General features: G+C 61.0%; 51 protein-coding genes and 1 pseudogene (1 of these 52 running past the window's edge). 29 read left to right on the top strand and 23 right to left on the bottom strand.

The genetic code is table 11. From position 1 onward, the window contains the following. Positions 1-52 precede the first annotated feature (52 nt). On the bottom strand, positions 53-1,534 hold the full coding sequence (locus KGB25_RS20030) for a sensor histidine kinase (protein WP_008041123.1): 1,482 nt from the start codon (positions 1,532-1,534) through the stop codon (positions 53-55). A 336-nt stretch (positions 1,535-1,870) separates the two neighbouring features. On the opposite strand from KGB25_RS20030, the gene KGB25_RS20035 reads away from it, so the two are divergent. From KGB25_RS20035 to feaR, 9 genes are all read left to right on the top strand, one after another. Next, positions 1,871-3,034, top strand: a complete 1,164-nt coding sequence (locus KGB25_RS20035; RefSeq protein WP_223436388.1) for an acyl-CoA dehydrogenase family protein — start codon at positions 1,871-1,873, stop codon at positions 3,032-3,034. A gap of 25 nt (positions 3,035-3,059) precedes the next feature. Further along, entirely contained in the window at positions 3,060-3,431 is a 372-nt protein-coding gene (locus KGB25_RS20040; protein WP_223436390.1) for a hypothetical protein, read from the top strand. A 3-nt stretch (positions 3,432-3,434) separates the two neighbouring features. Beyond that, entirely contained in the window at positions 3,435-3,920 is a 486-nt protein-coding gene (locus KGB25_RS20045; protein WP_207285944.1) for a nuclear transport factor 2 family protein, read from the top strand. Then, positions 3,917-5,065, top strand: a complete 1,149-nt coding sequence (locus KGB25_RS20050; protein WP_223436392.1) for an amidase — start codon at positions 3,917-3,919, stop codon at positions 5,063-5,065. Before KGB25_RS20045 ends, KGB25_RS20050 begins: the two co-directional genes overlap by 4 nt. 20 nt (positions 5,066-5,085) lie before the next feature. After that, on the top strand, positions 5,086-6,369 hold the full coding sequence (locus KGB25_RS20055; protein WP_207285946.1) for an aromatic ring-hydroxylating oxygenase subunit alpha: 1,284 nt from the start codon (positions 5,086-5,088) through the stop codon (positions 6,367-6,369). Beyond that, a complete protein-coding gene (locus tag KGB25_RS20060; RefSeq protein WP_223416536.1) occupies positions 6,366-6,866 on the top strand; it encodes an aromatic-ring-hydroxylating dioxygenase subunit beta in 501 nt (166 codons plus the stop codon). Before KGB25_RS20055 ends, KGB25_RS20060 begins: the two co-directional genes overlap by 4 nt. A gap of 10 nt (positions 6,867-6,876) precedes the next feature. Then, positions 6,877-7,617 (top strand): SDR family NAD(P)-dependent oxidoreductase, encoded by a 741-nt coding sequence (locus KGB25_RS20065; RefSeq protein ID WP_223416537.1) that lies wholly within the window; start codon positions 6,877-6,879, stop codon positions 7,615-7,617. A 222-nt stretch (positions 7,618-7,839) separates the two neighbouring features. Further along, the gene (locus tag KGB25_RS20070) at positions 7,840-8,787 is read left to right on the top strand and encodes a PDR/VanB family oxidoreductase (protein WP_223436394.1); all 948 of its coding nucleotides are present in this window, start codon (positions 7,840-7,842) and stop codon (positions 8,785-8,787) included. A gap of 151 nt (positions 8,788-8,938) precedes the next feature. Then, entirely contained in the window at positions 8,939-9,859 is a 921-nt protein-coding gene (gene feaR / locus KGB25_RS20075) for a transcriptional regulator FeaR (RefSeq protein ID WP_192229061.1), read from the top strand. Between the two features lie 862 nt (positions 9,860-10,721). Here the strand turns inward: feaR and KGB25_RS20080 are convergent. Further along, positions 10,722-11,351 (bottom strand): response regulator transcription factor, encoded by a 630-nt coding sequence (locus KGB25_RS20080; protein ID WP_008033885.1) that lies wholly within the window; start codon positions 11,349-11,351, stop codon positions 10,722-10,724. A 261-nt stretch (positions 11,352-11,612) separates the two neighbouring features. Here KGB25_RS20080 and hpaC point away from each other — a divergent pair, with 261 nt between their 5' ends. Next, the gene (hpaC, locus tag KGB25_RS20085; protein ID WP_223436396.1) at positions 11,613-12,125 is read left to right on the top strand and encodes a 4-hydroxyphenylacetate 3-monooxygenase, reductase component; all 513 of its coding nucleotides are present in this window, start codon (positions 11,613-11,615) and stop codon (positions 12,123-12,125) included. 124 nt (positions 12,126-12,249) lie between these two features. Here the strand turns inward: hpaC and KGB25_RS30635 are convergent, their stop codons facing one another. The 3 genes and pseudogenes from KGB25_RS30635 to KGB25_RS20095 form a co-directional block, all read right to left on the bottom strand. After that, positions 12,250-13,080 carry a methyl-accepting chemotaxis protein gene (locus tag KGB25_RS30635; protein WP_411740552.1) on the bottom strand — a complete coding sequence of 277 codons (831 nt, stop codon included), beginning with the start codon at positions 13,078-13,080 and terminating at the stop codon, positions 12,250-12,252. Between the two features lie 27 nt (positions 13,081-13,107). Next, a pseudogene (locus KGB25_RS30640) lies at positions 13,108-14,505 on the bottom strand (HAMP domain-containing protein); the annotation flags it as partial. A 38-nt stretch (positions 14,506-14,543) separates the two neighbouring features. Then, positions 14,544-15,866 (bottom strand): alginate export family protein, encoded by a 1,323-nt coding sequence (locus KGB25_RS20095; RefSeq protein ID WP_223436398.1) that lies wholly within the window; start codon positions 15,864-15,866, stop codon positions 14,544-14,546. 276 nt (positions 15,867-16,142) lie between these two features. Between KGB25_RS20095 and KGB25_RS20100 the strand changes: the two genes are divergently transcribed. Both KGB25_RS20100 and KGB25_RS20105 read left to right on the top strand, forming a co-directional pair. Further along, positions 16,143-16,532, top strand: coding sequence for a c-type cytochrome (locus KGB25_RS20100; protein WP_223436400.1), 390 nt, complete (start codon positions 16,143-16,145; stop codon positions 16,530-16,532). Positions 16,533-16,579: 47 nt separating this feature from the next. Beyond that, on the top strand, positions 16,580-18,070 hold the full coding sequence (locus KGB25_RS20105; protein ID WP_223436401.1) for an aldehyde dehydrogenase family protein: 1,491 nt from the start codon (positions 16,580-16,582) through the stop codon (positions 18,068-18,070). 1 nt (position 18,071) lies between these two features. Here the strand turns inward: KGB25_RS20105 and KGB25_RS20110 are convergent, their stop codons facing one another. The 4 genes from KGB25_RS20110 to KGB25_RS20125 form a co-directional block, all read right to left on the bottom strand. Further along, the gene (locus tag KGB25_RS20110) at positions 18,072-20,459 is read right to left on the bottom strand and encodes a DUF3772 domain-containing protein (protein WP_008043081.1); all 2,388 of its coding nucleotides are present in this window, start codon (positions 20,457-20,459) and stop codon (positions 18,072-18,074) included. Positions 20,460-20,573: 114 nt separating this feature from the next. Further along, positions 20,574-21,758 (bottom strand): acetyl-CoA C-acyltransferase family protein, encoded by a 1,185-nt coding sequence (locus tag KGB25_RS20115; RefSeq protein WP_008033866.1) that lies wholly within the window; start codon positions 21,756-21,758, stop codon positions 20,574-20,576. 1,177 nt (positions 21,759-22,935) lie between these two features. After that, a complete protein-coding gene (locus tag KGB25_RS20120; RefSeq protein ID WP_223436403.1) occupies positions 22,936-24,411 on the bottom strand; it encodes an inorganic phosphate transporter in 1,476 nt (491 codons plus the stop codon). 377 nt (positions 24,412-24,788) lie between these two features. Further along, on the bottom strand, positions 24,789-24,989 hold the full coding sequence (locus KGB25_RS20125; protein WP_007903846.1) for a hypothetical protein: 201 nt from the start codon (positions 24,987-24,989) through the stop codon (positions 24,789-24,791). A 667-nt stretch (positions 24,990-25,656) separates the two neighbouring features. Here KGB25_RS20125 and pcaR point away from each other — a divergent pair. The 11 genes from pcaR (at position 25,657) to pcaC (ending at position 36,511) form a co-directional block, all read left to right on the top strand. Further along, positions 25,657-26,499, top strand: a complete 843-nt coding sequence (gene pcaR / locus KGB25_RS20130; protein WP_008025635.1) for a pca regulon transcriptional regulator PcaR — start codon at positions 25,657-25,659, stop codon at positions 26,497-26,499. 127 nt (positions 26,500-26,626) lie between these two features. Next, positions 26,627-27,973 (top strand): MFS transporter, encoded by a 1,347-nt coding sequence (locus KGB25_RS20135; protein ID WP_008039434.1) that lies wholly within the window; start codon positions 26,627-26,629, stop codon positions 27,971-27,973. Between the two features lie 268 nt (positions 27,974-28,241). After that, positions 28,242-29,099: a CoA transferase subunit A gene (locus KGB25_RS20140; RefSeq protein ID WP_008025638.1), complete on the top strand. Its 858-nt coding sequence runs from the start codon at positions 28,242-28,244 to the stop codon at positions 29,097-29,099. Next, positions 29,099-29,878 (top strand): CoA-transferase subunit beta, encoded by a 780-nt coding sequence (locus KGB25_RS20145; protein WP_008025640.1) that lies wholly within the window; start codon positions 29,099-29,101, stop codon positions 29,876-29,878. The genes KGB25_RS20140 and KGB25_RS20145 overlap by 1 nt, the downstream gene beginning before the upstream one ends. Continuing rightward, positions 29,875-31,080, top strand: a complete 1,206-nt coding sequence (gene pcaF, locus KGB25_RS20150; RefSeq protein WP_223436405.1) for a 3-oxoadipyl-CoA thiolase — start codon at positions 29,875-29,877, stop codon at positions 31,078-31,080. Before KGB25_RS20145 ends, pcaF begins: the two co-directional genes overlap by 4 nt. Positions 31,081-31,116: 36 nt before the next feature. After that, positions 31,117-31,821: a protocatechuate 3,4-dioxygenase subunit beta gene (gene pcaH / locus KGB25_RS20155; RefSeq protein WP_008039436.1), complete on the top strand. Its 705-nt coding sequence runs from the start codon at positions 31,117-31,119 to the stop codon at positions 31,819-31,821. Between the two features lies 1 nt (position 31,822). Next, entirely contained in the window at positions 31,823-32,389 is a 567-nt protein-coding gene (gene pcaG / locus KGB25_RS20160; protein WP_008025646.1) for a protocatechuate 3,4-dioxygenase subunit alpha, read from the top strand. A gap of 185 nt (positions 32,390-32,574) precedes the next feature. Beyond that, positions 32,575-33,879, top strand: coding sequence for an MFS family transporter (locus KGB25_RS20165; RefSeq protein ID WP_008039437.1), 1,305 nt, complete (start codon positions 32,575-32,577; stop codon positions 33,877-33,879). Between the two features lie 45 nt (positions 33,880-33,924). After that, the gene (locus KGB25_RS20170) at positions 33,925-35,289 is read left to right on the top strand and encodes a 3-carboxy-cis,cis-muconate cycloisomerase (RefSeq protein ID WP_223436407.1); all 1,365 of its coding nucleotides are present in this window, start codon (positions 33,925-33,927) and stop codon (positions 35,287-35,289) included. A gap of 11 nt (positions 35,290-35,300) precedes the next feature. Further along, positions 35,301-36,107: a 3-oxoadipate enol-lactonase gene (gene pcaD / locus KGB25_RS20175; RefSeq protein ID WP_223436409.1), complete on the top strand. Its 807-nt coding sequence runs from the start codon at positions 35,301-35,303 to the stop codon at positions 36,105-36,107. 11 nt (positions 36,108-36,118) lie between these two features. After that, the gene (gene pcaC, locus KGB25_RS20180; protein ID WP_008025653.1) at positions 36,119-36,511 is read left to right on the top strand and encodes a 4-carboxymuconolactone decarboxylase; all 393 of its coding nucleotides are present in this window, start codon (positions 36,119-36,121) and stop codon (positions 36,509-36,511) included. 112 nt (positions 36,512-36,623) lie between these two features. On the opposite strand, the gene KGB25_RS20185 is transcribed toward pcaC, so the two are convergent. The 7 genes from KGB25_RS20185 to emhA all read right to left on the bottom strand — a co-directional run bounded on the left by KGB25_RS20185 (position 36,624) and on the right by emhA (position 46,747). Then, positions 36,624-37,442, bottom strand: coding sequence for a methyltransferase domain-containing protein (locus KGB25_RS20185; RefSeq protein WP_223436411.1), 819 nt, complete (start codon positions 37,440-37,442; stop codon positions 36,624-36,626). Positions 37,443-37,462: 20 nt separating this feature from the next. Continuing rightward, complete coding sequence (locus KGB25_RS20190) at positions 37,463-37,840, bottom strand: DUF1641 domain-containing protein (RefSeq protein WP_223436413.1); 378 nt, start codon at positions 37,838-37,840, stop codon at positions 37,463-37,465. 22 nt (positions 37,841-37,862) lie between these two features. Beyond that, the gene (locus KGB25_RS20195) at positions 37,863-39,053 is read right to left on the bottom strand and encodes an FAD/NAD(P)-binding oxidoreductase (RefSeq protein ID WP_223436415.1); all 1,191 of its coding nucleotides are present in this window, start codon (positions 39,051-39,053) and stop codon (positions 37,863-37,865) included. A 192-nt stretch (positions 39,054-39,245) separates the two neighbouring features. Next, positions 39,246-40,499, bottom strand: coding sequence for an OprD family porin (locus KGB25_RS20200; protein ID WP_008039448.1), 1,254 nt, complete (start codon positions 40,497-40,499; stop codon positions 39,246-39,248). A gap of 465 nt (positions 40,500-40,964) precedes the next feature. Then, positions 40,965-42,425: an efflux RND transporter outer membrane subunit EmhC gene (gene emhC / locus KGB25_RS20205; protein WP_192228652.1), complete on the bottom strand. Its 1,461-nt coding sequence runs from the start codon at positions 42,423-42,425 to the stop codon at positions 40,965-40,967. Continuing rightward, complete coding sequence (emhB, locus tag KGB25_RS20210; RefSeq protein ID WP_008039452.1) at positions 42,425-45,586, bottom strand: efflux RND transporter permease subunit EmhB; 3,162 nt, start codon at positions 45,584-45,586, stop codon at positions 42,425-42,427. Before emhB ends, emhC begins: the two co-directional genes overlap by 1 nt. A gap of 3 nt (positions 45,587-45,589) precedes the next feature. After that, a complete protein-coding gene (gene emhA / locus KGB25_RS20215) occupies positions 45,590-46,747 on the bottom strand; it encodes an efflux RND transporter periplasmic adaptor subunit EmhA (protein ID WP_008025666.1) in 1,158 nt (385 codons plus the stop codon). Between the two features lie 268 nt (positions 46,748-47,015). On the opposite strand from emhA, the gene emhR reads away from it, so the two are divergent. Beyond that, a complete protein-coding gene (emhR, locus tag KGB25_RS20220) occupies positions 47,016-47,648 on the top strand; it encodes an efflux system transcriptional repressor EmhR (RefSeq protein ID WP_223436417.1) in 633 nt (210 codons plus the stop codon). A 191-nt stretch (positions 47,649-47,839) separates the two neighbouring features. Here the strand turns inward: emhR and KGB25_RS20225 are convergent, their stop codons facing one another. The 5 genes from KGB25_RS20225 to KGB25_RS20245 all read right to left on the bottom strand — a co-directional run bounded on the left by KGB25_RS20225 (position 47,840) and on the right by KGB25_RS20245 (position 51,708). Beyond that, positions 47,840-48,487: a hypothetical protein gene (locus KGB25_RS20225; protein ID WP_207286341.1), complete on the bottom strand. Its 648-nt coding sequence runs from the start codon at positions 48,485-48,487 to the stop codon at positions 47,840-47,842. A 51-nt stretch (positions 48,488-48,538) separates the two neighbouring features. Next, on the bottom strand, positions 48,539-48,985 hold the full coding sequence (locus KGB25_RS20230) for a hypothetical protein (protein WP_223436419.1): 447 nt from the start codon (positions 48,983-48,985) through the stop codon (positions 48,539-48,541). Between the two features lie 146 nt (positions 48,986-49,131). Beyond that, a complete protein-coding gene (locus KGB25_RS20235; RefSeq protein WP_008039461.1) occupies positions 49,132-50,181 on the bottom strand; it encodes an alkene reductase in 1,050 nt (349 codons plus the stop codon). Between the two features lie 29 nt (positions 50,182-50,210). Beyond that, the gene (locus KGB25_RS20240; protein WP_008039463.1) at positions 50,211-51,380 is read right to left on the bottom strand and encodes an MFS transporter; all 1,170 of its coding nucleotides are present in this window, start codon (positions 51,378-51,380) and stop codon (positions 50,211-50,213) included. 25 nt (positions 51,381-51,405) lie between these two features. After that, positions 51,406-51,708, bottom strand: coding sequence for an ArsR/SmtB family transcription factor (locus KGB25_RS20245; protein ID WP_008025677.1), 303 nt, complete (start codon positions 51,706-51,708; stop codon positions 51,406-51,408). Between the two features lie 156 nt (positions 51,709-51,864). Here KGB25_RS20245 and KGB25_RS20250 point away from each other — a divergent pair, with 156 nt between their 5' ends. Continuing rightward, positions 51,865-52,434 (top strand): ACP phosphodiesterase, encoded by a 570-nt coding sequence (locus tag KGB25_RS20250; protein ID WP_008039479.1) that lies wholly within the window; start codon positions 51,865-51,867, stop codon positions 52,432-52,434. 110 nt (positions 52,435-52,544) lie between these two features. Here KGB25_RS20250 and KGB25_RS20255 read toward each other — a convergent pair whose 3' ends face one another. Further along, positions 52,545-53,339 carry a lysophospholipid acyltransferase family protein gene (locus KGB25_RS20255; RefSeq protein WP_223436421.1) on the bottom strand — a complete coding sequence of 265 codons (795 nt, stop codon included), beginning with the start codon at positions 53,337-53,339 and terminating at the stop codon, positions 52,545-52,547. After that, the gene (olsB, locus tag KGB25_RS20260; protein ID WP_008025682.1) at positions 53,339-54,094 is read right to left on the bottom strand and encodes an L-ornithine N(alpha)-acyltransferase; all 756 of its coding nucleotides are present in this window, start codon (positions 54,092-54,094) and stop codon (positions 53,339-53,341) included. The genes KGB25_RS20255 and olsB overlap by 1 nt, the downstream gene beginning before the upstream one ends. 154 nt (positions 54,095-54,248) lie before the next feature. On the opposite strand from olsB, the gene KGB25_RS20265 reads away from it, so the two are divergent. From KGB25_RS20265 to KGB25_RS20280, 4 genes are all read left to right on the top strand, one after another. Next, positions 54,249-55,127 carry an acyl-CoA dehydrogenase family protein gene (locus tag KGB25_RS20265; protein ID WP_223436422.1) on the top strand — a complete coding sequence of 293 codons (879 nt, stop codon included), beginning with the start codon at positions 54,249-54,251 and terminating at the stop codon, positions 55,125-55,127. A gap of 155 nt (positions 55,128-55,282) precedes the next feature. Next, positions 55,283-56,380, top strand: a complete 1,098-nt coding sequence (locus KGB25_RS20270; protein WP_223436425.1) for a serine hydrolase domain-containing protein — start codon at positions 55,283-55,285, stop codon at positions 56,378-56,380. Further along, entirely contained in the window at positions 56,377-56,706 is a 330-nt protein-coding gene (locus KGB25_RS20275) for a hypothetical protein (RefSeq protein WP_008039483.1), read from the top strand. The genes KGB25_RS20270 and KGB25_RS20275 overlap by 4 nt, the downstream gene beginning before the upstream one ends. A gap of 268 nt (positions 56,707-56,974) precedes the next feature. Continuing rightward, positions 56,975-57,059, top strand: partial view of a YceI family protein gene (locus tag KGB25_RS20280; RefSeq protein WP_223436427.1) — the 5' portion only. 506 nt of this gene lie beyond the right edge of the window; only the first 85 of its 591 coding nucleotides appear in the window; it begins with the start codon at positions 56,975-56,977; its stop codon lies beyond the right edge, outside the window.

Genomic DNA, 57,059 nt, shown 5'->3' on the forward strand with positions numbered 1-57,059 from the left:
GGCAAGCCGGCTCCTACAGGGTCGTGTTTTTAATTCAGGTTCTTCGGGGGTGTCAGGCGGGAGTTGCGAGGGGAAGGGTGAAGGTGAACACCGCGCCGCAGGGCTCAAGGTTCTGCGCCCAGATGTCGCCGCGATGGCGGCCGATGATGTTTTTGCACAGCGCCAGGCCAATGCCGTTGCCGCTGACCTTGGAGGAGAAGAAACCGTCGAACAGCTTCTCTTGCGCCTGGGCCTGAATGCCGCGACCGCAGTCTTCGATACGCACCAACGCCACGTCGTTTTCGCGGCTGGCGTGAATGCGCAGCACCCGTCGTTCAACAGGCAGATCGCTCATTTCTTCAATCGCATTGAACGCCAGATTAAGAATGACCTGACCGATCAGCACCTTCTCGCAGCTCACCCACAGCGGCGCGGGACTGGCGACAATCTCGACGCGGACCAGGCTCGGATCGGCGCGCAGGCTGATGAAATAGCGGGTTTCGCGCAGCAGTTCGTTGAGGTCGATCAGCTCTTCGGCCTGCTCCAGTTTGACCACGTAATCGCGCACGCTTTTGATGATCAGCGACGCATGTTCGATTTGCCGCACGGCGTTTTGCAAACCCCAGGCGACGCCCTGATCCGTGGCGGACTCCTTGCCCAGGCGAATCACCGCGCCTTCGATGAAGTTGCGGGTGGCGGCCAGCGGTTGGCTTAGCTCATGAGCAATGGCCACGGCCATTTCACCCATGGCGTTGTAGCGCGCCAGGTATTCGAGTTTCTGCTCGCTGACCCGCCGAGCTTCTTCGGCGCGCACTTGTTCGGTGACGTCGCGAAACAGCAGCAGGTGGCCGACCAGGTCATCTTCGATCTCGATAAAACGACACGTCGCCTCATGCCAGCGCCATTCACCGTCGCGGCGTTGCAGGTGGTAGTGCACGCGGAACGGCGCATGTTCCGGGGTCTCGCTGGCCAGCTGTTGCAGCAGCCGGCGGCGCGAATCGTCGTCGCACCATGACAGGAAGTTTTCGCCGATCAGCGTGTGTTCTTCGCTGTTGAGCAGGTGCGCGCCGGAGTCGCTGATAAAGCGGATATCACCTTCAGGGCCGAGCACCGCGACACCTTCGGCGAGGTCCTGCATGAATGCCTTGAGCCGGCTTTCGAAACGCTTGAGGTCGCGCTTGACCTTGTCCTCCCTTGAGATGTCGCGGAACTGCACCATCAGCACATCGCGACCGTCCAGATGCACCAGCGTCGCGACCGCCTCGGAGAGGATTTCCACGCCTTGCTTGGAGCGATAACACCACTCGATGGCGCGCTGGCCCGTGCGCGCTGCGCCTTCCAGCCAGCGCAGGCCGACCGAACGCCGGTACTTGGGCGCGTCGCGGGTCATGTCCGGGGCTTTCAGCGGCGTCAGTTCTTCGAGGGTAAAACCCAGCGCGTCGAGGGCGGCGGTGTTGGCCCAGAGGATCTCCTTGCTCTGCGCATCGTGAAGAATGATGCACAGCGGCATGGCTTCGATGAGGGTGAAAAAGTCGTGCGGTTTTGGCAGGTACATCGCGCAGTCCTGAGGAACCGGTGAAGGGAAAGTATGGCTTTTTATACCCGCTTGCGCGTGGGGATGCGCTCAGAGGTAACCGGGGGCGGGCTAGGGGATTCCTTTAGTGAAGAGGCTGCACGCACCAATAGTGGCGACCCGACGCGGTTTTTACACTGGACCTCAATGCAAGGGCAGCCACGCATCTTCTCTGTAGGAGCGAGGCTTGCCCGCGAAGAACGATAACGCGGTTTGCCATTAAGACCGAGGTGTCTCGTTCGCGGGCAAGCCTCGCTCCTACAGGGATCGATGTCGTTAGGCACGCCCCAACAACAATAAGCAAAACGGAGAAAGCCCATGCTGCGTTCAGCTGTCGCGGAGAAAGACCCTCTGCCAGGCGTCGACGGCAACACCGTCCACCGCCAGGCCTTTGAGCAGGTGCTGGCGGAAGTGCGCCAGCGTCGCGATGAATTCGACGCCGGTTCCCACGTGCCACGGGACATGATCGAGCGCTTCAAGCACGTGGGCATCTACCGCGCCGCGACGCCGAAATGCTTCGGCGGTGACGCCCTGGCGCCGGCGCTGTTCCTGCAAATGATCGAGCGTATTTCCGAAGCCGATGGCTCTGCGGGCTGGGTCGCCAGTTTCGGCAGCGCCGGCGTCTACCTCGCCGCATTGCCGCCGGAAACCCTCTCCGACATCTACGCCCAAAGCCCTGATCTGGTGTTCGCCGGAGGCCTGTTCCCGCTGCAACCGGCTGAAGCTGTCGAGGGCGGCTGGCAGGTCAACGGCACCTGGAAATTCGCCAGCGGCTGCAAGGGCGCCGACTTGCTCGGCGTCGGTATCGGAGCTGCCGGCGGCAAGCCGCGCACTGCGGTGTTCCGTGCGGACCAGGTCGAAATCATCGAAAACTGGGATGTGGTCGGGCTCAAAGGCACCGGCAGTCACGACCTGCGCGTCAGCGACAAACACGTCGACGAACGCTGGACCTTCATCCGTGGCGGTGCCGCGACCATCGACGAGCCGCTGTTCCGCTACCCGTCGATTGCCTACGCCGCGCAAGTGCTGGCCGTGGTCAACCTTGGCCTGGCCCGTGCCGCCCTCGACGAAGTCAGTCGCATGGCCGCCGGCAGCGGCATCACCGGCGCACCGAAAATGGCCGACCGCGCCTACGTGCGCATCGAGATCGCCAAGGCCGAAGCCCGACTGGCCGCCGCCCGTGGCTTCTTCTACAACGCCACCGAGCAAGTGTGGAATTCGATCCTCGCCGGCAACCCGGTCACCGCCGAACAAACCAGCCTGTTGCGCTTGTCCGCGATTCACGTGTCCCAGGCGGGCGCCGCCGTGGTGCAGAGCGCGTACAGCCTCGCCGGCACCACCGCGATTTACCTGCGCCATCCGCTGCAGCGCTACCTGCGCGACTCGATGGTGGTCACCCAGCACGCGTTCCTCAGCGAAGGCCTGTACGACGGCGCCGGCTCGGTGTTCCTCGGCGTGCCGCCGTTCCCTGGCTACATCTGAACCCACTCTTCAAGGATCAAATTTCATGTCCCGGACCACCCAAGAACCGCTGCGCGTCGTCTTCTGCATCGGCATCACCCAGAACTTTTTCGACCTGCCGACCGGCGAAGGCCTGAGCGTGTGGAAAGGCTTCAGCCAGATGATGGGCTCGCTCGGCGCCATGCCCGGCATCACCGTACTCGGCGCGATGGACGATGACCGGCTGATGGTCGGCCCGTCCAACACCTCGCCGTGGACCGTCTACATCATGGCCGACGTCGACTGCCACCAATCGGTGATCGATGCCTGCAACCTGTTCCGCACCACGCCGGTAAACGAGTACAGCCTGTGGCGTTACGCCAAGGTCGAAGCGCGCATCGGTCGTCCACTGACCATCCCCGATGCCGCCAGGGTGTAAGCCATGAACGAGGCCTTGTTGCAGCGTCTGGCGACGCTCGAAGGGGAGAGCCAGGTGCGCCGCTTGATGGCGCGCTACATGGACCTGTGCGACGTGCCGAGGGCGATCACCCACGTCAGCGAGCTGGCGCAATTGTTCTGCATCGACGCCGTGTGGGAAGGCGTCGGCAGCGTCACCGCACAGACCTTCGGCCAGCACTGCGGGCGTGAGGCGATTGCGGCGTTTGTCGGCGGCTACTTGCCGCCCTCGGAGCACTTTCACCTGAACCTGCATTACCTCACCAGCGAGTCGATCCTGGTCGACGGCAGCAGCGCGCAGGGGCAGTGGATCATGCAGCAGGTGTCCACCTACGCCGATGGGCGCAGCGAGCTGTTCGGCACGCGCTTGAACATCGATTTTCGCTGTGTCGAGGGTGTCTGGCTGATCGCGCATTTCCGCACGCAACGCTTGTTCAATTCGGACCTCTTCACCTCGGAGTCGGGCGCATGAGCACGTTTATCAGCGAATTTTTACTCGGTGGCGACGGCAAGCGGGTCGCGATCAAGGACTCGATCGAAATCGCCGGCCATCCGACCCGCTCGGGCAGTCGTGCGTTTGCCGATGCTGAGCCGGCGCTGCGCAACGCCGACGTGGTGGACGCGATCCTCGACGCAGGCTGGCAAATCGTTGGCAAAACCAATATGCACGAGTTGGCATTTGGCGTGACCGGGATCAACGACTGGACCGGCACGCCGATCAACCCGCAAGCACCGGACCGCGTGCCGGGCGGCTCTTCCAGCGGTTCGGCCGCAGCGGTTGCCGCCGGTCTGGCGGACATCGCCATCGGCACTGACACCGGAGGATCGGTTCGCGTACCGGCGGCGTGCTGCGGTATCGCTGGCTTGAAACCGACTTATGGGCGGGTCAGTCGGGTCGGCGCGCATCCAGCGGTGTCCAGCCTCGATTGTGTCGGGCCGTTTGCCGCCGACATGGCAGACCTGATCACGGCGATGCAAGTGATTTGCCCAGGCTTCCAGGTGCAGGGTTTGCCCTCTGGCAACGCGTCGGTGGGTTTTCTTGAAGTCGACTGCGACCCGCATCTTCAAGCATGCCTCGGCGCCGCCGCCGACCGTGCTGGCTGGCGTCGTAGCCAGCTGCACCTGAGCGATTTCGAAGCCGCGTTCGCCGCCGGACTCACCGTCATCAATTTCGAAAACTGGGCCGCGTTCGGCCACATCACCGGCAAAGGCCTGATCGGCGCGGATGTCGAGCAACGCCTGCTGGCCGCGAGTCGCACGAGTGCGGCGGACCTGGCGCAAGCGGAGAAAGTCCGCGCGCGCTTCAGCCAGCAAGTGGACGCCGCGCTGGAAGAATTCGCGGTGCTGCTGTTGCCGACGATGCCCAGCCTGCCACCGACGCTGATCGAAGCCCGCAGCGCCAGCAAAGCGGTGGCCGGCATGACCCCACTGGTGCGGCCGTTCAACCTCAGCGGCCATCCGGCGCTGACGGTGCCGGTGGAACTGGAGGGCAGCGGATTGAAAGTCGGCCTGCAGATTGTCGGTCGTAAAGGTCAGGACGAACTGGTCTGCGCCTTCGGTGCGCAGTTGCAACAGAGCATGGCCGGCGAACGGTCGACCCCTAACAAGAAATCATAAAAAGCCATGAGGAGAACCGCATGAGCACTCATGAATACCGGCTGATCGCATCATCGAAAAGCCCGGACGAACTGGTCAGCCACGACCGCGTAGACGTCTCGCTGTATAACGACCCGGCGCTGTTCGAAGCCGAGCTGGAAAAGATTTTCTACCGCACCTGGGTGTGGGTTGCCCACGAAAGCGAAGTGCGCAACAGCGGCGACTTCAAGACCGCGACCATCGGCCGTCGTCCGGTGATTGTGGTGCGCGACAAGAAGGGCAACATCAACGTCCTGGAAAACCGCTGCCGGCACCGTGGCGCCACGGTGTGTGAAAAGCACAAGGGCAACGCCACCGGCTTCACCTGCCCTTATCACAGCTGGTCGTACGGTCTGGACGGCAAGCTCCGTGCGCTGCCGTATCCGGACGGCTACGAAGGCATTCTGGAAAAGTCCGAATTGCCGCTGACCAGCCTGCGCGTGGAAAGCTACGCCGGCATGGTGTTCGCCAGCTACAACGACGAGATCGAACCGCTGGAAGATTTCCTCGGCGGCGCCAAACACTGGATGGACCTGTTCATGAAGCAGGGCGCCGGTTTCCCGATCAAGACCCAGGGCGAACACAAGTTCAGCTTCAAGGGCAACTGGAAGATCCAGCTGGAAAACACCACCGACGGTTATCACTTCCCGATCGTGCACAAGTCGTTCATGTCCTCGGTGGATGAAGAAACCTCGGAAATGCTCTCGTTCATGACTGACGAACAAGCGGTCACCCATTCGCTGGGCAACGGCCACAGCGTGATGGTGATGGTGCCGGAGCATGTCGATCTGGATCACGACGACGGCACCGAACAGTTGCAGGAGCGCTTCGCTCACGTCACTGAAGAGCTGTCGAAAACCATGGAGCCTGCGCAAGTCCGTCGCATCGTGCGCTCGCTGCACGGCGCCGGTTTCAACCTGAACCTGTTCCCTAACGTCGCGATGTCGATGTCGTTCTTCCGCGTGCTGCGCCCGGTGTCTGTGACCGAAACCGAGATCCGCCACGTTGCCCTCGGCATGGACGGCGGCCCGGAAATCGCCAACCGCGAACGCATGCGTATTCACGAACACTTCCAGGGCCCGTTCGGTTTCGGCAGCCCGGACGATGCCGAGGCCTGGGACCGTGTGCAGCGCGGTTCGTACGCCGGTGTCGATGCACCGATCCTGGTCAACCGTGGCCTCAATCGCGAAATCACCGCCGAAAACGGCGACAAAGTCAGCCACGCCACCGACGAAGGCGGCATGCGCGGTGCCTACGACATGTGGAAAAGGATGATGAGCCAATGAGCAATCACGACACCCTGAACGGTTTTTCCGGCCCGTTGGCCCAGGCCATCGAATTCATCTGGCGCGAAGCCGAATTGCTCGACCACAAGAACTACGCCGAGTGGGCGACCTTGTGGAGCGACAGCGGCAAGTACATCGTGCCGATCGACCCGGACACCGAGGACTTCGAAGCGAACCTCAACTACGCCTACGACGATGCGCGCATGCGTGACTTGCGCATCGAACGCCTGACTGCCGGCTATTCACCGTCGGCGGTGGACGCGGCGAAAACCATCCGCACGATCTCGCGTTTCCGCCTGGTCGAAGCCGCTGGCGACATCGTCGAAGTCAACTCGGCGCAGTTGCTGTACGCCTACAAGCGCGGCGTGCACACGCCGTTCGTGGCCGACCTGAACCACCGCATCCGTTTCACCGACGGTGTGCCGTCGCTGGAGCGCAAAGTGGTGCGCCTGATCAACTCCACCGACAGCCTGAGCGCGCTCGGCTTCCTTCTGTGAGGGCAACATCATGAGTCGAGTAGCCCTTGTAACAGGTGCCTCGCGCGGACTGGGCGAGTGCATCGCCCGCCGTCTGCACGGGGCGGGTTATCGCGTCGCCCTGGCGGACGTGCGTCTCGAGGGCGTGCGGCGATTGGCTGCCGAGCTGGATGCCAGCGGTGCCAGTGCTGTCGCCATTGAGCTGGATGTGCGCAGCAAGGCCGACTTCCAGCATGCCCGCGACGTGCTGGTCGAGCATTGGGGCGGCTGCGACATCCTGGTGAACAACGCCGGCGTGTCGAAAGTCGCCGCGTTGATGGACATCACCCCGGAGGAGTTCGACGAGTCGATGGCGATCAACCTGCGCGGCACTTTTGTCGCGTGCCAGGTGTTCGGCGCGCACTTTGCCGAGCGTGGTTTTGGCCGCATCGTCAACATCGCCTCGCTCGCCGGGCAAAACGGCGGCACCGCCACCGGCGCGCATTACGCTGCGGCCAAGGGCGGCGTGGCGACGCTGACCAAAGTCTTCGCCCGTGAACTGGCCCCGCAAGGCGTGACGGTCAACAGCATTTCGCCGGGGCCGCTGGACTTGCCGGTGGTGCGCGAAACCGTGGCCCCGGAGCGACTGGAACAGATCCTGAAAATGATCCCGGCCGGCACCCTCGGCGACCCCGGCTACATCGCCGACACCGTGTTGCTGCTGATCGCCGACCACGCCGCCTCCGTAACCGGCGCGTGCTGGGACATCAACGGCGGCCTGTTCATGCGCTAAACAAGGCCTCACACACAACCCTGTAGGAGCCGGCTTGCCGGCGATGGCGCCCTCATCGGCGATACAAATTTCAAGACCGGAACAATCCCTTGTAGGAGCCGGCTTGCCGGCGATGGCGTCCACGTTGGCGATGCAAATCTCAAGACCGCCATCGCTGGCAAGCCAGCTCCTACAGGGGGCCTAACAAACGTCCCAAAAATCAACCGTATTTCAGGTGATGCAATGATGAAGGTGAAGATCGAAAGGATCGTCGACGAAGCGCTGGATATCCGTTCCTTTCGCCTCGTGCGCAGTGACGGCCAGCCGCTCGACGCCTATGAACCGGGTGCCCACGTCGACCTGACCGGGCCGACCGGAGTGACCCGCCAGTATTCGCTGTGCAGCCCGCCGCAGGACCGCCGCGCGTACCTGGTGGCGGTGAAGAAAGAGGCGCAGTCCCGTGGCGGTTCAGCGGCGCTGCACGAGGTGGAAGAGGGCATGGAGCTGGAAATGGGTGCGCCGCGCAACCTGTTCCGCCTCGACCCGACGGCCACCGAGCATGTGCTGTGCGCGGCCGGTATCGGCGTCACGCCGCTGCTGAGCATGGCTTATCGGCTGAGCGAAAGCGGCCAGCCGTGGCGCCTGCATTATTTCGCCCGTTCGCCGCAATACGCAGCGTTCGCCGAGCTGTTGGCGAGCACGTTTGCCGGGCATGTGCAGTTCCACTACGGCATCGAGCCGGGTGACATGGATGCCACGTTGAGTGAATGCCTTGACCACGCTGGCAGTACCGCACACGTGTACACCTGCGGCCCGGCGCCGTTCATGAACAAAGTGGTGGAAGTGGCGGCGCGCAGCCGCTGCGACGATGCGATCCACCTTGAGCACTTCCAGGCCGATCCCGCAGCGAATACCGGTCCGAGTGGCGGGTTCGAAGTGGAGCTGGCCAGTTCCGGCGTGGTGCTTCAGGTGCCGGCCAACGCGAGTCTGGTCGATGTGTTGCAGGCCCACGGTTGTGACATCGACACCGAATGCCGCGAAGGCATCTGCGGCACCTGCATCGTCGAGGTGCTGGACGGTGTGCCGGAGCACCGCGACAACTGTTTGTCGAACAAGGAAAAGGCGTCCAACAAACAGATTTGCGCCTGCGTTTCCCGCGCCGTTTCCGCCCGTCTGGTATTGGACATCTAACGCAAGGGAAGGCTGGCAAGCCAGCGCCGGAGCCTGTTGAATAGGGCCCGGCGGCCGTCGAAGGAGGAGACAGCCAAGGTAAGTAACATTTGCCGAACCGCTCGACGAAGCGGTCGAAAAATAACAATAAAATGCGTGAGGCTTTGCAGTGATGATGACTTCTTCGGCGGTTCGCAACGAGGCGTTCGAAAGCTGGCTGAGCCAGGTCAACCAGGCCTGCGGGCGTTTCGATGCCCGGGCCCTGGATACGGATTTCTACGGTGAGCTGGCGGAATATCGCAGCGGCGCGATCAACCTCAGTGTCGTCGACATGGCGCACGTGCACCTGTATCGCACCAGCAAGGACGTCAGTGTCAGCAGCGACGGCCACTATTACGCAGTGTTCCAGATGCGTGGCAGTTCCCGGCTGGAGCAGGGCGACAACCGCGCTCAACTGGGCACGGGCGACATCGCCCTGATCGACGCCTGCCGCCCGAGTGACATGACCTACAACGAGGATTCCCGACAGTTGTCGCTGATCCTGCCGCGTCAGGTGGTCGAGCGCGGTTCGCATTTCAATGCAGTCAACTGCGCTACACGCATCGCGGCCAGTACACCACTGGCGGCGATGGCCAACCGCTTGGTGCTGGATACCCGGCAGCAGGAAGGCCTGGACATGCAGGAAAGCGAAGCGGTACTGGATGCGTTGGTCAGCCTGTTGTTGCCCGGGATCAGTGCCCGCGACAGCGGCGCAGATGCCCACGAGCGGCAGTTTCGCAAGATCATCGCCTACATCGACGAACACATCAGCGCCGAAGACCTGTGCCCCGAACTGATTGCCCGTGAGGTAGGGATTTCGGTGCGCGGGTTGTACCGGATGTTCTCCAAGCGCGGCCTGGTGGTGGCGCAATACATCAAGCACCGACGCCTGGATTTCTGCGCGGAAAACCTGCGCCGCTCACCTGACGAGCAGAAGCTCTCGGCGCTGTGTTACGCATGGGGATTCTCTGATTCCAGCTACTTCTCCTCGGCGTTCAAATCCCGCTTCGGCGTCTCGCCGGGTGCTTATCGCAAGCGCTACAGCCACAACTGATATCTCCTGCAGGAGCCGGCTTGCCGGCGATCGCGGGGCATCAGACGCCATCAATGTTGAATGTGCCGGCCCCATCGCCGGCAAGCCGGCTCCTACAGTAGATCTTCGTCGTGCACATACCTTGAGTTCGCTGCAGCCCCCTGTAGGAGCCGGCTTGCCGGCGATGGCGGAGTGTCAGGCGCCATTGATGTTGAATGTGCCGACCTCATCGCCAGCAAGCCGGCTCCTACAGTAGATCCTCGCCGTTCACATACCTTGAGTTCGCTGCAGACCCCTGTAGGCGCCGGCTTGCTGGCGATCGCGGAGTGTCAGGCGCTATTGATGTTGCATGTGCCGGCCCCTTCGCCGGCAAGCCGGCTCCTACAGTAGATCTTCGCCGTGCACATACCTTGTGTTCGCTGCGGATCCCTGTAGGAGCCGACTTGCCGGCGATCGCGGGGCATCAGACGCCATCAATGTTGAATGTGCTGGCCTCATCGCCGGCAAGCCGGCTCCTACATTGGATCTTCGCCGTGCACATACCTTGAGTTCGCTGCAGATCCCTGTAGGAGCCGGCTTGCCGGCGATGGCGGAGTATCAGGCACCATTGATGTTGAATGTGCCGGCCCCTTCGCCGGCAAGCCGGCTCCTACAGTAGGTCTTCGGCGTGCACATACCTTGTGTTCGCTGCGGATCCCTGTAGGAGCCGGCTTGCTGGCGATGGCGGAGTATCAGGCACCATTGATGTTGAATGTGCCGACCTCATCGCCAGCAAGCCGGCTCCTACAGTAGATCTTCGCCGTGCACATACCTTGAGTTCGCTGCAGACCCCTGTAGGAGCCGGCTTGCCGGCGATGGCGGCCTCATGACCGCTGCAGATCCCTCAATGCCGAGACGGCTCATCCACCGGTAAATGCAGCACTTCGCGCACCAGCATGGCAATGCTAGTCACGCCCATCTTTTCCTTGATCTTGGTCCGGTGCACATCAACGGTTTTCACGCTGATGTTCAGCTCCCGGGCGATGACCTTGCTGGCCTTGCCATCGATCACCAGCATCAACACTTCCCGTTCACGGCTGGTCAGCAGGGCGAGTTTGCCTTGCAGGTGCTGGCGTTGCTGCTGATCGGCCTGGGCATGCACGGCGGTCTTCAGCGCCGCTTGTATGCGGTCGATCATCTGCTGCGGGTTGTAGGGTTTCTCGACGAAATCCAGCGCACCGTTCTTCATCGCGGTCACCGACATCGGAATGTCGCCATGGGCGGACACGAAGATCGTCGGCAGGGTGCTGCCACGCTGGTTGAGGATTTCCTGCAGCTGAAAGCCGCTGGTTTCCGGCATGCGCACGTCCAGCACCAGGCACGCCGGTTGCTTGGGGTCGTACTGGCTCAGGAACTCTTCAGCGCCGGCAAAGCATTGCGCCTGGACGCTGACCGACTCCAACAACCAGGCCAGCGAAGTGCGCAGGTCTTTGTCGTCATCAACGATATAAACAATCGGTTTGCGGGTTTCCATCAGGGGTTGCCACGAGATTTTCTAATTATTGTTTTCGCACGCGTGCACGCTGCGGCGGACGTCGACACCTATGTTGGCGCCTTTTAGCAGAATACCCACTGCGACGGGCCCTGACGATAAAGAAACCACCTAGTCGACTAGCGGAAAGCCTACCTCGGCATGGGGATCGTCAGAATGGTTGCGCGCCACGTCGGGCTTTAGTCTTGTTCCATCACCCACGGGCCGCGAACGCGCGGTCATCCTGAAGGAAGGGGCACCGACATGGCCAACCTGAGCCAGCAGCAAATCGACTTTCGCAACGCCATGGCGCAACTGCCGGCGGCGGTGAACATCATCACCACCAACGGCCCCGGCGGTCGCTGCGGCATCACCGCCAGCGCCGTGTGCTCGGTGACGGATTCGCCACCGACCGTGCTGGTGTGCGTCAACCGCAACAGCGCCACCCACGATGTGTTCCGCACCAACGGCCGGCTGTGCGTCAACGTGCTGTGCGGCGAACAGGAAGAACTGGCCCGACACTTCGCCGGCATGACCCAGGTGCCGATGGCCGAGCGGTTTGCCTGGGACTTGTGGGACGGCGGCGACACGGGCGTGCCGGTCCTGCGTGATGCACTGGTGCAGCTGGAAGGGCGGATCAGCGAGTGCAAGGAAGTCGGGTCGCATTCGGTGATGTTTGTGGAATTGTCGAAGGTGGGTGCGCGCGGGGAGGGCGATAGCCTGGTGTATTTCAACCGGTTGTTTCATCGGATTGAGCATGCTGTGGCGGCTTGCTGAAACACCGCGTTATCGTTCATCGCGGGCAAGCCTCGCTCCTACAGGTGACCGGGGTGCCCGGACGGACGCGGTCACTGTAGGAGCAAGCTTGCTCGCGATAGCGATAGATCAGGCGACACCGCCTTTAAATGCGAAAACTCCCGACCAACTGATTCAGCCGCCCAGCCTCGCGCTCCAGCTCGGTACATGCCTGCAATGTCGATTGCAGGTTCTCCACTCCTTGCTGGTTCAGCGTGTTGATTTCGGTGATGTCCACGTTCAACGCCTCGACCACCGAGGTCTGCTCTTCAGTGGCAGCGGCGACCGATTGGTTGACGTTGTCGATCTCGCCAATGCGTTGCGTCACGCTGCCCAGTCGCGTGCCGGCGAGGTTGGCGATGCTGACGCTTTCCTCGCTGTGCTGCTGGCTCTCGGTCATGGTTGTCACCGACTCACGCGCACCGACTTGCAGTGCTTCAATCATCTGCTGAATCTCTGCCGCCGAGGTCTGTGTGCGTCCGGCCAGGCTGCGCACTTCGTCGGCGACCACGGCAAAGCCGCGGCCCGCTTCACCCGCCCGTGCTGCTTCGATGGCAGCGTTGAGGGCGAGGAGGTTGGTCTGCTGGGAGATGCCTTTGATCACTTCGAGGATTTGCCCGATGTTCACGGTTTTGCTGTTCAGCGCTTCGATGTTGACGCACGACGCGCTGATTTTTCCGGACAGTTCGTTCATCACCTCAATCGTGCGCTCGACCACCTGACGCCCGTCTTCGGCCTGTTGGCGCGCGGCGGAGGCTTGCTGCGAGGCATCGGAGGCATTGTTCGCAATTTCCTGGGCAGCGGCGCCCAGTTCGTTGATCGCAGCGGCGACGCTGTTGGTGCGGGTCGATTGTTCATCGAAATTGCTCAGCGATGCGTTGGACGCCAACAGCACACGCTTGGCGCCTTCGTTGACGCCGAGCGCCGCCGAAGACACCTCGCGAATGGAATGGTGAATACGTTCGACAAAGCGGTTGAACGCCGTCGCCAGTTGGCCGATTTCATCCCTTGATTGCACGGCCAGGCGTCGGGTCAGATCGCCTTCGCCCCGGGAAATATCCTCCATGACCCGCGTCAGCAGTTGCAGCGGCCGGGTGATGCGATACGCCGCGTACCAGATCAACACCAGGCCAAGCAGCGCCGAGCCGCCGCCCAGCAACAGCTCAAGCGCGGTGCTTCGCACGGCTTGCGCATCGAGTTCCTGTTGCAGCGTGGTGACCGGGGCGAGCAGCACGTTCTGCGGCACGCCAACCAGCACGCCCCACGGCGCTGCACCGACAATCGGTGCCAGCGGCTCAAGCACTTTGATCTGCTGTTGATCGACGAACACTTTCGGCTGGCCCTGACGCAAGGTGTCCATCACCTCTACATTGTCCAGCGGTTGCCCGAGGCGACTGACGTCCTGGCTGTTGGCGGAAATCACCCCGCGCGGGCTGACGATGCTGATCTGCCCGTTGCCATCGAACAGTTGGAGCGCGCTGGCTTCGCTGTTCTTTTGCAGGGCGGCGAGGTTGATGTCGAGGCCGACCACGGCGATGACCTTGTCATGGTCCAGCAGCGGGAACGCGATGCTGGTCACCAGTTTGCGGCTGCCGGAGGCCTCGTCGAAATATGGCTCCAGAACGCAGGCTTTGCGGGTGTCACGGGCACAGGTGTAGAAGGCGTTGTAGGGCGCGCCGCTGGGGCCGGGCGAGGTGTTGGCGAGCAGCGCTTCGTCACCGATCACCGCTTGCAGTTCGCCGGGTTTGCTTTGCACCCAATACAGCGAAAAGCGCCCGGTTTCGTTGCTGCCCATGGCCGCCTGATCGACGAAACCAGCGTCGGCGCCGTCCAGGGCATCGGGTTCGAAAATGACATAAAGCCCGAGCAGGTCGGGCTTGTCGATCAGGGCCTGGTGCAGCTGGGTGCTCAGCTCCTGGCGCAGTTGTGGACGGGTAAGGTTGCCCTGATGTTGCAACTGCCTCAGGTAGAGCAAATAGCGCGACAACCCTTGGCCATATTCGTGCGTCTGCATGAAGGTGCGTTGCACCTGCATCGCTTGCACTTTGCCCAGCGCCTGCATGTGTTCCTTGGCGGCGTTGGCGAGCATTTCGCTGCTGGCCTCGGCCACTTGCTGGCTGCTCCGATGGGTTTGATACAGCGACAAACCCATCAGCAAACCCACCACCAACAGCAGGCAGAGGCCGGCGAGCAGGGCGATCTTGCTCTGAATCGTCAGGAATTTTTTGTGCATTGGAAAGGCCTTTTTCCTTGAGGCATGACACGGTCCCCTGTAGGAGCAGCCGGTCGACGCTCGACCGCTCGCGAAAGATGTCTGGACGACGCGTTCATTCAGGCAACACGCGTCATCGTTGACGTCCATCGCGAGCGGGCTCGCTCCTACAGGGATTGCGTGGGGGCTTAGAACGTGGTGGCGAAAATCACCTGGCTGTAGAGGTTCTTGTCGTTGCTACCCAGCTGCGTGCCACCCTCGTCGGCGCTCTTGTCCGGCTGATAGAGGCCGATCAGCGGCATCACCGTCAGGTGCTCGTTGACGTGCCATTCGGCATACAGATCGACTTCGTGGCCATCGGTATTGCCGAGGTTGCGGTCGATGGTGTCGAAGTTGAAATACATCGCACCGACCGTCAGGTTCTCCAGCGGCGAGACGGTGAACTTGACTTGCTGGATACGCGAGTTGGTGTTGAACGGGCCGGCGTAGTTGCCGGCGACCTCACCCTGGAACCAGGTGCCGAAGCCACGGCTGAATCCATAGAACAGCGTGTCATAACCTTCCGAGAAACGGCTGTAGCGGTAGCTGGCATTTGGCGTCCAGGCCACGTCGGCGAAAGTCCAGCCGGCTTCCAGGTACCAGGCGTCTTCGGTGCTGGTGTGGGGTTTGTCCTGCTTGGCGTATTCGCCGGAGAGGAACAGGTTTTTCACCCCGGCATTGCCGGCTGCGCGCAGGCTGTAGGTTTTCATGCCGTCGCGTTCAAGCTGCGAAGGGGAGGCGAATTCTTCGTCGACATCGGTGGTGTCGATGTAGGTCAAGCCGACCGTGCCTGCTTCGGCGACATGCTCAAGCGTGCCGACGTACATTTCGGTTTTCGCTTGTGCGCGGTTATCGGACTTCAACCACATCAGGTCGCCACGCCAGCCTTCCTTGCCTCCCAAACGCAGCACGGCAGTCTCGTCGAAGGCTTTGCGCGCCGCCAGCCAGTAGGCACCTCCGCGGTTGAACTCACCGTCGGCCAGACCTTTGCCCAAGTTGAGCGCGTCGCCATTAATCAGGAAACCATCACCGACCACGATGTTCTGGCGACCGAAGGACAGGTCGACGCCGTCCTCGCCGAGCACGTCGAACAGCTTGCCTGAACGCCAGCCGAGGTAGGCGTCTTCGAATTTGGTGGTGCGTTCCGAACCGTCGCTGAAGCCTGCGGCATCGCCGTCGCCCCAGGTTCCGGAACTGAGCAGGTTCGCCGCACCGTACGCGGTGCCGACACCGGCCAGGCCCTTGTCGAAGCTCAGGCCATATTTGATGTAGCCCTCGCGCCACGACGAAGAACCCGGGTCGAGGCGGCCGGACAGCGCGTAGTTTTCCTGGCTGTGGAAGATGCCGAAGACCGCTTCCAGCGTGGCGTTCAGGTGACTGTCGTCATCGGCGTAGAGTTCGTACGCGCCGGCATGGCCGGCGCTGATCATCAGGGCAAGTGTAGAGAGACGCAGCAAGGGGGACTTGAGCATGTGTGGCATCCGTTCTTGTTCTTGAGCGCAGGTTTGCGGTCTTTTTCGATACTAAGGCGCGGAACTTTTCCGGCCTTTTGTGTGGTTGCCAAAGAGTTGGCTGTGCTTGCCAAAATGCCCGGTTTGGCAGCCTCGCCAATACGACTGGCACGCAGGGCAAAACCTGCGCATCACTGACCATCGACAATCCCTCTCAACCCTGTCGATGCACCGCTGCGTCGGCGCTCCCGTGTTGCCGCTCAATGGATGAGCGCGGATTTTCAAGGTCGTTTTCCTATGTTCACCTCGCTGCGATTGCCCCTCATCGGCCTGCTCTCACTCACCCTCGCGCACACCGCGCTGGCCGCTGACTGCGCGCCGGACCAGGGGCATGGCGCCCAGGTCTTCGCCAATGAATGCGCGGTCTGCCATTCGGTGACCAAGGGCATGACGGGAATGATGGGGCCGAACCTGGCGGGTGTGGTCGGGCGCAGATCCGGCTCGCTGGAAGGCTTCAACTATTCCCAGGCCATGCGCAGCAAAGACATCAACTGGCAGGCCGAGAACATCGCGCAACTCATCACCCAACCCCAGGCCTTCGTGCCGGGGACCTACATGCCCTACATGGGCCTGGCTTCGGCCGACGATCGCCAGGCGGTCGTGTGTTTCCTCAAAGAACAACAGTAATCAGCCCGCTATCCGGCTGAACAACACGTCTGAACCAAAGGTGATTTATGAGCAACGTTGAAATCCTGCCGCAGGTTGCTGCATTCCTTGACCGCCACCACGGCTGCTTTATCGATGGCCAATGGGTGTTCGCCGAAGGGCCGCGCATTGCCGTGGTCAACCCGGCCACCGGAAAAACCCTGTGCGAAACCCTCGACGCGCCGCTGGATGTGGTCGAGCAAGCCGTGCAGTCGTCGCATAAAGCCTTCAAGTCCGGCGTGTGGTCGGGCCTGCGCCCGGCGGACCGCGAACGCATCCTGCTGAACTTCACTGCGCTGGTAGAAGCGCATGCCGAAGAGCTGGCGCAGCTGGAAACCCTGAGCCAGGGCAAGTCGATCAACATGGCGCGCGCACTGGACCTGAACGCCACCGTGGAGTTCATGCGCTACATGTCCGGCTGGGCGACCAAGATCGAAGGGCAGACCTTTGACGTGTCGATTCCGCTGCCGCCGGGGGCGAAATTCACCGCGTTCACCAAGCGTGAGCCGGTGGGCGTGGTGGTCGGGATCGTGCCGTGGAACTTCCCGTTGCTGATCGCAGCGTGGAAGTTGATGCCGGCGCTGGCCACCGGTTGCACGGTGATCATCAAGCCGGCGATGGAAACGCCGCTGACCGCCATGCGCCTGGCTGAACTGGCGCTGGAAGCGGGGATTCCGGCGGGCGTGTTCAACGTCGTCACCGGTGGCGGCGCCAATGTCGGCGGTGTGCTGACGGCGCATCCACTGGTGAGCAAAGTGTCCTTCACCGGTTCCACGGCGGTGGGCAAAAGCGTCGGCGTGGCGTGCATGGAAAACATGACGCGGTTCTCGCTGGAGCTGGGCGGCAAAAACCCGATGATCGTGCTGGCCGATGCCAACATCGAAAAAGCCGTGCAGGGCGCAATCCTCGGCGGTCTGCTGAACAACGGCCAGGTGTGTGCGGCAGCTTCGCGCTTCTACGTGCATCGCTCGATCCACGATCAATTCGTTGAAGCACTCGCCGCCGCCGTTTCGGCGATGCCTATCGGCGCAGGCATGAACGGCGAAGCGGCGATCAACCCGCTGGTCTCGCGCAAGCAGCAGCAAAGCGTGCTCAAGCACATCGAGCTGGCGCGTCGCGAAGGCGCACGAGTAGTGTCCGGGGGCGAGTTGGTGGAAGGCGAGGGCTTCTATGTGCAGCCGACCATTCTGGCCGACATCGACCACAGCATGGCGGTGGCCCGCGAAGAAGTGTTCGGCCCGGTGCTGGGGGTGATGCCGTTTGACGATGAAGACGCTGTGATCGCCCTGGCCAACGACAACCGCTACGGCCTGGCAGCGAGCCTGTGGACCAATGACCTCGGCAAAGCGATGAACCTGGTGCCGCGCATCGAGGCCGGCACCGTTTGGGTCAACGCCCACGTGCTGCTCGACCCGGCCATGCCGTTTGGTGGCGTCAAGCAATCCGGCATGGGCCGCGAGTTCGGGCGTGCGGTGATCGAGGCCTACACCGAGCTGAAATCAGTGTGCATCGCCCACTGATTCACACCGTGGGTGCCGGCTTCGCCAGCTCGATACCGGCGTCACTCAGGCGCTTGAGGATTTCAAACAGCAGGTCGCTCTTGGTCACGCCGACGATTCTCGGGCTGCCGACATAGCCAGTGACCGTCAGCGTGATGCCCTCGGGGGTCAGTTTGCTGAAGCGCACCATCGGCGCCGGTTTGTCGAGAATGGTCTCGTGCTCGCGGTAGGTGTTGTAGAGCAGGTCTTTCACCTGTTCGGGGTCGATGTCCAGGGGGAAGGTCAGTTCAAGTGACGCCACCCCTTGGGCGCTGCCGCCCAGGGTTACGTTGCGCAGGTTTTGCGAGATCAGCTGCGAATTGGGCACGATGACAATCGAGCGGTCACTGAGCTGGATTTCGGTGGCCCGCACGTTGATCCGGCGGATGTCGCCCTCGACCCCGCTGATGCTGATCAGGTCGCCGACTTTCACCGGGCGCTCGGTCAGCAGGATCAGGCCTGAGACGAAATTCTTGACGATCTCCTGCAAGCCAAAACCAATCCCCACCGACAATGCGCTGACGATCCAGGCCAGGTTGGTCCACTGCACGCCCAACGATGACAGCGTCAGCAGAATGACCAACGCATAGCCGATGTTGGCAAACAGCGTGGTCAGCGAAGCGCGCATGCCAGGGTCCATCTCGGTTTTCGGCAGAAGCTCCTTGTCCAGCCAGCGGCCCAGCGTGCGAATCAGGTAGATGCCGATCAGCAAGGCCAGTGCGGCATTGAGCAAGTGCCCGGGGATGATGTTCAGTTTGCGCAGCCCGGCACCGCCGAGAATGGAAAAGACATTGGTGAGCAGTTGCCCGAGCGTCGTGCCGACACCCCCGACGAACAGGGTGACCAGCGCCAGCAGCAAGAGTCCGGCGCGCCCGACCCCCGACAGAACGATCGAGATCTGCTCCAGGCGCCGGTCTTCAATGCCGAGCAACTGCTTGAGCGCCTTGCCGCTGGGGCTTTTGATTGAAAAAAAGTATTCGCAGGCATCTTTGAAGCACTGCATCAGCAAATAGAAACCGGAGAGGATAAGAAAGCCCCAGACCAGTTCATAGGTGACGAACCTGGCCAGGGACACGTAGCCGGTCAGGAGGGAAACCAGGCAGATCACCATCGCAAGACTGGCGAGGGTGTAAAGCACGCCCGCGAACGTCCTGCCGGCTTCATAGGCTTCGCCAGACGCCACGACGGCCCTGCGGACTTTGCCGGTGCGCCACAATAAATCCACCAGAACGCACGTAACAACCAGTGCGACGACCCCTCGACCGGCGATCACGATGCCGCTGCTCATGCCGGTTGCGTTGGTAATCTGGATCATTGTCACCAGAACCAGCAGCACGCCCGCCAGAACCCGCGGATAAGGCTTGAGTGACAGCGCCACCTGATCGGCAAGCGCCGGCAGCCGCCACGACGGGTGTTTCGTGGACAACAGGGCGCGGCTCAACGCGGTGATCAACACGCAGGTGTAGGCGACTTTTTCGAATTCCTGGGAAAACGTCGACAGTGTCGGCGTCAGCGGAGCCTGGCGTGTGAAGACATAAAACAGCAGTTGCAGGGACAGGCCGACCGTCAGCACCGTGGCCAATACGGAAGCCAGCGCCAGGGAACTGCGGCGCAGGCGTCCTTCTGGCATCCGGTGAATGCAAAGCCACGTCAGCCCTCGTTCTGCGAGACGGCGGCCCAGCGTCCAGATAAGCAGGGCCAGCAGCAACAGTACGCTGGTGTAGAGGCGTTGGCCCGGTTGCCAGGCCAGTTTGACGACCTCACTTGCCTGACCGAGGAACGATGCAAAGCGCTGTCGATCATCCATCGAAGGGCTCAGGATCGGTGACCAGAATTCGGGGTTCAGGACGCTTCGGGTGCTCAGGGTCAGTTCGCTTTCCAGCATGTTGCGACGGATGCCGGCAATCTGGGTGATGAGGTCGGTGGCACTCGTTTTCAGGGTGGCCAGGGTTTTCAGGGTGGCGTCGACTTTGTTTTTTTGCTCGGTGAGCGCGACCCTTTGCGCGGTGATATCGGGCTGCTCGGCCGCGGCGTCATCGCGCGGGACAGGCCCCAGCACACCCAGTTGCGCGCGCAGTTGAGTCTGCAGGGGAAGCAGCGAGGTCGAGAGGCGATCGACATCCAGCATGAACATCTGGACGAGGTCCTGCGGGGCCTCCAGCTGGCTGTAGTTATCTACCAGCGAGATCTGTTGTTTGAGGGCGTCCAGCCGAAGTTGCAACGCCTGGAGGTCGCTTGGGGAAACGCTGGGGGGCGCGGCAACCGCCCTGGGCATTGAAATGTCCGCAGGGTCTGCCGCCAACAGCATTCCGGGGCCCGCCCCGAAAAGCGTGAAAGCGACGAAAATCATGGCTTTCAGTGCATGACGCATAGGAGTGCCTGACTCTGTTGTTAGTCATTCAGCCTATGAGGTTAGGTCATCAGTCAAACCTTCGAGCAATAGTTTGTTCGGCTGCCCCCGTTGAACGGGGGCAGGGTGGACGTATCAGACGCGTTCGAACAGCACGGCGATGCCCTGGCCGCCGCCGATGCACATGGTCGCCAGTGCATAACGGCCCTGGACGCGGTGCAGTTCGTGAATGGCCTTGGTCGCGATGATCGCGCCGGTGGCGCCCACCGGATGGCCCAGCGAGATGCCCGAACCGTTGGGGTTGACCTTCTCCGGGTCGAAGCCCAGTTCCTGCGCCACGGCACAGGCTTGCGCGGCGAAGGCCTCGTTCGACTCGATGACATCCAGGTCGGCGACGGTCAGGCCGGCACGCTTGAGTACCAGACGAGTGGCGGGAATCGGGCCGAGCCCCATCAGTTCCGGCTCGACACCGGCGTGGGCATAGCCGACCAGTCGTGCCATTGGTTTGAGGCCTTGGGCGCGCACCATTTCACCGGTGGCCATGATCAACGCACCGGCGCCGTCATTCAGGCCCGAGGCGTTGCCGGCGGTGACGCTACCGTCCTTTTTGAAGGCCGGTTTCATCTTGGCCAGTTGCTCGGCATTGACCTCGGCGCGCACGTGTTCGTCGGTCGCAAAGGTCACGGTGCCTTTGCGCGATGCCACTTCGATTGGCACGATCTGACTGTTGAAGCGGCCTTCGGCGATTGCCCGCGCGGCGCGCTGCTGGCTGAGCATGGCCAGTTCATCCTGGGCCTGACGCGTGATGCCGTAGCGTTCGGCGATGTTTTCCGCGGTGATGCCCATGTGGAAACCGGCAAACGGGTCTTGCAGCACGCCGAGCATGTAGTCGATGGCCTGCATGTCGCCCATGCGTGCGCCCCAACGCGCTTGCGGCAACAGATACGCGCCACGACTCATGGATTCGACGCCACCGGCCAGCGCCGCACCCGCATCACCGAGCATCAGGCTTTGCGCGGCACTGACGATTGCCTGCAAACCGGAACCGCAGAGGCGGTTGACGTTGAAGGCGGGTGTCTCTTTCGGCAGGCCGGCATTCATCGCCACCGCCCGGGAGATGTAGGCGTCGCGGGCTTCGGTCGGGATCACATGGCCCATCACCGCATGGCCGATGTGCTCAGGCGCCAGCCCCGAGCGTTCGATGGCGGCGCGGCAGACGTCAGTGGCCAGTTGAATCGGTGGCACATCCTTGAGCGAGCCGCCGAAGCTGCCGATGGCGGAACGGACGGCGCTGATAACGAAAATGTCGGATGGGTTCATGTGGGTTTCCCTGGTTCGGTCTTGTGCGCGTTTGGCGCTGTTATTGGGGGCAAGAGTCTAGGGGCGGTGATTTGGTTGGGATAGGTCGAAAGTGCTCAAGGGGGGTGGTGTTTTTTGCCATTTGCGGTGGGTGGGGGTATATCCGTTTCTTCGGTCACGGCGGCTATTGGTTTCGCCCTTACGGCGAGTCACTTTCGAAAAGCGCGAAAGTAACCAAAGCGCTTTTGCCCCTTTCGTTCGGTGCCTCGCCTAGGCTCGGCATACCCTCGCTCCGGTCCTGCTCCGTGGGCCCGCCGCGATCGGCCATCCTTGGCCGTGCGCGGCTAACCCGGCATCCATGCCGGGTTGCCCACTGCGCAGAACCTCCACTCGGCCTCTCGAGGGGGCGACCACCGCCACAGCCGCCGAGGCGGCCTGAAAGCCGACCTGGCTCTTCGGTCATGTGCACATTCCCGCACTGTGGTGGCCGCACTAATTTCGGACATTTACGCATTCTCCCTGTAGGAGCCTGCTTGCTGGCGATGGCGTCCGTCCAGTCGAAAAGGAGGGGGACTGACCCACCGCTATCGTCGGAACGCCGCCCGCAGCAAGCCGGCTCCTACAGTTGATCGTATTTATCCAGACACATATGCATTCCCCTTGTAGGAGCCAGCTTGCTGGCGATGGACGCCAACGATAACGCGGGCTGTCTGAATGAACGCGTCGCCCAAATGCTTTTCGCCGGCAAGCCGGCTCCTACAGGGATCGGCGTTTGCTTTTGATTTCCACCACTCATCAGGCCGAGCGTTAGCTCGCCTTCAGCTTTTGATCTGAGCGCCCCCTCGAGAGGCCGAGTGGAGGTTCTGCGTAGTGGGCAACCCGGCATGGATGCCGGGTTAGCCGCCCCCGGCCATGGATGGCCGATGGCGGCGGGCCCACGGAGCAGGACCGGAGCGAGGGCATGCCGAGCCTAGGCGAGGCACCGAACGAAAGGGGCAAGAGCCCTTGGTTACTTGGGGCTCTTCCAAGTGACTCGCCGTAAGGGCGAAACCAATAGCCGCCATCACCGCAGAAACGGATATGCACCCCATCCAACACCGCCCCCCCAGCTCGCGTGCTTTGTGAAGTTCACTAAAACGCAGCGATAAAAAAAAGGCGCGAACCTCACGGAACGCGCCTTTTTCGTTGCAGCGATGTATCAGCTGGCCAGTGCCTTCGACGCCAGCCAGAACAGGCCGGCCGACAGGCCCACGGTTGCCGGCAGGGTCAGGACCCAAGCCAGCAGGATGGTTTTGACGGTGCCGCCCTGCAGGCCGCTTTTGTTGGCGACCATGGTGCCGGCCACGCCCGAAGACAGAACGTGGGTGGTGGACACCGGCAGGCTGAAGATGTTGGCCATGCCGATCAGGCTCGCCGTCGTGATCTGCGCCGACATGCCCTGGGAGTAAGTCATGCCTTGCTTGCCGATCTTCTCGCCGATGGTCAGTACCACGCGTTTCCAGCCGACCATGGTACCGAGGCCCAGGGCCAGTGCGACCGCCAGGATTACCCAGAACGGAGCGTATTCGGTGGTGGTGGTCAGGTCTTTGCGCAGTTTGTCCAGATCAGCCTTTTCACGGGCCGCGAGGCTTGGCAGTTTGCTGACTTTCTTGGCCGTGTCGTCCAGGCAGAGCAGGTAGCGACGCACTTCGATGCGGCTTTCCGCCGACAGCGAGTGGTAATCGGCCACACCTTTAAGGGTGTCGAGCAGGGCGGAAATGGTCGGTTCGGTCTGTTTCGGGTTGCAACGGAATTTCTCCGGCAGATCGCCTTCCACGCTTTTGCCCAGTGCCAGGAACTCGCCCAGCGTATCGGCATTGCGTTTGTAGAACTGGCTCAGGTGCAGGGTCGCATCGCGAGTCCGTTCGATCTGGTACGTGGTGCTGCCCAAGTCGAGGACGAACTGCGCCGGCACGATACCGATCAGCACCAGCATGATCAGGCCGATACCTTTCTGACCATCGTTGGAACCGTGCACGAAGCTCACGGCCATGGCCGAGATCACCAGTACCAGGCGGTTCCAGAACGGCGGATGCTTCTTGTCGTCGATCTTGCGGCGCTGTTCCGGTGTCTTGTGCATCTTGGACAGCGGACGCCACCATTTAAGGCCGATCAGAATCAGCGCGGCGACCAGGAAGCCGGCCATTGGCGAGAACACCAGGGAGGCACCGATATCGATCGCCTTCTGCCAGTTCACACCATCGGCCAACGGAATGTCGTTGATCAGGGCGTTGGCCAGGCCGACCCCGAGGATCGAACCGATCAGCGTGTGGGAGCTGGAGGCCGGGATACCGAAGTACCAGGTGCCCAGGTTCCAGGTGATGGCGGCGGCGAGCAACGAGAACACCATGGCCAGCCCGTGACCGGTGTTCACATTGATCAGCAGTTCTACCGGCAGCAGGTGGACGATGGCATACGCCACGCCGACACCGCCCAGCAGCACGCCAAGAAAGTTGAACACACCGGAAAAGAACACGGCCAGATGAGGCGGCATGGCTTTGGTGTAGATAACAGTGGCCACCGCGTTTGCAGTGTCATGAAAGCCGTTGATGAACTCGAAGGCGAGGACAAAGGCGAGGGCGAGCAAGAGGCTCATAAGCACCCAAGCATCCAGTCCGCTGAATAAATCGATCATGAAGGTTTTCTGACCCGGTCATAAGGGGGCGCGATTATGCCAGAAAAGACTGCTAATCGATGCACTAGCTGCTCATCGGTAACATTCTTCAACGAATTAGTTTGCGGCAATAGCCCAGGCGCCGGGCTTTTACCGGGTTTTGCAAGTCGTTGAATTTCTTTGGAAAGCCCGCAGGCACAAGGTTTTCTCTCTTGTAGGCGAGAGGTTTGAACGCTTGTGTGAAATATCTGAGAAGAGGGCCAGACATGAGCCATTTGCCTCATCAGATGGATGAGGAGGCCGCTGCCCGCTCGTAGCGGGCGCGAATGGCAACATCATTGCTTCCCGCTTTTAACGGGGGCAGGCGCGGGCCCTTGAAAGGAATCAGGCCGGAGCAATCATGGCTCTTCGGCTTTGAGTTCCTTTTCCATCTTCTGCAATTCCTGGGAAAAAGCCTGGTCCTGAACGGTGGCGCGTTTACGCCAGGGTTTGCGTTCCGGTTCGGGCTGAGCGGCGTAGGTGGTGACTTCCCCGCCGTAAACTTCCTTGTAACGTTGTTCCTGGCGCTCAAGTTCCGCGCGCAGTTCGTCTTTCGTCACAGTGCTACCTGTATGGGTTGAGATTAATTCTGGTAAATCGCGCTGCAGCAAATGCATTGACCACGCTCGCCGAAAGGACAATGCCCGCAAAGGCATCGTTTTACGACACGGCAATCAATACTTCCATGTTGCAGGCGGCCACGGCACCAGAGCAAAACGGCTGACGTAGCATCAGATTCCTGTTTCAGCGAGCGCGCTGGCGGAGCATATGAAATGAACGACAGGCACTTGCTGCGGGCAGCCGCGATGGAACATCGTGCTGCCGGGTGACGCAATCGGCAAGTAAAAACCGAGGGGTCACTGAGTTGCATTATAGCGGTCGATTTGCAGAACACTATCGCCAACGAGTTAAAAATGAATGGCAATGTGTGATTGTTTTGTTACTTGAAAGTTTTGTGGTCACTTAGCAGTGATGTCTTTCTGGCGTCATTAAGCCGAACAAGTTAAAGCTTATATGGGGTGCTTTAACGGCGGGTTCAAGCAAAGGTAAAACATGTAATAGAGGGCGAGCCGAAACCTGCACAGCGTCTGTCGCGTCCATAGGGCTGATTGCGATTATCGGTCGGCCGTTCGATAATCGCCCGATCTTGGCTGCCTGTGGCTTGTGCGCCGAGCCCGGGGCCGCATGTAATAGCCTTCGCCGATCCGTGTGGGAAAAGGACCTGATATGAACGAGCAAATGCGCAATTCCTTCGCTTCAGTAGCGCCGCCGATAGTCGCGTCGCCCGCCAAGCGGATCCAGGCCCTGACCGGCGACCCGGATTTCATGACGTCCCTGGCCCGTGGCCTGGCCGTGGTGCAAGCGTTCCAGGAGCGCAAACGGCATTTGACCATCGCCCAGATCAGTCACCGCACGGAAATTCCCCGCGCCGCTGTGCGACGTTGCCTGCACACCCTGATCAAACTCGGCTACGCCACCACCGACGGTCGCACCTATTCGCTGCTGCCCAAAGTGCTGACCCTCGGCCATGCCTATCTGTCCTCGACCCCGTTGGCGGTGTCGGCCCAGCCTTACCTCGACCGCATGAGCGAGCAACTTCATGAGGCCTGCAACATGGCCACACTGGAAGGCGACGACATTTTGTACATCGCCCGCTCGGCGACCACTCAGCGTCTGATCTCGGTGGACCTGTCGGTGGGCGGACGCCTGCCCGCCTATTGCACCTCCATGGGCAGGATTCTTCTCGCGGCACTGGACGACACGTCGCTGCGCGAATACCTCGACCATGCCGACCTGCAAGCCAAGACCAGTCGCACTCTGCATACCCCCGAAGCGCTGCTCGAGTGTCTGCAGGAAGTACGGCAACAAGGCTGGTGCATCGTCGATCAGGAACTGGAACAAGGCCTGCGCTCAATTGCCGTTCCGGTGTACGACGCTTCCGGGCAAGTGGTGGCGGCGCTCAACGTCAGCACGCACGCCGGCCGGGTCAGCCGCAACGAGCTGGAGCAACGGTTCCTGCCGGGTCTGCTGGCGGCCAGCCGCAACCTCAGCGCCCAGTTGTTTGCCTAAGCTGTTCGGTAATCGCCCAGACTCGCGTTTAACGAATTGACGCACTTTCCCCAGGATCACTAATGTCGCGGCAGCGCCAGCCTAGGCTGGCACCTGTCCGACTGCGTTCTTGCGTGGAATAAAAATAATGAACCAGCCTCAGTCTGCTGTAGGAAACTGCCTCGACGTGCAGTCCTTCATCAATGCTCAACCCATTTCGCGCTACCAGTGGCGAGTGGTGATCCTGTGTTTCCTGATTGTCTTCCTTGATGGCCTCGACACCGCGGCCATGGGCTTCATCGCGCCAGCACTGTCCCAGGACTGGGGCATCGATCGCGCCAGCCTCGGTCCGGTGATGAGTGCGGCGTTGATCGGTATGGTCTTCGGCGCACTGGGTTCCGGTCCGTTGGCTGACCGCTTCGGGCGAAAAGTCGTACTGGTGGGCGCCGTGTTGTTGTTCGGCGCCTTCAGCCTGGCGTCGGCTTACAGCACCAATGTCGATCAATTGCTGGTGCTGCGCTTCCTGACCGGCCTGGGCCTCGGTGCCGGTATGCCGAACGCCACGACGTTGCTGTCGGAATACACCCCGGAGCGCAAAAAATCCCTGCTGGTGACCAGCATGTTCTGCGGCTTCAACCTCGGCATGGCCGGTGGCGGGTTTATTTCGGCCAAGCTGATTCCGGCGTTCGGCTGGCACAGCCTGTTGCTGATCGGCGGAATTCTGCCGCTGATCCTCACCGTCGTTTTGCTGCTCTGGCTGCCGGAATCGGCGCGTTACCTGGTTGTGCGCAATCGCGGCACCGACAAGGTACGCAAGGCGCTGGCGCCGATCGATCCGAGCGTTGTCGCTCAGGCATCCAGCTTCAGTGTGCCGGAACAGAAAACCGTGAAGGCGCGCAACGTGTTTGCAGTGATCTTCTCCGGCACTTACAGCACCGGCACCTTGCTGTTGTGGCTGACCTACTTCATGGGCCTGGTGATCGTTTACCTGCTGACCAGTTGGCTGCCGACGCTGATGCGTGACAGCGGCGCGAGCATGGAGCAAGCGGCGTTTATCGGCGCGCTGTTCCAGTTCGGCGGCGTGTTGAGCGCCGTGGGCGTAGGCTGGGCGATGGACCGGTTCAATCCGCACAAAGTCATCGGCACTTTCTACTTGCTGGCCGGGGTGTTTGCCTACGCGGTAGGGCAGAGCCTGGGCAACATCACGCTGTTGGCAACCCTGGTGCTGGTGGCGGGGATGTGTGTCAACGGCGCGCAATCGGCGATGCCTTCTTTGGCGGCGCGGTTTTATCCGACTCAAGGGCGGGCGACGGGCGTGTCGTGGATGCTCGGGATTGGTCGCTTTGGCGCGATCCTCGGGGCGTGGATGGGCGCGACGTTGCTGGGGTTGGGCTGGAACTTTGAACAAGTGCTGACGGCGCTGGTGATTCCGGCGGCGTTGGCGACTACGGCGGTGGTGATCAAGGGCATGGTCAGCCATGCGGATGCGACCTGAGTCCGGGTTTCAGAATCTTCAGTGAGTTTGATGGCCTCTTCGCGGGCAAGCCTCGCTCCTACAGGTTCAGTGATTACCCGTAGGAGCGAGGCTTGCCCGCGAAGCTTTTGAGGTCGGTAGCGAGACAACAATCTGTTCGATAAACGAACACTCAGTCGATTATCGGATTGTTTGGCGTTTTTATGGGGCTTACTCTCTAGTCATTCCGGCGCGCGCATCGCGCCTTTTTCTACCACTGTCGGTTCATAACAAAACGGGAGCCTGCCCCATGGCTGAAATCCTTTCGCTGCACGACGCGGTGAAGCAATTCGTTAACGACGGCGATACCGTTGCGCTCGAAGGCTTCACTCACCTGATCCCTACGGCGGCAGGTCACGAAATCATTCGTCAGGGCAAGAAAGATCTGACGCTGGTGCGGATGACGCCTGACCTGATCTACGACCAGTTGATCGGCGCCGGTTGTGCTCGCAAGCTGATTTTCTCCTGGGGCGGCAACCCGGGCGTGGGTTCGCTGCACCGTCTGCGTGATGCGGTCGAGAAGCAGTGGCCGCACCCGCTGGAAATCGAAGAACACAGCCACGCCGACCTGGCGAACGCCTACGTCGCTGGCGCCTCCGGCCTGCCGTTCGCGGTGCTGCGTGCCTACGCCGGTTCCGACCTGCCGAAGGTCAACCCGCTGATCAAATCCGTTACCTGCCCGTTCACCGGCGAAGTGTTGGCCGCCGTGCCTTCGGTGCGCCCGGACATCACCGTGATTCACGCGCAGAAAGCCGACCGTAAAGGCAACGTGCTGCTCTGGGGCATCCTCGGCGTGCAGAAAGAAGCCGCACTGGCCGCCAAGCGTTGCATCGTCACCGTTGAAGAAATCGTCGACGACCTCAACGCACCGATGAACTCCTGCGTGCTGCCGACCTGGGCGTTGAGCGCTGTCTGCCATGTTCCCGGCGGTGCGCATCCGTCTTACGCCCACGGCTACAACGAGCGTGACAACCGTTTCTATCAGGCCTGGGACCCGATTGCCCGCGACCGTGAAACCTTCACCGCGTGGATCAACGAGTACATCCATGGCTGCGCTGACTTCAGCGAGTTCCAGGCCAAGCTGGCCGCTGCTTCGGAGGCGAAGTAATGACTTACACCACCAATGAAATGATGACCGTTGCCGCCGCTCGCCGACTGAAGAATGGTTCGGTGTGCTTCGTTGGCATCGGCCTGCCGTCGAAAGCGGCCAACCTGGCGCGGCTGACGTCCTCGCCCGACGTAGTCCTGATCTATGAATCGGGTCCGATCGGTGCCAAGCCGAGTGTATTGCCGCTGTCGATTGGTGACGGTGAACTGGCGGAAACCGCTGACACCGTGGTCCCGACCGGTGAGATTTTTCGCTACTGGTTGCAGGGCGGGCGCATCGACGTCGGTTTTCTCGGCGCCGCGCAAGTGGACCGCTTCGGCAACATCAACACCACGGTAGTCGGCGATTATCACGCACCGAAAGTCCGTCTGCCGGGCGCCGGTGGCGCGCCGGAAATCGCCGGTTCGGCCAAAAGCGTGTTGATCATCCTTAAACAGTCGTCGCGTTCCTTCGTCGACAAGCTCGACTTCATCACCTCGGTCGGCCATGGCGAGGGCGGCGATTCGCGCAAGCGTCTGGGTCTGCCGGGCGCCGGTCCGGTCGGCATTATTACCGACCTGTGCATCATGGAACCGGAAGCGGGCACCCATGAATTCGTGGTCACGGCGTTGCACCCTGGCGTGACCCGCGAGCAAGTGGTTGCGGCCACCGGTTGGGCGATTCGTTTCGCTGACACTGTTGAACACACCGCCGAGCCGACCGAGGTTGAACTCAAGGCACTCAGGGATCTGGAAGCCCGCACCGCCGCCGCCCACGGCCAAGCACCCGGAGAAGCGTGATGCGTGACGTTTATATCTGCGACGCGATTCGCACCCCCATCGGCCGTTTCGGCGGTGGCCTGTCGGCGGTTCGCGCCGACGACCTGGCCGCCGTGCCGATCAAGGCCTTGATGGAGCGCAACCCGTCGGTGGACTGGAACGCCGTGGACGAGGTGTTCCTCGGCTGCGCCAACCAGGCCGGTGAAGACAATCGCAACGTGGCGCGCATGGCGCTGCTGTTGGCGGGCCTGCCGGAAGCCATTCCGGGCGTGACCCTCAATCGCCTCTGCGCTTCGGGCATGGATGCCATCGGCACCGCGTTCCGCGCCATCGCCAGCGGTGAAATGGAACTGGCGATTGCCGGCGGCGTCGAGTCGATGTCCCGCGCACCGTTTGTGATGGGCAAGGCCGATGCGGCGTTCTCGCGCAACATGAAGCTGGAAGACACCACCATCGGCTGGCGTTTCATCAACCCGTTGATGAAAGCGCAATACGGTGTCGATGCGATGCCGCAGACCGCCGATAACGTGGCGGACGATTATGAAGTGTCCCGCGAGGATCAGGACGCGTTTGCCCTGCGCAGTCAGCAGCGGACTGCCGCCGCGCAAGCTGCAGGATTTTTCGCGGAAGAAATCGTTGAAGTGCGGATTGCCCACAAGAAGGGTGAAACCGTCGTCAGCCAGGACGAACATCCTCGCGCCGACACTACGCTGGAAACCCTGGCCAAACTGAAACCGGTCAACGGTCCCGACAAAACCGTCACCGCCGGCAATGCGTCGGGTGTGAACGACGGCGCGGCGGCACTGATTCTGGCCTCGGCCGACGCGGTGAAGAAACACGGTTTGACCGCTCGCGCCAAAGTGCTGGGCATGTCCAGCGCCGGTGTCGCACCGCGTGTCATGGGCATTGGCCCGGTGCCGGCAGTGCGCAAACTGACCGAACGCCTCGGCCTGGCGGTCAGCGATTTCGATGTGATCGAACTCAACGAAGCCTTCGCCAGCCAAGGCTTGGCGGTGTTGCGTGAACTGGGCCTGGCGGACGACGCGGCGCAGGTCAACCCGAACGGTGGCGCCATTGCCCTGGGCCATCCGCTGGGCATGAGCGGTGCGCGCCTGGTGTTGACGGCGTTGCATCAGCTGGAAAAAACCGGTGGCAAGAAAGGTCTGGCGACCATGTGCGTCGGCGTTGGCCAGGGTCTGGCCTTGGCCATCGAACGGGTCTGACCCACAGCAGTGACAATAAGAACTGAGGAAAGCGAAATGACTGACAAGCCTGGTTACCGTCGCCCGCAGGAAGGCACCCAGCCGGAGTACCTGCACCCGACGTATCAATCCACCAACCGTCGCTCACCGTCGAAGCCGTTGGTGTTTTTGCCTCATTCGTTGTCGGAAATTACCGGTCCGACCATCGGCGCCGAACGCGTCAATGAGAAGGACAATGACCTGACGGCCCAGCACAAGGGCGAGCCGCTGGGCGAGCGCATCATCATTCACGGCCGCGTGCTGGATGAAAACGGTCTGCCGGTGCCGGGGATTCTGGTGGAGATCTGGCAGGCCAACGCCGCCGGTCGCTACAACCATGCCCGTGACCTGCACGACGCGCCGCTGGACCCGAACTTCACCGGCACCGGCCGCACCGTGACCGACGCCGATGGCTGGTATCAATTCCAGACCATCAAGCCCGGCGCTTATCCGTGGGGCAACCACCACAATGCCTGGCGTCCGGCGCACATCCATTTTTCGCTGTTCGGGCCGAGCATCCTGACGCGCCTCGTCACGCAGATGTATTTCCCCGGCGACCCGTTGCTGGCGTACGACCCGATCTACAACTGCGTGCCCGATACCAGCGCCAAAGAGCGCTTGATCGCCAGTTTTGACCTGGAAAAAACCATCCCTTCCTATGCCCTCGGTTACCGCTGGGACATCGTCTTGCGCGGCCGCGACGCCACGCCGATGGAGAAATAAGATGACGCTGACTGCGACCACGTCCCACACCGTCGGGCCGTATTACCACATCGGCCTGACCTGGCTGAACCGCGAAAACCTGACCGTCGAACAAACCCTGGGCGAGCGCGTGGCGATCACCGGGCAAGTCATCGACGGCAACGGTGACATCGTCAACGATGCGATGCTGGAAGTCTGGCAGGCCAATGCCGCCGGCAAGTACGACCACCCCGAAGACGATCAGGCCAAACCGCTGGACCCGAACTTCGAAGGCTTTGGCCGGATCCCGGTGGATGCCGAAGGGCGCTTCCGCTTCACCACGATCAAGCCGGGCACGGTGGAAGGCCTGAAAGGTTCGACCCAGGCGCCACACCTGGTGGTGCTGGTGTTTGCCCGCGGGCTGGTGAAGCACTTGCTGACGCGGATTTACTTTGATGGCGAGCCGGCCAACGTCGCCGACCCGTTGTTGGAGTGCGTGCCAGCCGAACGCCGCAATACCTTGCTGGCGAAGCAGGATGCGACCGGTGTTTATCAGTGGAATGTGATTCTGCAAGGCACGGATGCGGAGACGGTGTTCTTCGACTACTGAAAACACCACAAATCCTTGTAGGAGCCAGCTTGCTGGCGATTGCGGTGTGTCATTCAGCATCGATGGCACTGACACACCGCAATCGCTGGCAAGCCAGCTCCTACAAGGGATCTGTATTGCTTGTGTGGAACGGGACTGTTGCAAAGTGTGTCTAGACTCTCACTGTCCCCATTGAGTGAAAAACAATGACAACGCCAATCGCTTCAACCGCGCTATACACCGGCGAAGAGCGCAGCAAACGAATCTTCGCGATTGTCGGCGCCTCGTCCGGCAACCTCGTCGAATGGTTCGACTTCTACGTCTACGCCTTTTGCGCGATCTATTTCGCACCCGCCTTTTTCCCGTCCGACAACCCCACGGTGCAGTTGGTCAACACCGCGGGCGTGTTTGCCGCCGGGTTCCTGATGCGCCCGATTGGCGGCTGGATTTTCGGTCGCGTCGCGGACAAGCACGGGCGCAAGAATTCGATGCTGATATCGATTCTGATGATGTGCTTCGGTTCGTTGCTCATCGCGTGCCTGCCGACCTATAAGGACATCGGCGTCTGGGCGCCGATCATGCTGCTGTTCGCCCGTTTGCTCCAGGGCCTGTCGGTGGGCGGCGAATACGGCACCACCGCCACCTACATGAGCGAAGTCGCCCTCAAGGGCCAGCGCGGTTTCTTCGCCTCGTTCCAGTACGTGACTTTGATTGGCGGGCAACTGCTGGCGGTGTCGCTGGTGGTGGTGCTGCAACAGTTCCTCACCGAGGATGACCTGCGTGCCTACGGCTGGCGGATTCCGTTCGTGGTCGGTGCCATGGCGGCATTGGTTTCGCTGTACCTGCGTCGTTCGCTGAAAGAAACCACCAGCAAGGAAATGCGCGAAAACAAGGACGCCGGCAGCATTCGCGCGCTGTTCCGCGACCATAAGGCCGCGTTCATTACCGTGCTCGGCTATACCGCCGGTGGCTCGCTGATTTTCTACACCTTCACCACGTACATGCAGAAGTACCTGGTGAACACCGCCGGCATGCATGCCAAGACCGCCAGCTACATCATGACCGGCGCGCTGTTCCTTTATATGTGCATGCAGCCGATCTTCGGCATGCTCTCGGACAGGATCGGCCGCCGGAGCTCGATGCTGTGGTTTGGCGCACTCGGCACGCTGTGCACCGTGCCGATTCTGCTCAGCCTGAAAAGCGTCACCAGTCCGTTCCTGGCCTTCGTGCTCATTACCCTGGCGCTGGCGATTGTCAGTTTCTACACCTCGATCAGCGGTCTGGTAAAAGCCGAAATGTTCCCGCCTGAGGTACGTGCATTGGGTGTTGGCCTGGCTTACGCGGTGGCGAATGCAATATTCGGTGGTTCAGCGGAGTATGTAGCCTTGAGCCTCAAAGCGGTCGGCATGGAAAACTCCTTCTACTGGTACGTGACGTTGATGATGGCGATAGCGTTTCTGTTCAGCCTGCGTCTGCCCAAACATGCGAAGTATCTAGAAAACGACCTTTGATCCACACCCGCGGGCCCAAGCGGCCCGCGCCTCCAGGGACTGTTTATGAACCAGCGACCGGGCAATCAATTGTTCGATGCCTATTTCACTGCGCGCGATATGCGCGAGGTGTTTTGCGATCAGGGCCGGGTTCAGGCCATGCTCGATTTCGAAGCGGCGCTGGCCCGCGCCGAGGCGCATGTCGGGTTGATTCCGCAGATGGCGGTGGCACCTATCGAAGCGGCTTGCCGCGCCGGGCATTACGATTTCGCCGCCCTCGGCGAGGCGATTGCCACGGCCGGTAATTCGGCGATTCCACTGGTGAAGGCGTTGGGCAAACAGATCGCGACCACCGATGCCGACGCCGAGCGCTATGTGCATCTGGGCGCCACCAGCCAGGACGTGATGGACACCGGCCTGGTGCTGCAATTGCGCCGGGCGCTGGAACTGATTGAGAGCGATCTGGCGCAACTGGGCGAAACCCTTTCAACGCAAGCCCAGCGTTATGTCGCCACGCCGCTGGCCGGTCGCACCTGGTTGCAGCACGCAACGCCGGTCACCTTGGGCATGAAGATCGCCGGTTGGCTGGGCGCCGTCACCCGTGGCCGTCAACGCCTGCAAGAACTCAAACCGCGCCTGCTGGTGCTGCAATTCGGCGGCGCCTCCGGGACCCTCGCGGCCCTCGGTGCGCAAGCGCTGCCGATTGCCGACGCGCTGGCCACGGAGCTGCACCTGACGTTGCCCGACCAACCGTGGCACACGCAACGCGACCGTCTGGTGGAGTTCGGTTCGGTGCTGGGATTGATCGCCGGCAGTCTCGGCAAGCTCGGTCGCGATATCAGCCTGTTGATGCAGACTGAAGCGGGCGAAGTGTTCGAACCCTCGGCGCCGGGCAAGGGCGGTTCGTCGACCATGCCGCACAAACGCAACCCGGTGGGCGCCGCCGTGCTGATCGGCGCTGCAACACGGGTTCCCGGTCTGCTCTCGACCCTGTTCAGTGCGATGCCGCAAGAGCACGAGCGCAGCCTCGGCCTGTGGCATGCCGAGTGGGAAACCCTGCCGGAGATTTGTTGCCTGGTGTCCGGCAGCCTCAAGCAGGCATTGCTGGTGGCAGACGGACTGGAAGTGGACGCCGAGCGCATGGCCCGCAACCTCGACCTGACCCAAGGCCTGGTGCTGGCCGAAGCGGTGAGCATCGTTCTCGCGCAACGGGTCGGCCGCGACACCGCGCATCATTTACTGGAGCAGTGCTGCAAGCGCGCCGTGGCCGAGCAACGGCATTTGCGCGCGGTGCTGGGCGACGAGCCGCACGTGACCGCCGAGCTCTCGGCTGCTGAACTCGATCATCTGCTGGACCCCGCTCACTACCTCGGACAGGCCCGTACCTGGGTCGAGCGAGCGGTGGCTGAACATTCTGCGTTAACTGCCTGAAGGAGACTGCTGTGGCTTTCGTACAACTCGCCGAGGGCGAACTGCACTACCAAATTGAAGGGCCGCACTTCGATGGCCCGGTCGATGCGCCGGTGCTGGTGCTGTCCAACTCGCTGGGCACCGACCTGCACATGTGGGACGCGCAAATTGCCGCGTTCACCGAGCATTTCCGGGTGCTGCGTTTTGATACCCGTGGCCACGGCAAATCCCTGGTCACGCCGGGGCCGTACAGCATCGAACAACTGGGCCGAGACGTGTTGGCGCTGCTGGATGCGTTGCACATTGAGAAGGCGCATTTCTGCGGCTTGTCGATGGGCGGCTTGATTGGCCAGTGGCTGGGCATCAATGCCGGTGATCGATTGAACAAACTGGTGGTGTGCAACACCGCCGCGAAAATCGGCGACCCGTCGATCTGGAACCCGCGCATCGAAACCGTGTTGCGTGACGGCGCGGCGGCGATGGTTGCGCTGCGCGATGCATCGATTGCGCGCTGGTTTACCCCGGACTTTTCCGAGGCCAATCCGGCGGCGGCGAAACGGATTACCGACATGCTCGCGGCCACTTCGCCACAAGGTTACGCAGCCAATTGCGCTGCCGTGCGCGATGCCGATTTCCGTGATCAGTTGTCCTCGATCAAAGTGCCGCTGCTGGTGATCGCCGGCACCGAAGACGCGGTCACGCCGCCGTCCGGTGGGCACTTCATCCAGGAACATGTGGCAGGTGCCGAGTACGCCGAGTTCTACGCGGCGCACCTGTCCAACGTGCAGGCCGGCGATGCGTTCAGTGATCGCGTTCTCGCTTTTTTGCTGGGTCATTGAGGGGGAAATCCGTGGACGAGAAACAACGTTACGACGAGGGCATGAACGTCCGTCGCGCAGTCCTCGGCGACGCCCATGTCGACCGCAGCCTGAACGCGTTGACCGAGTTCAATTCGGAGTTTCAGGAGATGATCACCCGCCACGCGTGGGGCGACATCTGGACCCGACCTGGCCTGCCGCGCCATACCCGCAGCCTGATCACCATCGCCATGTTGATCGGCATGAACCGTGAGGGTGAACTCAAACTGCACCTGCGTGCCGCCGCCAACAATGGCGTGACCCGTGGCGAGATCAAGGAAGTGATCATGCAGAGCGCCATCTATTGCGGCATCCCGGCGGCGAATGCGACGTTTCATTTGGCCGAGTCGGTTTGGGACGAGTTGGGCGTCGAGTCCCGGGAATAATGTTCGCGATTTGCGGTGCATGAATTGACGCCTTCGCGGGCAAGCCTCGCTCCTACAGAGGTTGTGATAATCCTGTAGGAGCGAGGCTTGCCCGCGAACGCAATGTCATGTGTTACACCGTCGCGACGATGAATATCCGCTTGAACGGAAACAGCGTTCGCCCGTCGCTCTCCGGCGGGTAATGCGCGTGTACGCGCATCAGGTAGTGGTAAATGAAGCGCGCCTGTTCGTCGGGCTTGAGCCCCTGCATGACTGGTCGCAGCGCCGAGACCTTGACCCAGTCATAGATCGGCGATTGGCCACAGACCACCTGCAATTGCTCGGTCTCCCAGATGTCCAGGGTGTCAGTGATCGGGGCGAGCAAGCGGTAGTAATCTTCCAGCGACAAGAGCGTTCGTGCGGCCATGGCCTCGCGCAGTTGCGCCGTGCCTAACGGTTGGCCGCACGCCCCCGCGTCTTCCAGCGTGTCGAGCACCAACCGATACCACAACGCATCCCGCCAGTCGGGCATGTGCGCTGCCAGGCAACCGCCTGGGTTGAGCTGCTTGAGCAGTCGCGGCAGCAGTTGATGGTGATCCTTGATGAAGTGCAAAACGGCGGCGGCGAACAGCAGGTCTGCTGGCTGTTCGGGCTGCCAGTCGAGCAGGTCACACTGTTTCCACAGCGCCTTGATGGGCAGAAGGCGGGCTTCGTCGAGCATTTGTCCGGAGCTGTCGATACCCTGCAACTGCGCGCGAGGCCAACGCTTGGCCAACAGTTGCGTGGCGATGCCGGTGCCGCACCCCAGGTCATAAATACGTTGGGGCGATTTGAGTTCGACACGACCGAGCAATTCATTCACCGGTCGTTGCCTGAGGCGCGAAAACTGCTGGTACGCCTTGGCGTCCCAGTGCGTGCAGGCGCTCCCTGCCTTATCAAGTTTGACGCTCATGAGGTGGTCCTCTCTGGCGGTTACAGTTGTCTTCCGATGACGTTCAGGGTTTTCAGGACAACTGCCACACCTTTGCGCGTGTCCGGCTCGTTCAGCAGTTTGATCAACGCGTAGACCCCCGGTGGCTCAGGGGCGGCGGCGACTTCGGCACGGGCCATGCGCACGGCGTTACTTAAAGTCCAGGTGGTTGCGGTAGCGTTTTCGAGTAACCGCGCCAGTTTTTCCACCATGGCGGGGTCCAGCAGGTCGATTATGTCCGAGATCAACGAAAGCAAATCGACAAGGTTATCCAGTCGCCCGCCATCGATCAGCGGCTGCAGTTTTGCCATCAAGGCAACGAGTCCCTCCGACCTGTCGGCCGTGCCGATGGCGAGGGTTTCATCTGTCAGGTTTGTCATTGTGTTTGTCTCCCAGAACCCGTCACAGCATGCCCCGGGCAACCGCCCAGTACAGGCCACGATTGAAGCCGTGTCTGAGCAGGCCACCGAGTTTCGTCGGTGGAGTTGGCAGAACGTCGCACGCGTAGTTGTACCAAAGCGGCATGCCGGCACAGAGGCCCATTTGCGCGACGGCCTGAACCCGTCCGTCGTAGACATCGATGGGACCACCGAGGCGGATTTCAGCGGTAATGTTGTTGGCGATCACCGGTGCCTGGTTATGGCATGCGCCACCGGCCTTGCTCACCGGTAGATCGACGGCGTCGCCGATCACCCAGACGTTTTTCAGACCGTAGACTTGCAGGGTTTCATGATTGGTGGGCAGCCAGCCTTCGTTATTGGGCGCTTGTGACGCTCCGGACTCGAGCACGGCATCCACGGCGCGGATCGGCGGCGTTGCCATCAGGATGTCGTAGGACTGCGCGTCGCCTTCTGCGGAGTAGGCGATTTTGCTGTCGGGATCGACACGATCCAGGGTGAACCCACGCTGAAAACGGATGTTTTTCTGCTCGAAAATACTCGGCAGAATTTCCCCTGTCGGTCGTTGCAGGAATAGGCAGTTACGCAGTAACTGAGCGGTTGTCGGGTAGGTGTAGATAATTTCCACCTTGTCCCGCACACCTCTACGCCGCAAATAATCATCGAGCATCAAGGTGGTTTCGACGGGCGCGATGCCGCATTGATGCGGCACGTTCGGTGTTTGCGGGAAGGACACGGTAATGAAGATCCGGCCTTTTTCGATGGTGCTCAACTTCTGCGCCAGTTGCCGGGCCGGGTCGTATTGATAGAAGTGGTCGCCGGCTTCTTTCAAACCTTCGATACGTTCCGGGGCAGGGACGCAACCGGTGGCGATGACCAGAAAATCGTAATCGTAGACTTTGCCGCTGCGGGTCTTGAGGCGTTGCCCAGGGAAATCAAAACGCATCACTTCTTCAACGTTGAAGGTGATTTCCGGGCGCAACAATGAGCGTTCCGGGCGCTTGAGTTCTTCCTGAAAAAACAGGTTGAACGCCACGTACATGAACGCAGGTTTGTAGTAGTGATCGGGGGAGTTGGACAGCAGGGTAATCAGGACTTCGCCGCGCAGGATTTCTGGATACAGCTTGTTGACCAGTTGATTGGCCAGCATGGTTCCACCGACGCCGCCACCGACGATAACTATTCGCTTGCTCATACCTGACCTCCGTGGTCATGGCAGCTTCGCGTACAGCATCCGGAGATAACGGAAGAAAATGGGGGCTCCTACATCAGGCTGGAGAACTTGAACGCCTTGATGACTGTATCTGCGGTTCAATAATTCGCCAGTTCATCGCGACCAGCGGTCAGCGCCAGCGTTTCCCGCAATGGGCAACGCTGGCGCTGAGGCTTACAACAAACTGATCGGGTAGCTGATGATCAACCGGTTCTCGTCGAACTCGTTGTTGCTGTAGTCGCGGCGCATGGTCGAGTTGCGCCATTTGACGTTCAGGTCCTTCAGCGCACCGCTTTGTACGGTGTAGCCCAGTTCACTCTCGCGGCCCCATTCCTTGCCGTCGGTGATGGTGCCGGTGTGTACGTTTTCGCCGCTGATGTAGCGGTTCATCAGGGTCAGGCCCGGTACACCGAGCGCAACGAAGTTGTAGTCGTGGCGCACTTGCCAGGATTTTTCCCGCGCGTTGTCATAGCTGGAGTTGTAGCTGTCGTTGGCCAGGGTGCCGCCGCTGGTGCCGTTGACGCGCATCCAGGCGCTGTCGCCGGTGAGTTTTTGCAGGCCGACGTAGAAGGTGTTGCCGCCGTATTTGGCGGAAAGCATTCCCGACCAGGTCTTGTTGTCCAGGTCGCCGGCGCGGGCGCTGCCGTCTTCTTTGCCATAGAAGAAACCGAGGTTGGCACCCAGGGTCCAGTCGCCGACGGGTTGGCTGTGGGTCAGGTTGACGAATTGCTGGCTGTAGATGTCCTTGAGTTCGGCGTTCCACAGGCCGATCTGGGTGCGCTTCTCGTTGAACAGGTATTCGCCGCCCTGGAAGTTGAAGCGGTCGGAGGTGAACGCCGCTTTGCCGGTCATCGACATGTCGTTCATGCTGCTGTCGTCACGCGGGCTGTTCTGGCGGAACTGGCCGCCGTAGAGCGTCAGGCCGTTGATTTCCTTTGAGGTGATCTGACCGCCACGGAAGGTTTGTGGCAGCGAGCGCCCATCGTCCGAACGCAGGATCGGCAGCACCGGCATCCATTCGCCGACCTTCACTTCGGTCTGCGACAGCTTGGCCTTGAACGCCACGTTGGTGCGACCGAAGTTGTCCGCCGGGCGACCATCGTGGTCCAGCGGCAGCAACTGCGTACCGCCGGTGCCTTTACCGCCGTCGAGTTTTACCGAGTACAGCCCCAGCACATCCATGCCGAAGCCGACGGTGCCTTGGGTGAACCCGGACTTGGCGTCGAGGATGAAACTTTGCGTCCACTCTTCAGCCTTGCCCTGTGCCTTGGTCGGGTTGGTGAAGTTGCGGTTGATGTAGAAGTTGCGCAGGTTCAGGTTGACCTTGGCCCCTTCGACAAAACCCGCCTCTTCGGCCGTGGCGGGCAGGGCGGCGCCGGCCAGTGCGAGGGCGATCAGGCTGGGAACGAAATAAGTGGAAGGCGTCATGGGCTCGGTCTCTCTAATTCTTGGAGATGAAACGGGGCGATGCCGCAACCGTCCGGTTGCAGACAAAAAGATTCGAATTCAAATGAAACGGGGCGAGATCAGCCGGACAGGGCGGGGCGCGGGGGCATGGTGTCGAACCTGTTGTTATTGGTTTTGTGTGGCGAATGGTGCGGGGAATGAACTGGATGGTTCAATTGGTAAAAGCGGGTTTTGGGCGATTATCGAACGCAACATTTGCTGGGTTTTTGTGTTGTTAATATTGGCCCCTTCGTCGGAATGCCGCCCAGACCAAGCCCGCTCCTACGGGTTAGCGTGGTTCACACATTTTGTGATCGACACGCAACCTGTAGGAGCGGGCTTGGTCTGGGCGGCATTCCGACGAAGGGGCCATAACAGACACCACAACTTTCCAGCAGACAACAAAAAGCCCACCAAACGGTGGGCTTCGTGTTTACAGCAATTCGATCAGAACAACTTCAGCTTCGGCGCTTCTTCTTTCAGCGGCTCGACTTTTGCTGTCTGCTCGTTCCAGCCACCGCCCAGTGCCTTGTACAGATTCACGGCGCTGGTCAGTTGCGCCAGGCGGTCGGTGATCAGCGCCTGTTGGGCACTGAACAGCTGACGCTGGGCATCGAGGAAGGTCAGGTTGCTGTCGACGCCGATGCGATAACGACGCTCCGCCAGACGGTAGTAGTCCTGGTTGGCGGTGACGAAATCACGCTGGGCCTGCAACTGCTCGGTGTAGGTCTGGCGGGCGGCCAGGCCGTCGGCGACTTCCTGGAAGGCCGTTTGAATGGACTTCTCGTAGTTCGCCACGCCGATGTCTTTCTGGATTTTCGAGTAATCCAGGCTGGCGCGCAGGCTGCCGGCGTTGAAGATCGGCAGGTTGATTTGCGGCTGGAACAACCACGTGCCCGAACCACCCTTGAACAGACCGGACAGGTCCGGGCTCAACGTACCGGCATTGGCGGTGAGGCTGATGCTCGGGAAGAACGCTGCACGCGCCGCGCCGATGTTGGCGTTGGCCGCTTTCAGGTTGTATTCGGCTTGCAGAATGTCCGGACGACGTTGCAGCAGATCCGACGGCAGGCCGGGCGGTACGTCGCTCAGCAAATCGTCAGACAGCGGCCTGGCTTCTCGCAGATTGGCCGGGATGCCGGTGCCGAGCAGCAGCACCAGGCTGTTTTCATCCTGGGCGACCTGGCGGGTGTAACGGGCCAGTTGCGCACGGGCGTTTTCTACCGAGGTGCGCGACTGCGCCAGGTCCAGCGCCGAGGCTACGCCCACTTCGTTGCTGCGCGCGGTGAGCTTGTAGCTCTCCTCGAACGCAGCGAGGGTGTCCTGAGTCAGCTTGCGCAGCTCTTTATCGGCCTGCCAGGTCAGGTAGGCATTCGCCACGCTGGCCACCAGGCTGATTTGTGTGCTGCGACGGCCTTCTTCGGTGGCGAAGTATTTTTGCAGGGCTTCTTCGTTCAGGCTGCGAACCCGACCAAACAGGTCGAGTTCATAGGCGCTGATGCCGACGGTGGCCGAGTAGGAACTGGTGATGCCTGCCTGACCGCTCTGCGAAGCGTCAGCCGGAACCCGCTGACGGCTGCCGGTACCGTTGGCCGAAACCGCCGGGAACAGGTCGGCACGCGAGATGCGGTATTGCGCAGCGAACGCGTCGATGTTCAGCGCCGCGACACGTAGGTCACGGTTGTTTTCCAGGGATAGCTGGATCAGCTGCTGCAGCGCAGGGTCATGGAAAAACTGCTTCCAGCCCTGTTCAGCGGCGGCCTGGTTCGGCGCCTGGGCCGGCGAATACGCCGGGCCTTGCGGGTACTGGGCGGCCACCGGCGCTTCAGGCTGCTGATAATCGGGTATCAGCGAGCAGCCGCTCAGCACGAAGGCCGCGACTGCGATGGAGAGTAGCGACTTGCTCATTAGCCAGCCTCTTTAGAAGGTTCAATAGCGTCGTCCTGATCGGCGATTTTTCGCTGACCCATGGCCGACACGGTGACGAAGAACAACGGGACCCAGAAGATCGCCAATACGGTGGCGGTGATCATACCGCCAATTACCACGGTACCGATGGCGTGTTGGCTGCCCGAGCCGGCGCCGCTGGAAATGGCCAGCGGCACTACGCCGAGAATGAACGCCAGGGAGGTCATGATGATCGGGCGCAAACGCATGCGGCAAGCCTCGATGGCAGCCTCCTGCAAGCTCTTGCCCTGTTCATGCAGATCCTTGGCGAACTCGACGATCAGAATGGCGTTTTTCGCCGCCAGACCGATGGTGGTCAACAGACCCACGAGGAAGTACACGTCGTTGGACAGACCCCGCAGGCTGGTGGCCATCAACGCACCGATAATCCCCAGTGGCACCACGAGCACCACGGCAATCGGAATCGACCAGCTTTCATACAACGCCGCCAGGCACAGGAACACCATCAGAATCGACAGCGCGAACAGTGCAGGCGCCTGGGAGCCCGCCAGTCGTTCTTCATACGACAGACCGGTCCAGGAAATACCGACACCGGCCGGCAGTTTCAGGGCAAGCGCCTCGACTTCGGCCATGGCTTCACCGGTGGAATAACCCGGGGCAGGGGAGCCGAGGATTTCCATCGCTTCTACGCCGTTGTAACGGGCCAGTTTTGGCGAACCGTAAATCCACTCACCCTTGGCAAACGCGGTGAAGGGAACCATGGTTCCGGTGCTGTTGCGCACGTACCACTTCTTCAGGTCTTCAGGGCTCATGCGCGCGCCGGGCTGGCCTTGCACGTAAACCTTCTTCACACGACCACGGTCGATGAAGTCGTTCACATAGCTACTGCCCAAGGCAATCGACAAGGTGTTGTTGATGTCGGCGATGGTAACGCCCAGCGCACTGGCCTTCTCGTCGTCGATTTCCAACTGGAATTGCGGCTCGTCGTTCAGACCGTTCGGGCGTACTTGCGCCAGCACTTTGCTCTGCGCCGCCATGCCGAGGAACTGGTTACGGGCAGCCATCAGCTTTTCGTGACCGATACCGGCGCGGTCTTGCAGGAACACGTCGAAACCGGTGGCGTTACCCAGCTCCAGCACCGCTGGCGGTGCGAAAGCGAACACCATGGCGTCACGGAAGGTGAAGAAGTGCTGTTGCGCACGGGCCGCGACTTTGAACACGTTGTTGTCGGCGTTACGTTCGTGCCACGGCCTCATCATGATGAACGCCATACCCGAACTCTGGCCACGGCCGGCGAAGTTGAAGCCGGTCACGGTAAACACCGAGTTCACCGCATCGCCTTCACCGCCATCCTTGCTTGGACGCAGCAGGAATTCACGCATCTCGTCCACGACGACCTGAGTGCGCTGGGCAGTCGAGCCGGCCGGGGTCTGCACTTGAGCAAACAGTACGCCCTGGTCTTCCTCCGGGAGGAACGAGGAAGGAATACGCATGAACAACCAGATCATGCCGATGACGATGATCACGTAGGCCAGCAGGTACGGCGCCTTGTTGCGCAGAATGTTGCCGACGCCACGCTCGTAGCTTTTCACGCTACGGTCGAAGTTGCGGTTGAACCAGCCGAAGAAGCCGCGTTTCGGCACGCCATGCTCGCCCTTGGGAATGGCTTTGAGCATGGTGGCGCAGAGCGCCGGAGTGAAGATCAGCGCGACCAGTACCGACAGGGCCATGGCCGAGACGATGGTGATCGAGAACTGCTTGTAGATCACACCCGTGGAACCGCCGAAGAACGCCATCGGCAACAGTACCGCCGAGAGCACCAGGGCAATACCGACCAGCGCACCCTGGATCTGCCCCATGGATTTCTTGGTGGCCTCCTTGGGTGACAGGCCTTCTTCGCTCATGACCCGTTCGACGTTTTCCACCACGACGATGGCATCGTCCACCAGCAGGCCGATGGCCAACACCATACCGAACATGGTCAGGGTGTTGATGCTGAAACCGAACGCCGCGAGGATGCCGAACGTACCCAGCAATACCACCGGCACGGTCATCGTGGTGATGACGGTGGCGCGGAAGTTCTGCAGGAACAGGAACATCACCAGGAACACCAGCACGATCGCTTCGACCAGGGTTTCCACCACACCCTTGATCGACTCGGTCACCACTGGCGTGGTGTCGTACGGGAACACCACTTCCATCCCTTGCGGGAAGAACGGCTTGAGGCTGTCAATGGTCTTGCGCAGCGCTTTCGCGGTGTCGAGGGCGTTGGCACCGTTGGCCAGTTTCACCGCCAGGCCGGAAGCCGGGGCGCCGTTGAACTGGGCGTTGATGCTGTAGTTCTCGCCACCCAGACCGACGTCGGCGACATCTTTCAAGCGAACCTGGGAGCCGTCCTTGTTGACCTTGAGCAGGATTCTGTTGAATTGCTCAGCGGTCTGCAGGCGGGTCTTGCCGATGATCGTCGCGTTCAACTGAGTGCCGGGCAGGGCAGGCAGGCCGCCGAGCTGGCCGGACGATACCTGGACGTTTTGCGCGGCGATGGCGGTTTTGACGTCAATCGGGGTCAGGTTGAAGTTGTTCAACTTGGCCGGGTCGAGCCAGATACGCATGGCGTACTGGGAACCGAACACCTGGAAGTCGCCCACGCCGGCTGTCCGCGAGATCGGATCCTGCATGTTGGACACGATGTAGTTGGACAGGTCGTCCTTGGTCATGCTGCCGTCACGCGAGACCACGCCGATCACCAGCAGGAAGTTCTTCACGGCCTTGGTCACACGGATACCTTGCTGCTGTACTTCTTGCGGCAGCAGCGGGGTGGCCAGGTTCAGTTTGTTCTGGACCTGAACCTGCGCGGTATCGGAGTTGGTGCCTTGCTCGAAGGTCGCGGTGATCGTCATGGTGCCGTCGGAGTTACTTTCCGAGGACACATAACGCAGGTTGTCGATACCGTTGAGCTGCTGCTCGATCACCTGAACCACGGTGTCTTGCACGGTTTGCGCGGAAGCGCCCGGGTAAGCCACGGAAATGGCGATCGCCGGAGGCGCAATGCTCGGGTACTGGTTGATCGGCAACTTGAGGATCGATAGAGCCCCGACCAGCATGATCACCAGGGCAATTACCCAGGCGAAAATCGGACGGTCGATAAAAAATTTCGACATGGTTTACTCCCCTTTGCCGCTGGAAGCCTTGTTAGCTGCCTGTGCGGGGGCCGGGTTCTTTGCGCCAACGTTAGTCGCCTCAGTGGCCTTGACTTCAATGCCAGGTTTGACGAATTGCAGCCCTTCGGTGATCAGGCGATCGCCGGCTTTCAGGCCGTCCTCGATCAGCCACTGGCTGCCGACAGTGCGGCTGGCCTTGAGCTGACGCAGTTCGACCTTGTTGTCCGCACCGACGACCAGCGCGGTCGGGGAGCCTTTGAGGTCGCGGGTCACGCCTTGTTGCGGCGCCAGGATGGCGGCTGCATTCACGCCGGCCTGAAGCTGGGCGTGAACGAACATGCCGGGCAACAGGGTGTGATCAGGGTTCGGGAACACCGCACGCAGGGTCACGGAACCGGTGGTCTGGTCAACCGAGACTTCGGAGAATTCGAGCTTGCCGTCGAGCTTGTACTGGCTGCCGTCTTCGAGGGTCAGCTTGACCGCCGCCGAGTTGTCGCCGGCCTTTTGCAGACGACCGCTTTCCAGTTCGCGGCGCAGTTCAAGCAGCTCTACCGAGGACTGGGTGACATCGACGTAGATCGGGTCGAGTTGCTGGATCACCGCCATGGCGTCCGCCTGGCCACTGGTGACCAGTGCGCCTTCGGTCACGCTGGAACGACCGATGCGACCGGACAGTGGCGCATAGACCTTGGTGTAGCGCACATTGATCTGGGCGCTTTGCAGGGCGGCTTCCGATTGCAGGCGGTTGGCCTGTGCGGTGTCGTATTCCTGACGGCTCACAGCCTGTTCGTTGACCAGTTGCTTGTAGCGATCGGAGATCGACTTGGTCTGTTGCAGGTTGGCTTCGGCACTTTTCAGCGTGGCTTCATAGACGGCTGGATCGATCTGATACAGCTGTTGGCCGGCCTTGACGTCGCCGCCTTCCTTGAACAGACGTTTGAGAATGATGCCGTTGACCTGCGGGCGAACTTCCGCGATGCGGTAGGCGCTGGTGCGGCCCGGCAGCTCGGACGTCAGGGTGAAGGCTTGAGGTTGCAGGGTGACGACGCCGACCTGAGGCGGTGGAGCGGCCGGTGCCGCTTCTTCCTTTTTGCATCCGCTGAGCAGCGATGCCAAGGCGACGGCAGTGACCAGAGCGGTAACAGCTGGCTTGAATTGCATGAAAATCCTCGGGTCAGGCGCGCAAAAAAACGCACAAGAAAAGATGGAAGGTTAAAAATTGGGTACCGGGTGGATAAGTAGCTTGCTAAGGAATATACTTACATTCACGGTTGTTTGTAAATACCTTGGCTGTGTACCCTCGCTGTTACAGAGGCCGTCGCAAGGTTGGAATTGTAGGCCCGGGGACGAGTCCCAAGAGCGCTCGCCCCACTTTTATTCAGCTGATATTCAGACATCGCTGAAGCATCCTGATTGAGGTTGTACTGCCATGGTCCGTCGCACCAAAGAGGAAGCTCAAGAAACCCGCAGCCAGATACTCGAGGCGGCCGAAAAAGCCTTTTTCGAGCGGGGCGTGGCCCGCACGACGCTGGCGGACATCGCAACCCTGGCCGGCGTCACCCGTGGCGCCATCTACTGGCATTTCAGCAACAAGGCCGATCTGGTGCAGGCCATGCTCGACAGCTTGCATGAGCCCCTTGATGAGCTGGCCAAAGCCGCGGAGAGCGAAGACGAGCTCGATCCGCTGGGCTGCATGCGTCGGCTGCTGATTCATTTGTTTCATGAAGTTGCGCTGGACCCCAAGACCCGGCGCATCAACGAGATTCTGTTTCATAAGTGCGAATTCACCGATGAAATGTGCGATCTGCGCCAGCAGCGCCGAACGGCCAGCCTCGAATGCAACACGCGCATTGGCCTGACCTTGCGTAATGCCGTGAATCGCGGGCAGTTGCCGGAAAATCTCGACACCGCCCGTGCGGCCATCAGCATTCATGCCTATATAGATGGCCTGCTGTACCAATGGTTGCTCGCGCCGGACAGCTTTGAACTGCATATCGATGCCGAGCGTTGGGTCGATACCGGGCTGGACATGCTGCGTTTCAGTCCCAGCCTGCGAAAGTGAAGCAACATGCGTAATTGGATCCGTTTATGTCAATAGACGCGGGCGAAGATCAACTCTTCGCCCGCGTTGGCGTACTGGGGTGCTTTTATATAGGGACGCGCTCCGGGATGACAGGTAGCGAGCTACGTATTTTGTAGGAAATTTGTGTCGCAGATGTGAAAAGCCAAGAGCGATCCCCAGTGGTCGCTGCTTCAGCCCAGTGTGATTTCCACCTCGAAGTTGAAAGGCTGATCCTCTGCCATGCGGGTGATTTTGGTGGAACAATTGATTTTGGATGAGCCAATGGAGGTGACGGTGTTTTTTACCGTTGCCCTGTGTATTGGCGAAATAACGCCGAAGGATTTGTTCATGATCATGCCGAGGTCAAAACGTACCCCGACGTTCTGATCGATAAAATCCACAAACTGATTGAACATGATTTTGTTCTTCGGCCACGGCGCGGCGTACGTATAGGCAAAATCGGATTTGAATGCTGTCTTTGCGTGAGCCCGGAGCAGGAATGACTCACGCTCTGATGGGTGTAAAGGCAGGCTGGTTTGTGCGATTTTAAACGTGTGCGGTGTGTTGTTAATGAGTTTGACGATCACACGAGTGTTTTTCGAGCTTTCATCTTGATGTCGCCACTGTTCTATTTTCTGATTCAACTCGCGTTCTGATTCAATCTTTTCGAGGTAGCCGATTAATTCCACTTGGGCGATCCCGATCAACTCATCCAGTGCTTGCTGATTCTCTTCGCTGAATAGTAGTGGTGTCAGGTTGTAAAGTGTGCCAATGGAAGTGTAATTGAAAAACGATAGTAGATCTTCGTACTTGTTACTGGTTTCTTTGATGTCGTTCATGTCGATTCCTTTCGATCAAACACGTGGTTCCCGGTCTGGGTGGATTGCGGCTCAGCGATCCATGATGACGGCCAGCATGTTGTAGTTGTAGGGATAGTTATCGCTCGTGTCTTCAAGAAAAGACTGGCTGAAAATGGGGACTTCCCCAATGGACAACGCGTTGTGTTCCCAGAAGAAATCAACTTCCGGCCGCCGATGATTCAGGCGTTTACGGTGCGTGTATTGAAAAGCCGTTTTGATATGCACCGTCTGACGGTAATTGGTGTAAATGGCCTGAGCGCTGAAAACGGTTTTTCTGATGCCGTATTCGATATTAATGCCTTGCGGCAATTGTGGGTTGCCTTCCAAGACGATTAACTGAGTACTCAGTGGCATGATTTTGGAGGGGAAGGCTGGCGGGGTATCGTCCAGCATGACGTCGTTGCGCCATAATATCGAGTCTGTGAAGTTGCTAAGGGTTAATGTAAAAGCAAGTTTGTTTGCGGGGGAGTTGTCCATTTCAGATCACTTGTTGGTTATGTTGTTGTTTGAAATTAACCCCGCTATAAGTGCTGTTGCAATACAGATGTTGTTTCATTAGTTTAGCGTTTTCCAAATAAAAAACCCCGGGTGTTTCTACCCGGGGCTTTTTATTTAAACGGAGCTTACATTACCGGGTAGTCGATGTAGCCGACCGGGCCCTTGCCGTAGAACAGCTCCGGACGCGCTTCGTTCAGCGGCGCATCGGCTTTCAAGCGTGCCGGCAAATCCGGGTTGGCAATGAACGGCACGCCGAAGGCGACCGCGTCAGCCTTGCCGCTGGCCAGCCAGGCGTTGGCGCTGTCCTTGGTGAAGCGTTCGTTGACGATGTACGGACCGCCGAAGGCTTCCTTGATTTGCGGGCCGAGGCTGTCGGTGCCTTCTTTTTCGCGGGAGCAGATGAACGCGATGCCACGTTTGCCCAGTTCGCGAGCGACGTAGGTGAAGGTTTCGGCGAGGTTGTCGTCACCCATGTCATGGGAGTCGGCACGCGGTGCCAGGTGCACACCAACGCGGCCGGCGCCCCAGACTTCGATGGCGGCATCGGTCACTTCCAACAGCAGGCGAGCACGGTTTTCCACGGAGCCGCCGTATTGGTCGGTGCGCTGGTTGGTGCTGCTTTGCAGGAACTGGTCGAGCAGGTAACCGTTGGCGCCGTGGATTTCCACGCCGTCAAAACCGGCGGCCTTGGCGTTTTCGGCACCGATGCGGTAGGCGTCGACGATGTCGGCGATTTCAGCGGTTTCCAGGGCGCGCGGCGTCGGGTAATCGGCCAGTGGGCGAACCAGGCTGACATGGCCTTTGGGCTGGATGGCGCTCGGAGCGACCGGTTTTTCGCCGTTCAGGTACGACTCGTGGGAAACCCGGCCGACGTGCCACAGTTGCAGGAAGATCTTGCCGCCCGCGCCGTGGATCGCCTTGGTGACGTTGGTCCAGCCGCGCACTTGATCGTTGGACCAGATGCCCGGGGTGTCCGGGTAGCCAACGCCCATCGGCGTGACCGAGGTGGCTTCGCTGAGGATCAGGCCGGCCGAGGCGCGTTGAACGTAGTACTCGGCCATCAGCGCGTTCGGCACACGACCTTCGTCGGCGCGGCAGCGGGTCAGCGGAGCCATGATGATGCGGTTGGCCAACTCGAGGTCGCCCAGTTTGATCGGATCGAAAATAGTCGTCATGAAATGCACCCTCGTGAGGTATCAGTGAGTCAGTTGTTGGTAGCAGGGGCCAGTTCGGGATTACCGCTCTGACGGAAAGTAATCAGGGTCACCAGCAGGGCGAGTACCGCCAGCGCGGCCGCCGCCAGTGGCACGCTGGTCAGGCCGTAGCCGTGGGCGATGACGCTGCCGCCGACCCAGGCACCGAGTGCGTTGCCGACGTTGAAGGCGCCGATGTTCAGGGTTGAGACCAGGTTCGGTGCAGCCTTGCCGTAGGTCACCACGTTCACTTGCAGGGCGGGCACGGCGGCAAAGCACGCGGTGGCCCAGAGGAACAGGGTGATTTCGGTCGGGATCAGCGCAACGCTGGTCCAGGTCAGTACGGTGGACACCACGGCCATGCTGATGAACACCCCGATCAGCGTCGCCGCCAGGCCTTTGTCGGCCAGTTTGCCGCCGATGATGTTGCCGACCGTCAGGCCCAGGCCGATGAGCATCAGGGTCCAGGTCACGCCGCGTGGCGAGACGCCGGTCACCTCGCCCAGCAGCGGGGCGACGTAGGTGAACAAGGTGAACACCGACGCGGCGAACAGCGCGGTCATGCTCAACGACAGCCAGATGCCGGCGCCTTTGAGGGCACGCAGTTCGGCGCGCATGTCGAGTTTCTCTTCATCGCGCTTGGCCGGCAGGAAACGGATCAGGCCGATCAAGGCGATTACGCCGATAACGGTCACCGCCCAGAACGTCGAGCGCCAGCCGGCTTGTTGACCCAGCGCTGTGCCCAGCGGCACGCCGAGGACGTTGGCCAGGGTCAGGCCGGTGAACATCAGGGCCACGGCCGAAGCGCGTTTGTTGGCTGGCACCAAGCCTGCCGCCACGACCGAACCGATACCGAAGAACGCACCGTGGCAGAGGGCAGTCACCACTCGGGCGAACATCAGCACGTTGTAGTCACTGGCCACTGCGCAGAGCAGATTGCCGATGATGAATATCCCCATCAACGCCACCAGTGCGGCCTTGCGCGGCAGCCTGGCGGTGGCCAGTGCCATGAACGGCGCACCGATGGCCACGCCCAGGGCGTAACCGGTCACCAGCCAGCCGGCACCGGGGATCGACACACCGAGGTCGGCCGCCACATCGGGCAGCAGGCCCATGATGACGAACTCGGTGGTGCCGATGGCGAAGGCGCTCAAGGCCAGGATGAGGAGCGAGAGGGGCATTGTTGATTCCTTGTCAGCTTAAGGGTCAGAGCTCTTTGCTGAAGGTTTTGAGGAATTCCTGGATGGTTTCCTCGTTGCGTTTGAAAAAGTGCCACTGGCCGACTTTGCGGCTGCTGATCAGGCCGGCGCGTTGCAGGGTCGCCAGGTGTGCGGACACCGTGGACTGCGACAAACCGCACCGTTGATCGATCTGCCCGGCGCAGACGCCGTGCTCGTTGCTGTGGGTCTGGTCGGGAAATTCGACGTCCGGGTCTTTGAGCCAGTGCAGGATTTCTCGCCGTACTGGGTGTGCCAGGGCTTTTATTATTTCGTCGAGGTCGAGGTTCATGGCTTGGGGCTCGTGATGAGTAAAACGTTATATCGCGATGAAGCGAACTTTAAATCGGTATTTCGCGATATACCAATATGATTTTGATCTGATGACCGCGCAAATCGGTATATCGGGTTATAACGATATGAATGCCGCAGTGTTAAGCTGGGCGGCATGAACTATCTCGCACATCTTCACCTCGGTGGCCAGCGTCCCGGTCAATTGCTCGGCAGTCTGTATGGCGATTTCGTCAAAGGACGGCTGCAAGGGCAGTTCGACCCGGAGATCGAGGCGGCTATCCAGTTGCATCGCAGCATCGACGTGTTTACCGACCGCCATCCGATGGTGGACGTGGCGTTGTCGCGGTTTTCCCTGACCCGCCGGCGTTATGCCGGGATCGTGCTCGATGTGTTTTTTGACCATTGCCTGGCGCGGGACTGGACGCTGTATGCCGACCGGCCGTTGGCGCTGTTCACCGGCGATGTGTATCGGGTGCTGTCCAATGAGCCGCAATTACCGGAACGCCTGGCGAGGATTGCGCCGCACATGGTGGCGAATGACTGGTTGGGTTCTTACCGGGAATTCGACGTGTTGGAGCAGGTACTGCGGGGGATTTCGCGGCGGTTGACCAGGCCTGAAGAACTGGCGGCGGCGATGCAGGAGCTGCGGGTGTTGTATGAGCCGTTGAGCGAGGATTTTCGGTTGTTCTATCCTCAACTTCAGGATTTCGCCCGGAACCGCTGACACAAAACCTGTAGGAGCGAGGCTTGCCCGCGAAGAACGATAACGCGGTATATCAGTTACACCGCAGCGTTCCCTTCGCGGGCAAGCCTCGCTCCTACAGAAAGGCAGTGTTACGCGGCGATGAGTTCGCCGTGGCGCCGTGGCTCTGCCGGTTTCGCCACTTCGCCAAACAACACCTTCTGCACCGCCTGCTGCGCTTCGAACGCCAGCGCCGCACGTTCCCGGCCTTCGCAGGCAATCGGCTTAAGCAGATGAATCTCCACATCGCCCCGGTCATTGGCAAACAAGCGCATCAGGTGCGAGAGCAAGTCATCATCGCCAATGAACGGCGCAAGCGAATCGATTTCACCCTCGCGCAGGTAACGAATCGCCAACGGTTGCAGCTTCGCTTGCGAATCAATCGCCGCCGACAGCAAGCGACCATGGAAGGTGCGCAACGAACGGCCATCGGTGGTGGTGCCTTCCGGGAACATCAGCAGCGGATGCGCTTGCTCCAGGTGGCGCGTCATCTGTTTGCGGATCAACTGACTGTCACCCGAACCACGGCGGATAAACAGGCTGCCGGCCTTGGCCGCCAACCAACCTGCTACCGGCCAGGTGCGCACTTCGGCCTTGGACAGGAATGACATCGGCGTGAGCATGCCCAGCAGCGGAATGTCCGTCCAGGACACGTGGTTGCTGACCCAGAGCATCGGCTCCTTCGGCAATTCACCGTGCACGGTCACGCGAAAGGGCAGGGCATTCGCCAGGCGTGCCATGAAAAATCTCGACCAGCGCTGACGGCGGACCATCGAATGGGCGATGCCCAAGCGCTCGAACAAACCGAAGACACTGGCCATGCTCAACCCCAATGCCACCACGACCAACACTCGCGCAATCCGCGCGTACACCCGCAAGCGGCTCATTACACAGCCGCCTTGAAGTGTTTGGCGTAGCGCGGGCAGAGTTCGTCGCGTTTGAGCAGGATGAACACGTCGGCGACCTGGAAGTCTTCGTCCCAGCACGGCTCGCCGCAAATCTTCGCACCGAGGCGCATGTAGGCCTTGAGCAGCGGCGGCATTTCGGCGATGACGTTGGAGGGGATGTCCAGAACCGGCAACGGTTTTTTCGGTTCGGCGCGCAGGTTCTCGGTGCACAGGTAACGTTCGCGCAGACGCTGCATGATCGCGTGAGCCTGGATGCCGCCGTCTTGCATCGGGATGCTCGCGCAACCCATCAGATAACTGTAGCCGCCCTGGTTCAGGACTTCGGCCAGTTCACCCCAGAGCACGGCGATGGTGCCGCCGTTGCGGTAGGCCGGGTCGACACAGGTACGGCCGATTTCGAGGATCGGGCCTTTGAGTTGGATCAGGCCGTGCAGGCTGAATTCTTCTTCGCTGTAAAATTTGCCCAGGCTGCTGGCGGCGGTGTGGTCGAGCAAACGGGTGGTCGCCACCAGGCGCCCGGTGTTCAGGTCACGCACGCCGATGTGGGCGCAGTGAACATCATAGTCATCCATGTCCAGACCCAGTTCCGCGCCTTTGAGCTTGGCGTTGAACTCGCCGCTGAACACGTTGAAGCGCAAAGCCTGGGCTTCCTGCAAGGCCTCGGCGCCCACCAGGCGTTCGGCTTGCAGGCGGCGTTCATTGCCGGTGTCGCTGATGCGGGCGATCTGAGTCATTGCGATTCTCCGTGCGGGCTGGTCACCCGTCTTGGGTTAGAGCCGATCGACTTTCTTTATGCGGCCGTGTTGTGCAAAGTCAGGCTATGTAGCCCCGGTGTCATCGCCATGAAGCTTTGGTGATGCTTATATGACAGCCCACAAGGAGCCTCTTATGCCCTGGCAAACCCTGTTGAAACGCCGCGATCGCTTGCCCGCCAATCCGGACCTCGGTGAAGGCTTCGCGACCTTGTTGCAGCAGTTGGGCACGGTCACGCCGTTTGAGTTGGCGGTGGGCGGTGGACGCCTGATGGCGACGCCGGGGCTGGCGTTTCTGGTGGGCTATCAGGCGGCTTTGCGCATGCTGTGGCCGAGCGCGCCGCCGAGTCTTGGCGCGTTGTGCGCGACCGAACAGCGCAGCCTGCGGGTGGCGGACATGCAGACGCGCCTGAGCGAACTGCGCCTGAGCGGACGCAAGGATTTCGTGACCGCCGGCGATGCGGCCGACTGGCTGCTGATCGCTGCGCGCAGTGAAGCGCCTGGCGAGTCGCCGCGCCTGAGCCTGGCGGTGGTTTATCCCGGTGAGCCGGGTGTGCGCCTGGAAAAACTCCCGCCGATCCCGCTGATGCCGGACATCAGTCATGGCCGGCTGTTTCTCGACCATGCCTTGTGTGAATTGCTGGCGGGGGATGGCTGGGATGCGTACGTCAAACCGTTCAGAACGCTGGAAGACGTCTATGTGTTGAGCGCGATGACAGCGTGGTTGTATGGCGTCGGCCAGGACAGCGACTGGCCGCAGGCCTTGCAGTTGCGTTTGCTGGCGCTGTTGGCCGGGTGTGCGGAAATGAGCCGTCAGGCGCCGAACAATCCGGCGGGGCATGTGTTGCTGGGCGGGTTGTTTGCGCAGTTCGACGGGTTGAAGGTTGAGGTGAGCCAGGCATTGGCCGATGGCCCGCCACAGTGGGCGGCGATGTGGCAGCGGGATCAGGCGGTGATGGATTTGGCGGCGGGGGCGCGGGGCAAGCGGTTGGCCAAGGCGTTGGCGGCGATCTGACGGGCCTCTTCGCGGGCAAGCCTCGCTCCTACAGGGACGGTGCAATCCGTAGGAGCGAGGCTTGCCCGCGAAGGCGTCTTCATTGACGACACAAATTTTAGATCTGTCATAAACCTCAACTAGGCTCAGCAAGCCAATCCCGCCGAGCCCCCACCATGTTCAAAGGCTTGTCCCTGTTTTTCATGCTGCTGTTGCTCAGCCTCTCGACCCAGGCCGAAACCTGGCCCGCCGAGCAATGGTCGACTGGCCCGACCCCGAGCGGCCCGGCGCTGCAAGCCCTGGAAACCTACGCCTTCCCACCCCGAGATGACATCAGCCGAAAAGGCATCCGCACCGACGCCTTGCTGGTGATCCGCGACGGTCAGTTGATCTACGAACGCTACGCCGGCCCGACCAGCGCCGACACGCCGCACCTGACCTGGTCGATCAGCAAGAGCCTCATGGCCACGGTGCTCGGCGTCGCCTATGGCGAAGGCCTGTTCAAATTGCAGGACCCGGCGCTGAAGTTCTATCCAGCGCTGGAAAAACACCCGGCGATCACCCTGGCCGATCTGCTGCACTGGGCCTCGGGCCTGGACTGGCAGGAAGACTATGAATACGCACCGTTGAAGTCCTCGGTGGTGGCGATGCTCTACACCCGCGGCCATCACGACATGGCCGCCTTCACCACTGATCACGCCGAGTACGCCAAACCCGGCCAGGCTTTTCGCTATTCCAGCGGCGACAGCAATCTGTTGTCTGCGGCGCTGAAGAACATCGTCGGCCCTGCGCGTTATCCCGACTATCCATGGTCCGCGCTGTTCGAGCCGCTGGGGATTCGTCACGCGGTGTGGGAAACCGACGGCACGGGCACTTTCGTTGCCTCGTCCTATGCCTACCTCACCGCCCGCGACCTGGCGCGAGTCGGCCTGTTGATGGCGCGTGACGGCCGTTGGGGGGACCGGCAATTGCTGCCCAAAGACTGGGTCACCTTCAATCGCGAGCCCTTCGCTCACTATCAAGCGAATCAGGACGACGCTGTGCCAGGCGGTCAGTGGTGGCTCAACCGCGCCGTGGATGGCGCCGCACAACCCTGGCCCGATGCACCCCCCGACACCTTCGCCGCACTTGGCCATTGGGGCCAGGCGATGTATGTGATCCCCAGCGAAAAACTGGTGATCGTGCGCTACGGCGACGACCGCGACGGTAGCTACAGCCACAACGCATTGCTCAACCTTGCGCGCAAGGCATTCGCCGGGAAGGTGCAGCCATGAGCCGTCGCCCGTTTGTCCGCCGCCGACCGTTCAGCTCACTGTTGTTGATCCTGCTGATCGCCTTGCTTGGCTGGATCTGGCACGAGCGTGTGGCGCTATGGGCCTTCCCGGACATCATCAGCGCCTACACCGCCAAGGAATACTGCTCGTGCCGATACGTGATGAACAACGACGCCGAGTATTGCCGTGGCTATGTGAAGCAATGGCTGCCCTTCAGCGGTTTTGCCGATGACGCCGCCGGCAAACGCGTGACGGTCAGCGGCATGGGGCGCAGCAACAGCGCGCAATGGATCGGCGAACACCAAGGCTGCCGCCTGCAACCCTGACAGGTCGTCTTTGTAGGAGCCGGCTTGCCGGCGATGGCGATCTCAGGGACGCCATCGCCAGCAAGCCGGCTCCTACGGATTTGCGGTGTGCTCAAGAATTGAAGGTTCACGCCAAACCTGTAGGAGCCGGCTTGCTGGCGATGGCGATCTCAGGAACGCCATCGCCGGCAAGCCGGGCTCCTACAAGGGTGGTCTTCAATCTTCGCGGTTTGCAATGCGCTCGCGGACGGTTAAGGTTCGTTCAGGTTTATCTGCCCCACGAGTCTTTATGTTCAAGCGGTCCCTCACCAAAACCCTCGCCTTTGTGCTGCTGGCCAGCGCTACTTTGTCGGCTCAGGCCAATTGGTACCTGG

The organism is Pseudomonas sp. BF-RE-21, from assembly GCF_019947305.1.
Classification (GTDB): Bacteria; Pseudomonadota; Gammaproteobacteria; order Pseudomonadales; family Pseudomonadaceae; genus Aquipseudomonas; species Aquipseudomonas migulae.

Excerpts from the sequence above, each read along its gene's own strand:
- KGB25_RS20030 (WP_008041123.1), bottom strand. The coding sequence starts at position 1,534 with ATGTACCTGCCAAAACCGCACGACTTTTTCACCCTCATCGAAGCCATG.
- KGB25_RS20035 (WP_223436388.1), top strand. The coding sequence starts at position 1,871 with ATGCTGCGTTCAGCTGTCGCGGAGAAAGACCCTCTGCCAGGCGTCGAC.
- KGB25_RS20040 (WP_223436390.1), top strand. The coding sequence starts at position 3,060 with ATGTCCCGGACCACCCAAGAACCGCTGCGCGTCGTCTTCTGCATCGGC.
- KGB25_RS20045 (WP_207285944.1), top strand. The coding sequence starts at position 3,435 with ATGAACGAGGCCTTGTTGCAGCGTCTGGCGACGCTCGAAGGGGAGAGC.
- KGB25_RS20050 (WP_223436392.1), top strand. The coding sequence starts at position 3,917 with ATGAGCACGTTTATCAGCGAATTTTTACTCGGTGGCGACGGCAAGCGG.
- KGB25_RS20055 (WP_207285946.1), top strand. The coding sequence starts at position 5,086 with ATGAGCACTCATGAATACCGGCTGATCGCATCATCGAAAAGCCCGGAC.
- KGB25_RS20060 (WP_223416536.1), top strand. The coding sequence starts at position 6,366 with ATGAGCAATCACGACACCCTGAACGGTTTTTCCGGCCCGTTGGCCCAG.
- KGB25_RS20065 (WP_223416537.1), top strand. The coding sequence starts at position 6,877 with ATGAGTCGAGTAGCCCTTGTAACAGGTGCCTCGCGCGGACTGGGCGAG.
- KGB25_RS20070 (WP_223436394.1), top strand. The coding sequence starts at position 7,840 with ATGATGAAGGTGAAGATCGAAAGGATCGTCGACGAAGCGCTGGATATC.
- feaR (WP_192229061.1), top strand. The coding sequence starts at position 8,939 with ATGATGACTTCTTCGGCGGTTCGCAACGAGGCGTTCGAAAGCTGGCTG.
- KGB25_RS20080 (WP_008033885.1), bottom strand. The coding sequence starts at position 11,351 with ATGGAAACCCGCAAACCGATTGTTTATATCGTTGATGACGACAAAGAC.
- hpaC (WP_223436396.1), top strand. The coding sequence starts at position 11,613 with ATGGCCAACCTGAGCCAGCAGCAAATCGACTTTCGCAACGCCATGGCG.
- KGB25_RS20095 (WP_223436398.1), bottom strand. The coding sequence starts at position 15,866 with ATGCTCAAGTCCCCCTTGCTGCGTCTCTCTACACTTGCCCTGATGATC.
- KGB25_RS20100 (WP_223436400.1), top strand. The coding sequence starts at position 16,143 with ATGTTCACCTCGCTGCGATTGCCCCTCATCGGCCTGCTCTCACTCACC.
- KGB25_RS20105 (WP_223436401.1), top strand. The coding sequence starts at position 16,580 with ATGAGCAACGTTGAAATCCTGCCGCAGGTTGCTGCATTCCTTGACCGC.
- KGB25_RS20110 (WP_008043081.1), bottom strand. The coding sequence starts at position 20,459 with ATGCGTCATGCACTGAAAGCCATGATTTTCGTCGCTTTCACGCTTTTC.
- KGB25_RS20115 (WP_008033866.1), bottom strand. The coding sequence starts at position 21,758 with ATGAACCCATCCGACATTTTCGTTATCAGCGCCGTCCGTTCCGCCATC.
- KGB25_RS20120 (WP_223436403.1), bottom strand. The coding sequence starts at position 24,411 with ATGATCGATTTATTCAGCGGACTGGATGCTTGGGTGCTTATGAGCCTC.
- pcaR (WP_008025635.1), top strand. The coding sequence starts at position 25,657 with ATGAACGAGCAAATGCGCAATTCCTTCGCTTCAGTAGCGCCGCCGATA.
- KGB25_RS20135 (WP_008039434.1), top strand. The coding sequence starts at position 26,627 with ATGAACCAGCCTCAGTCTGCTGTAGGAAACTGCCTCGACGTGCAGTCC.
- KGB25_RS20140 (WP_008025638.1), top strand. The coding sequence starts at position 28,242 with ATGGCTGAAATCCTTTCGCTGCACGACGCGGTGAAGCAATTCGTTAAC.
- KGB25_RS20145 (WP_008025640.1), top strand. The coding sequence starts at position 29,099 with ATGACTTACACCACCAATGAAATGATGACCGTTGCCGCCGCTCGCCGA.
- pcaH (WP_008039436.1), top strand. The coding sequence starts at position 31,117 with ATGACTGACAAGCCTGGTTACCGTCGCCCGCAGGAAGGCACCCAGCCG.
- pcaG (WP_008025646.1), top strand. The coding sequence starts at position 31,823 with ATGACGCTGACTGCGACCACGTCCCACACCGTCGGGCCGTATTACCAC.
- KGB25_RS20165 (WP_008039437.1), top strand. The coding sequence starts at position 32,575 with ATGACAACGCCAATCGCTTCAACCGCGCTATACACCGGCGAAGAGCGC.
- KGB25_RS20170 (WP_223436407.1), top strand. The coding sequence starts at position 33,925 with ATGAACCAGCGACCGGGCAATCAATTGTTCGATGCCTATTTCACTGCG.
- KGB25_RS20185 (WP_223436411.1), bottom strand. The coding sequence starts at position 37,442 with ATGAGCGTCAAACTTGATAAGGCAGGGAGCGCCTGCACGCACTGGGAC.
- KGB25_RS20190 (WP_223436413.1), bottom strand. The coding sequence starts at position 37,840 with ATGACAAACCTGACAGATGAAACCCTCGCCATCGGCACGGCCGACAGG.
- KGB25_RS20195 (WP_223436415.1), bottom strand. The coding sequence starts at position 39,053 with ATGAGCAAGCGAATAGTTATCGTCGGTGGCGGCGTCGGTGGAACCATG.
- KGB25_RS20200 (WP_008039448.1), bottom strand. The coding sequence starts at position 40,499 with ATGACGCCTTCCACTTATTTCGTTCCCAGCCTGATCGCCCTCGCACTG.
- emhC (WP_192228652.1), bottom strand. The coding sequence starts at position 42,425 with ATGAGCAAGTCGCTACTCTCCATCGCAGTCGCGGCCTTCGTGCTGAGC.
- emhB (WP_008039452.1), bottom strand. The coding sequence starts at position 45,586 with ATGTCGAAATTTTTTATCGACCGTCCGATTTTCGCCTGGGTAATTGCC.
- emhA (WP_008025666.1), bottom strand. The coding sequence starts at position 46,747 with ATGCAATTCAAGCCAGCTGTTACCGCTCTGGTCACTGCCGTCGCCTTG.
- emhR (WP_223436417.1), top strand. The coding sequence starts at position 47,016 with ATGGTCCGTCGCACCAAAGAGGAAGCTCAAGAAACCCGCAGCCAGATA.
- KGB25_RS20225 (WP_207286341.1), bottom strand. The coding sequence starts at position 48,487 with ATGAACGACATCAAAGAAACCAGTAACAAGTACGAAGATCTACTATCG.
- KGB25_RS20230 (WP_223436419.1), bottom strand. The coding sequence starts at position 48,985 with ATGGACAACTCCCCCGCAAACAAACTTGCTTTTACATTAACCCTTAGC.
- KGB25_RS20235 (WP_008039461.1), bottom strand. The coding sequence starts at position 50,181 with ATGACGACTATTTTCGATCCGATCAAACTGGGCGACCTCGAGTTGGCC.
- KGB25_RS20240 (WP_008039463.1), bottom strand. The coding sequence starts at position 51,380 with ATGCCCCTCTCGCTCCTCATCCTGGCCTTGAGCGCCTTCGCCATCGGC.
- KGB25_RS20245 (WP_008025677.1), bottom strand. The coding sequence starts at position 51,708 with ATGAACCTCGACCTCGACGAAATAATAAAAGCCCTGGCACACCCAGTA.
- KGB25_RS20250 (WP_008039479.1), top strand. The coding sequence starts at position 51,865 with ATGAACTATCTCGCACATCTTCACCTCGGTGGCCAGCGTCCCGGTCAA.
- KGB25_RS20255 (WP_223436421.1), bottom strand. The coding sequence starts at position 53,339 with ATGAGCCGCTTGCGGGTGTACGCGCGGATTGCGCGAGTGTTGGTCGTG.
- olsB (WP_008025682.1), bottom strand. The coding sequence starts at position 54,094 with ATGACTCAGATCGCCCGCATCAGCGACACCGGCAATGAACGCCGCCTG.
- KGB25_RS20265 (WP_223436422.1), top strand. The coding sequence starts at position 54,249 with ATGCCCTGGCAAACCCTGTTGAAACGCCGCGATCGCTTGCCCGCCAAT.
- KGB25_RS20270 (WP_223436425.1), top strand. The coding sequence starts at position 55,283 with ATGTTCAAAGGCTTGTCCCTGTTTTTCATGCTGCTGTTGCTCAGCCTC.
- KGB25_RS20275 (WP_008039483.1), top strand. The coding sequence starts at position 56,377 with ATGAGCCGTCGCCCGTTTGTCCGCCGCCGACCGTTCAGCTCACTGTTG.